Source organism: Fictibacillus nanhaiensis (genome assembly GCF_019801215.1).
In the GTDB taxonomy this organism is placed as follows: domain Bacteria; phylum Bacillota; class Bacilli; order Bacillales; family Fictibacillaceae; genus Fictibacillus; species Fictibacillus nanhaiensis_C.
Genome location: NZ_JAHVJO010000008.1, coordinates 1 through 55,922, shown reverse-complemented (window position 1 = coordinate 55,922; position 55,922 = coordinate 1). Strand labels below are relative to the sequence as shown.

General features: G+C 40.3%; 58 protein-coding genes, 1 tRNA gene and 3 rRNA genes. 61 read left to right on the top strand and 1 reads right to left on the bottom strand.

All coding sequences use genetic code 11. The annotated features are described in order from the left end of the window. The 13 genes from KUV80_RS18115 to rsmI all read left to right on the top strand — a co-directional run. Positions 1-115, top strand: a 23S ribosomal RNA gene (locus KUV80_RS18115); the annotation flags it as partial. 90 nt (positions 116-205) lie between these two features. Beyond that, positions 206-321, top strand: a 5S ribosomal RNA gene (rrf, locus tag KUV80_RS18110). A gap of 446 nt (positions 322-767) precedes the next feature. Next, positions 768-962, top strand: coding sequence for a sigma factor G inhibitor Gin (locus KUV80_RS18105; RefSeq protein WP_222464122.1), 195 nt, complete (start codon positions 768-770; stop codon positions 960-962). A gap of 118 nt (positions 963-1,080) precedes the next feature. After that, positions 1,081-2,505 carry an aminotransferase class I/II-fold pyridoxal phosphate-dependent enzyme gene (locus KUV80_RS18100; protein WP_222464121.1) on the top strand — a complete coding sequence of 475 codons (1,425 nt, stop codon included), beginning with the start codon at positions 1,081-1,083 and terminating at the stop codon, positions 2,503-2,505. Between the two features lie 12 nt (positions 2,506-2,517). Next, entirely contained in the window at positions 2,518-3,153 is a 636-nt protein-coding gene (gene tmk, locus KUV80_RS18095) for a dTMP kinase (RefSeq protein ID WP_222464120.1), read from the top strand. Between the two features lie 24 nt (positions 3,154-3,177). Then, positions 3,178-3,507 carry a cyclic-di-AMP receptor gene (locus tag KUV80_RS18090; protein ID WP_222464119.1) on the top strand — a complete coding sequence of 110 codons (330 nt, stop codon included), beginning with the start codon at positions 3,178-3,180 and terminating at the stop codon, positions 3,505-3,507. Positions 3,508-3,538: 31 nt separating this feature from the next. Next, positions 3,539-3,979, top strand: a complete 441-nt coding sequence (locus tag KUV80_RS18085) for a YaaR family protein (protein ID WP_222464118.1) — start codon at positions 3,539-3,541, stop codon at positions 3,977-3,979. A 12-nt stretch (positions 3,980-3,991) separates the two neighbouring features. After that, on the top strand, positions 3,992-4,981 hold the full coding sequence (gene holB / locus KUV80_RS18080) for a DNA polymerase III subunit delta' (protein WP_222464117.1): 990 nt from the start codon (positions 3,992-3,994) through the stop codon (positions 4,979-4,981). Positions 4,982-4,985: 4 nt separating this feature from the next. Further along, a complete protein-coding gene (locus KUV80_RS18075) occupies positions 4,986-5,816 on the top strand; it encodes a PSP1 domain-containing protein (protein ID WP_222464116.1) in 831 nt (276 codons plus the stop codon). A 14-nt stretch (positions 5,817-5,830) separates the two neighbouring features. Continuing rightward, positions 5,831-6,184: a DNA replication initiation control protein YabA gene (gene yabA / locus KUV80_RS18070; protein WP_222464115.1), complete on the top strand. Its 354-nt coding sequence runs from the start codon at positions 5,831-5,833 to the stop codon at positions 6,182-6,184. A gap of 53 nt (positions 6,185-6,237) precedes the next feature. Next, positions 6,238-6,984, top strand: a complete 747-nt coding sequence (locus tag KUV80_RS18065; RefSeq protein ID WP_425309155.1) for a tRNA1(Val) (adenine(37)-N6)-methyltransferase — start codon at positions 6,238-6,240, stop codon at positions 6,982-6,984. Next, positions 6,971-7,261, top strand: coding sequence for a GIY-YIG nuclease family protein (locus KUV80_RS18060; RefSeq protein WP_222464114.1), 291 nt, complete (start codon positions 6,971-6,973; stop codon positions 7,259-7,261). The genes KUV80_RS18065 and KUV80_RS18060 overlap by 14 nt, the downstream gene beginning before the upstream one ends. Further along, positions 7,236-8,120, top strand: coding sequence for a 16S rRNA (cytidine(1402)-2'-O)-methyltransferase (gene rsmI, locus KUV80_RS18055; protein ID WP_222464113.1), 885 nt, complete (start codon positions 7,236-7,238; stop codon positions 8,118-8,120). The genes KUV80_RS18060 and rsmI overlap by 26 nt, the downstream gene beginning before the upstream one ends. Before the next feature lie 49 nt (positions 8,121-8,169). On the opposite strand, the gene KUV80_RS18050 is transcribed toward rsmI, so the two are convergent. Then, entirely contained in the window at positions 8,170-8,454 is a 285-nt protein-coding gene (locus tag KUV80_RS18050) for an AbrB/MazE/SpoVT family DNA-binding domain-containing protein (RefSeq protein WP_066285380.1), read from the bottom strand. 607 nt (positions 8,455-9,061) lie between these two features. Here KUV80_RS18050 and metG point away from each other — a divergent pair. The 48 genes from metG to KUV80_RS17810 form a co-directional block, all read left to right on the top strand. Continuing rightward, complete coding sequence (metG, locus tag KUV80_RS18045) at positions 9,062-11,029, top strand: methionine--tRNA ligase (protein ID WP_222464112.1); 1,968 nt, start codon at positions 9,062-9,064, stop codon at positions 11,027-11,029. A 175-nt stretch (positions 11,030-11,204) separates the two neighbouring features. Beyond that, positions 11,205-11,975 carry a TatD family hydrolase gene (locus tag KUV80_RS18040; RefSeq protein WP_222464124.1) on the top strand — a complete coding sequence of 257 codons (771 nt, stop codon included), beginning with the start codon at positions 11,205-11,207 and terminating at the stop codon, positions 11,973-11,975. Between the two features lie 216 nt (positions 11,976-12,191). Further along, entirely contained in the window at positions 12,192-13,394 is a 1,203-nt protein-coding gene (locus tag KUV80_RS18035) for a G5 and 3D domain-containing protein (protein WP_222464111.1), read from the top strand. Positions 13,395-13,581: 187 nt separating this feature from the next. Beyond that, a complete protein-coding gene (rnmV, locus tag KUV80_RS18030) occupies positions 13,582-14,145 on the top strand; it encodes a ribonuclease M5 (protein ID WP_222464110.1) in 564 nt (187 codons plus the stop codon). A 6-nt stretch (positions 14,146-14,151) separates the two neighbouring features. Then, positions 14,152-15,027, top strand: coding sequence for a 16S rRNA (adenine(1518)-N(6)/adenine(1519)-N(6))-dimethyltransferase RsmA (rsmA, locus tag KUV80_RS18025; RefSeq protein ID WP_222464109.1), 876 nt, complete (start codon positions 14,152-14,154; stop codon positions 15,025-15,027). Positions 15,028-15,106: 79 nt separating this feature from the next. Further along, the gene (yabG, locus tag KUV80_RS18020; protein WP_222464108.1) at positions 15,107-15,973 is read left to right on the top strand and encodes a sporulation peptidase YabG; all 867 of its coding nucleotides are present in this window, start codon (positions 15,107-15,109) and stop codon (positions 15,971-15,973) included. Between the two features lie 300 nt (positions 15,974-16,273). Further along, complete coding sequence (gene veg, locus KUV80_RS18015) at positions 16,274-16,534, top strand: biofilm formation stimulator Veg (protein ID WP_066238125.1); 261 nt, start codon at positions 16,274-16,276, stop codon at positions 16,532-16,534. 137 nt (positions 16,535-16,671) lie between these two features. After that, positions 16,672-16,854, top strand: a complete 183-nt coding sequence (locus KUV80_RS18010) for a small, acid-soluble spore protein, alpha/beta type (RefSeq protein ID WP_222464107.1) — start codon at positions 16,672-16,674, stop codon at positions 16,852-16,854. 134 nt (positions 16,855-16,988) lie between these two features. Continuing rightward, a complete protein-coding gene (gene ispE, locus KUV80_RS18005) occupies positions 16,989-17,852 on the top strand; it encodes a 4-(cytidine 5'-diphospho)-2-C-methyl-D-erythritol kinase (protein WP_222464106.1) in 864 nt (287 codons plus the stop codon). 60 nt (positions 17,853-17,912) lie between these two features. Then, complete coding sequence (purR, locus tag KUV80_RS18000) at positions 17,913-18,743, top strand: pur operon repressor (protein WP_222464105.1); 831 nt, start codon at positions 17,913-17,915, stop codon at positions 18,741-18,743. Beyond that, positions 18,743-19,117, top strand: a complete 375-nt coding sequence (locus KUV80_RS17995; protein WP_222464104.1) for a RidA family protein — start codon at positions 18,743-18,745, stop codon at positions 19,115-19,117. Before purR ends, KUV80_RS17995 begins: the two co-directional genes overlap by 1 nt. 284 nt (positions 19,118-19,401) lie before the next feature. Further along, a complete protein-coding gene (gene spoVG / locus KUV80_RS17990; protein ID WP_066238133.1) occupies positions 19,402-19,692 on the top strand; it encodes a septation regulator SpoVG in 291 nt (96 codons plus the stop codon). A gap of 210 nt (positions 19,693-19,902) precedes the next feature. Beyond that, positions 19,903-21,282, top strand: a complete 1,380-nt coding sequence (gene glmU / locus KUV80_RS17985; RefSeq protein WP_222464103.1) for a bifunctional UDP-N-acetylglucosamine diphosphorylase/glucosamine-1-phosphate N-acetyltransferase GlmU — start codon at positions 19,903-19,905, stop codon at positions 21,280-21,282. Between the two features lie 31 nt (positions 21,283-21,313). Continuing rightward, a complete protein-coding gene (locus KUV80_RS17980; protein WP_222464102.1) occupies positions 21,314-22,264 on the top strand; it encodes a ribose-phosphate diphosphokinase in 951 nt (316 codons plus the stop codon). Between the two features lie 97 nt (positions 22,265-22,361). After that, a complete protein-coding gene (locus tag KUV80_RS17975; protein WP_222464101.1) occupies positions 22,362-23,015 on the top strand; it encodes a 50S ribosomal protein L25/general stress protein Ctc in 654 nt (217 codons plus the stop codon). A gap of 109 nt (positions 23,016-23,124) precedes the next feature. Next, complete coding sequence (gene pth, locus KUV80_RS17970) at positions 23,125-23,685, top strand: aminoacyl-tRNA hydrolase (protein ID WP_222464100.1); 561 nt, start codon at positions 23,125-23,127, stop codon at positions 23,683-23,685. 64 nt (positions 23,686-23,749) lie between these two features. Further along, on the top strand, positions 23,750-23,980 hold the full coding sequence (locus tag KUV80_RS17965; protein ID WP_222464099.1) for an anti-sigma-F factor Fin family protein: 231 nt from the start codon (positions 23,750-23,752) through the stop codon (positions 23,978-23,980). 105 nt (positions 23,981-24,085) lie between these two features. Beyond that, positions 24,086-27,625, top strand: a complete 3,540-nt coding sequence (gene mfd / locus KUV80_RS17960) for a transcription-repair coupling factor (RefSeq protein ID WP_222464098.1) — start codon at positions 24,086-24,088, stop codon at positions 27,623-27,625. A gap of 143 nt (positions 27,626-27,768) precedes the next feature. Next, a complete protein-coding gene (spoVT, locus tag KUV80_RS17955; protein WP_222464097.1) occupies positions 27,769-28,305 on the top strand; it encodes a stage V sporulation protein T in 537 nt (178 codons plus the stop codon). A 395-nt stretch (positions 28,306-28,700) separates the two neighbouring features. Next, positions 28,701-30,290, top strand: a complete 1,590-nt coding sequence (locus KUV80_RS17950) for a putative polysaccharide biosynthesis protein (RefSeq protein WP_222464096.1) — start codon at positions 28,701-28,703, stop codon at positions 30,288-30,290. Further along, positions 30,287-31,726: a nucleoside triphosphate pyrophosphohydrolase gene (gene mazG, locus KUV80_RS17945; protein ID WP_222464095.1), complete on the top strand. Its 1,440-nt coding sequence runs from the start codon at positions 30,287-30,289 to the stop codon at positions 31,724-31,726. The genes KUV80_RS17950 and mazG overlap by 4 nt, the downstream gene beginning before the upstream one ends. A 127-nt stretch (positions 31,727-31,853) precedes the next feature. Beyond that, positions 31,854-32,126, top strand: a complete 273-nt coding sequence (locus KUV80_RS17940; protein WP_222464094.1) for an HU family DNA-binding protein — start codon at positions 31,854-31,856, stop codon at positions 32,124-32,126. Positions 32,127-32,128: 2 nt separating this feature from the next. Further along, a complete protein-coding gene (locus KUV80_RS17935) occupies positions 32,129-32,395 on the top strand; it encodes an RNA-binding S4 domain-containing protein (protein ID WP_222464093.1) in 267 nt (88 codons plus the stop codon). Between the two features lie 1,165 nt (positions 32,396-33,560). Further along, positions 33,561-33,869 carry a sporulation protein YabP gene (yabP, locus tag KUV80_RS17930; protein WP_222464092.1) on the top strand — a complete coding sequence of 103 codons (309 nt, stop codon included), beginning with the start codon at positions 33,561-33,563 and terminating at the stop codon, positions 33,867-33,869. After that, positions 33,866-34,465, top strand: a complete 600-nt coding sequence (gene yabQ / locus KUV80_RS17925; protein WP_222464091.1) for a spore cortex biosynthesis protein YabQ — start codon at positions 33,866-33,868, stop codon at positions 34,463-34,465. Before yabP ends, yabQ begins: the two co-directional genes overlap by 4 nt. A 20-nt stretch (positions 34,466-34,485) precedes the next feature. After that, positions 34,486-34,845 (top strand): FtsB family cell division protein, encoded by a 360-nt coding sequence (locus tag KUV80_RS17920; RefSeq protein ID WP_222464090.1) that lies wholly within the window; start codon positions 34,486-34,488, stop codon positions 34,843-34,845. Between the two features lie 91 nt (positions 34,846-34,936). Beyond that, complete coding sequence (locus KUV80_RS17915; protein WP_222464089.1) at positions 34,937-35,377, top strand: S1 domain-containing RNA-binding protein; 441 nt, start codon at positions 34,937-34,939, stop codon at positions 35,375-35,377. 163 nt (positions 35,378-35,540) lie between these two features. Beyond that, positions 35,541-35,617: transfer RNA gene (locus KUV80_RS17910), tRNA-Met, on the top strand. Between the two features lie 355 nt (positions 35,618-35,972). Then, positions 35,973-38,468, top strand: a complete 2,496-nt coding sequence (gene spoIIE, locus KUV80_RS17905; RefSeq protein WP_222464088.1) for a stage II sporulation protein E — start codon at positions 35,973-35,975, stop codon at positions 38,466-38,468. Positions 38,469-38,612: 144 nt separating this feature from the next. Beyond that, on the top strand, positions 38,613-39,365 hold the full coding sequence (locus KUV80_RS17900) for a vWA domain-containing protein (protein WP_222464087.1): 753 nt from the start codon (positions 38,613-38,615) through the stop codon (positions 39,363-39,365). Next, the gene (locus KUV80_RS17895) at positions 39,328-40,299 is read left to right on the top strand and encodes a protein kinase domain-containing protein (RefSeq protein WP_338083524.1); all 972 of its coding nucleotides are present in this window, start codon (positions 39,328-39,330) and stop codon (positions 40,297-40,299) included. Before KUV80_RS17900 ends, KUV80_RS17895 begins: the two co-directional genes overlap by 38 nt. Before the next feature lie 64 nt (positions 40,300-40,363). Beyond that, the gene (tilS, locus tag KUV80_RS17890; protein WP_222464086.1) at positions 40,364-41,770 is read left to right on the top strand and encodes a tRNA lysidine(34) synthetase TilS; all 1,407 of its coding nucleotides are present in this window, start codon (positions 40,364-40,366) and stop codon (positions 41,768-41,770) included. Positions 41,771-41,784: 14 nt separating this feature from the next. Beyond that, a complete protein-coding gene (gene hpt, locus KUV80_RS17885; protein ID WP_222464085.1) occupies positions 41,785-42,330 on the top strand; it encodes a hypoxanthine phosphoribosyltransferase in 546 nt (181 codons plus the stop codon). A 43-nt stretch (positions 42,331-42,373) separates the two neighbouring features. Further along, positions 42,374-44,281, top strand: a complete 1,908-nt coding sequence (gene ftsH, locus KUV80_RS17880) for an ATP-dependent zinc metalloprotease FtsH (protein WP_222464084.1) — start codon at positions 42,374-42,376, stop codon at positions 44,279-44,281. A 283-nt stretch (positions 44,282-44,564) separates the two neighbouring features. Further along, positions 44,565-45,335 carry a type III pantothenate kinase gene (locus KUV80_RS17875; protein ID WP_222464083.1) on the top strand — a complete coding sequence of 257 codons (771 nt, stop codon included), beginning with the start codon at positions 44,565-44,567 and terminating at the stop codon, positions 45,333-45,335. A gap of 14 nt (positions 45,336-45,349) precedes the next feature. Further along, complete coding sequence (gene hslO, locus KUV80_RS17870) at positions 45,350-46,234, top strand: Hsp33 family molecular chaperone HslO (protein WP_222464082.1); 885 nt, start codon at positions 45,350-45,352, stop codon at positions 46,232-46,234. 156 nt (positions 46,235-46,390) lie between these two features. Further along, positions 46,391-47,317, top strand: coding sequence for a cysteine synthase A (gene cysK, locus KUV80_RS17865; RefSeq protein ID WP_222464081.1), 927 nt, complete (start codon positions 46,391-46,393; stop codon positions 47,315-47,317). A 135-nt stretch (positions 47,318-47,452) separates the two neighbouring features. Next, on the top strand, positions 47,453-48,886 hold the full coding sequence (locus tag KUV80_RS17860) for an anthranilate synthase component I family protein (RefSeq protein ID WP_222464080.1): 1,434 nt from the start codon (positions 47,453-47,455) through the stop codon (positions 48,884-48,886). 30 nt (positions 48,887-48,916) lie between these two features. Beyond that, complete coding sequence (pabA, locus tag KUV80_RS17855) at positions 48,917-49,510, top strand: aminodeoxychorismate/anthranilate synthase component II (protein WP_222464079.1); 594 nt, start codon at positions 48,917-48,919, stop codon at positions 49,508-49,510. Next, positions 49,495-50,346: an aminodeoxychorismate lyase gene (pabC, locus tag KUV80_RS17850; protein ID WP_222464078.1), complete on the top strand. Its 852-nt coding sequence runs from the start codon at positions 49,495-49,497 to the stop codon at positions 50,344-50,346. The genes pabA and pabC overlap by 16 nt, the downstream gene beginning before the upstream one ends. Before the next feature lie 25 nt (positions 50,347-50,371). Further along, on the top strand, positions 50,372-51,226 hold the full coding sequence (gene folP / locus KUV80_RS17845; protein ID WP_222464077.1) for a dihydropteroate synthase: 855 nt from the start codon (positions 50,372-50,374) through the stop codon (positions 51,224-51,226). Beyond that, on the top strand, positions 51,219-51,581 hold the full coding sequence (gene folB, locus KUV80_RS17840; RefSeq protein ID WP_222464076.1) for a dihydroneopterin aldolase: 363 nt from the start codon (positions 51,219-51,221) through the stop codon (positions 51,579-51,581). Before folP ends, folB begins: the two co-directional genes overlap by 8 nt. After that, positions 51,582-52,115, top strand: a complete 534-nt coding sequence (gene folK, locus KUV80_RS17835) for a 2-amino-4-hydroxy-6-hydroxymethyldihydropteridine diphosphokinase (RefSeq protein ID WP_222464075.1) — start codon at positions 51,582-51,584, stop codon at positions 52,113-52,115. Then, positions 52,067-52,264 carry a helix-turn-helix domain-containing protein gene (locus tag KUV80_RS17830; protein WP_222464074.1) on the top strand — a complete coding sequence of 66 codons (198 nt, stop codon included), beginning with the start codon at positions 52,067-52,069 and terminating at the stop codon, positions 52,262-52,264. Before folK ends, KUV80_RS17830 begins: the two co-directional genes overlap by 49 nt. 50 nt (positions 52,265-52,314) lie before the next feature. Further along, a complete protein-coding gene (gene dusB / locus KUV80_RS17825; protein ID WP_222464073.1) occupies positions 52,315-53,307 on the top strand; it encodes a tRNA dihydrouridine synthase DusB in 993 nt (330 codons plus the stop codon). Positions 53,308-53,429: 122 nt separating this feature from the next. Next, positions 53,430-53,849 carry a GreA/GreB family elongation factor gene (locus KUV80_RS17820; protein WP_222464072.1) on the top strand — a complete coding sequence of 140 codons (420 nt, stop codon included), beginning with the start codon at positions 53,430-53,432 and terminating at the stop codon, positions 53,847-53,849. Positions 53,850-53,859: 10 nt separating this feature from the next. Next, positions 53,860-55,353, top strand: coding sequence for a lysine--tRNA ligase (gene lysS, locus KUV80_RS17815; protein WP_222464071.1), 1,494 nt, complete (start codon positions 53,860-53,862; stop codon positions 55,351-55,353). Between the two features lie 472 nt (positions 55,354-55,825). Continuing rightward, positions 55,826-55,922 (top strand): 16S ribosomal RNA (locus KUV80_RS17810); the annotation flags it as partial.

Here is a 55,922-nt window from a genome sequence, read left to right as displayed (position 1 = left end):
TCCCATCACGTTAAGTGAGTAAGACCCCTTAGAGATGATGAGGTTGATAGGTCTGGTGTGGAAGCGTGGTGACACGTGGAGCTGACAGATACTAATCGGTCGAGGGCTTATCCTTAAAAAAGCATGAAACGTTTGGAAACGTCGTATCTAGTTTTGAGAGAGCAATTTCTCAACTTAATCATTCATGGTGAAAGTCATGAGTAGGTTCAGTGATGATGGCGAAGAGGTCACACCCGTTCCCATACCGAACACGGAAGTTAAGCTCTTCAGCGCCGATGGTAGTTGGGGGTCTCCCCCTGTTAGAGTAGGACGTCGCTGAGCAATGAGGAAGATGGATGAATATCCATCTTCTTTTTTTTGTGTTTAAAAAGGAATCAATGAGATATAAAAGAAAAAATGAAGAAGATGGCTAAAACCATCTTCTTCTTTGCATTTTAAAAGATGTAAGTACGGATTTTAGGTTTTATAAGCTTTTCGACAAATCGGCATCTAAAACTATGACTTAAAACAGGTTTTTCGACAAAACCATCCGCTCAAATTTAATTCTATATAAGCAAACAAGTTCAAGCACATCGAACTGTTTTAAATCCTGATACAGCGGGGATTAAACGTACATGAAGGCGCAACTTGGTTTATTTTATTGAAATGCGAGAAGACAGACACAACGAGAGCCAGAGTTTCATACATTTTAAAGAACCTTTAAATTATCTGAAAAAACGTATATGGATAAACTATTCTGGCAACAATGGCATTATGGAGGTGGAAGAATGAAAACGACACGACAGTACGGGGAAACATGTATGGTTTGTGAGGAGCAAAAGGATCGGGGATTACACATTCTTCATCAATTTATTTGCCAAGAATGTGAGCAGAAAATCCTTACTGCCAAAACAAATGACGAATATTATAAACATTACTTATCCCAACTGAGAAAATTAAAATTAGTAAGTGCGTCTTCGTAAAAACAGGCTGTTAAACGGCCTGTTTTTTTATGTTATAAAATTCTTTGGACCTGGAACATGTGTTAGAATGGAGGTATATCAAGGCAAAAACGTATAAAAAATAAGAGGATCTTATAAGATGAACCGTGCACCGCTATTTGAGGCGTTGATTCAACATACAAAGAAAAGTAAATGGTCGTTTCACGTTCCAGGTCATAAGAGCGGACAGATCTTTGAAAAAAATGCATTCTCTTTTTTTCAATCTGTGCTGCCCTTAGATGTAACAGAGCTAACAGGATTAGACGATTTGCATCATCCCGAAGGAGCTATTCAAGAGGCTCAAGAGTTATTAGGATCACTTTATAAAGTGAAGAATAGCTACTTTCTTGTTGGAGGGAGTACGTCTGGCAACCTTGCAATGATATTGGCTTCATTCGGACATGGTGATGTTGTGCTTGTTCAGCGAAACTGTCATAAATCTGTTCTTAACGGACTCGAACTCTCTGGGGCTTACCCCGTCTTCTTATCCCCAGAAATGGATGTTGAAGGTGGGTTTCCTTTAGGTGTTAATGTGGATACAGTCGAAAAGGCTTTGGAAGTCCATTTAGACATAAAAGGAATTATACTGACAAATCCTACTTATTACGGCATGCAGCAGGATATTCAAGAAATATCAGATATCGTTCACCGTAAAGGGGGAGTTGTTCTCGTTGACGAGGCACATGGGGCACATTTTGGATTAAAAGAAATGCCAAAAAGTGCGATACATAAAGGGGCGGATATTGTTGTTCAATCTGCACACAAAACGCTCCCCGCATTAACGATGGGTGCATTCTTACATGTAAACAGTGATCGGATAGATAAATATCGCTTATCTCATGCTCTTCAGATGATCCAGTCTAGCTCGCCATCATACTTAATCATGGCTTCTCTTGACTTAAGCCGTATGTATATGGAGAAATTAACAGCACATGAATTAGGAACAATTGCTCATCAGTCCGAGAGATTTAGAATGGATATCGATAATCTCGAATGCCTTCAAACTGTTAAGACGCCAAAAGGATACGTATTAGATCCATTAAAGGTTACTGTTCAAACAGACAGGGATATATCAGGGTATGAACTGCAGCATATGTTTGAAGAAGAAGGTTTGTTTTCAGAGTTAGCAGATGAGAGAAACGTGCTGTTTATTCTGCCTCTCGGAATGATGGATGATTTAACACAATTAAAGGAAGTTTTCAGCAAAATATCTTATAAGCTTTCACTATATAAAATAAGAAAAACGTATTCAAAACCTCTCTTGCTATTTCCATCTGTCAGTACGTTATCTGTATCTTACAACGATATGAAAAAAATGAGCGTTAAAGAATTGTCAATACAAAAAGCAGATGGTTTTATTGCGGCGGAAGCTATAATTCCATATCCCCCAGGCATACCTTTAATCGCAAAAGGTGAAAAGATAACATCAGCATGCATTTGCCATTATTTTTTCTTAAAAGAGAAGGGTGCCAGGTTCCAAGGAGTCAATGAGCTTGAGGAGATGTACGTATTTGATATTAGGTAAGGAGCAACAGCTGTGAAGGGTTTATTTATTACATTAGAAGGCCCTGATGGTTCAGGGAAAACGACTCAAGTTAGAAGAATTGCTGAGTATTTAACTCAGAATCAAATAGATTTTATACAAACACGTGAGCCAGGCGGTACAAGAATCAGTGATCAGATCAGATCACTCATTTTAGATCCGGAGCATAAAGAAATGCACGATCTTACTGAAGTGTTGCTTTATGCGGCATCCCGTGCTCAACATGTACATGAAAAGATCATTCCAGCTCTTAATGAGGGTAAAGTGGTTTTGTGCGACCGATTTGTAGATGCCTCTCTTGCTTATCAAGGATACGGACTGGGTGTAGGTGAAGAGCCGGTTTTACAGGTGAACAAGATCGCTACAGGCGGCTTAGTTCCGGATCGGAGCTATTTTATCGATGTATCTCCCAAAATAGGACGAGAACGAATGAGAGCCCGTTATGGTGAAGGAAGCCTGGATCGAATCGAACAAAAGGATTTTTCATATCATGAACGAGTGAGAGAAGGGTTTCATAAGATTTTTGCCGATCAGTCCGAGCGCATTGTTCGGGTCAACGGAGAGCAGGATGCTGAAACTGTGTTTCATGAGATTGCAAAGGATTTAGACAGACTTTTAGCGAATCATTAGGAAAAGTAAAAGGAGGCATTTGCCATGAAAATGATTATAGCCGTTGTTCAAGATAAAGATAGCAGCCGACTGCAGGATTCCCTTGTTGAAAAAAATTACCGTGCAACGAAGCTTGCGACAACAGGTGGATTTTTGAAAGCCGGAAATACAACGTTTATGATTGGTGTGGAAGATGCTCAGATAGAAGACGTTATGGAAATTATTCGTGAAAATTGCAAAAGCCGCAATCAGATGGTTGCACCCGTTTCACCGATGGGTGGAAATGCAGACGCGTATGTGCCATATCCTGTTGAAGTAGAAGTCGGCGGTGCGACAGTATTTGTACTGCCTGTTGAAAGTTTTCAACAATTTTAATAAATTTACGCTTTACTATTGAGGGGTTATTATGAAAATCGGCCAAGACATAAGACCAATTCTTGAAACGAAACAGAATGAAGGAAAAGCGGACAAGAAGCCTTCATTATCGTTTGGGGAAGCTGTATCTAAGCAGAGTGAAAAGCTGCATTCTGAGCAGTTAACAAAACTGTTAGGGGAAATTGAAACACAGGGGAAAAGACTGATGCAGTCCCAAACAGTTAGAGATCTGCAGGCATATAAAAATTTAGTGCAGCGCTTCGTAAAAGAAGCGGTTCAATTCGGTATGCAATTAAAACAAAACAAAAGCTGGAATGAGCAAGGACGATCGAGAACGCTCAAGCTTGTAAAAGAAATTGATGAACAGCTTTTACAAATTACAGAAGCGGTATTAAGCCAAGAAAAGGAATCTATCCATCTTTTAGATAAGATTGGTGAAATAAAAGGGTTATTAGTAAATTTATATACGTAGTAGGTGAAATGTATGGTGAGCTGGGAAAATAGCAGCAAGACACAACCGCGTGTTGTGAGACTTTTAAAAAACAGCATCATAAAACAGCGCCTCGCTCATGCATATATATTTGAAGGTGCGCACGGGACCGGAAAGATGGCGGTGGCAACGGTCTTAGCAAAAACATTTCTGTGCAGAAACGCGATGGATGGAAATCCGTGCGAAAACTGTTCCAATTGCAGAAGGATTTCGTCAGGCAATCATCCGGACGTACATATCCTTACACCCGATGGCCAGTCCATAAAAATTGACCAAATAAGAGAGTTGCAGAAAGAATTTGCCTATAGCGGGATGGAATCTTCTAAAAAAGTATATATCATTGAGCACGCTGATAAAATGACAGTCCAGGCAGCAAATAGTCTTTTGAAATTTTTAGAAGAACCTGGTGCGGATACAATCGCCATTTTATTGACAGAACAAGTGCATAGTTTGCTTGAAACGATCCGTTCACGTGCGCAGACACTTTCTTTTGCAGCCCTTGCGCCAGAAGGGATCTTACAGAAATTACTAGAGCAAGACATTCCGAAGCCAATCGCAGCATTGGCCTCTTCACTTACGTCCGATTATGCAGAAGCGCTCGAAATTTGTAGGGAAGAGTGGTTTGCACAAGCAAGAGCCAAAGTGATACAATTGACGGAGGAACTGCGACTGCGGCCAGATTACTGTCTTGTTGTTCTGCAAGAACAGTATCTTAGCTTTTTTAAAGAGAAAGAACAGTTGCGTTTAGCTTTAAACTTACTTTTGATCTGGTATCGGGATCTTTTATCTATACATTTATCAATGTCGGAAAAAGTCGTGTTTTTCGACCAGCTTCAAGCTTTAGAGCAGCAGGCGCTTCAAACGTCCGAACGGAAAACAGGAGAAGCTCTGCAAGCTATACTGACTGCTCAAGCTAGATTAAGGAGCAACGTCAGCCCCCTTATGGTGATGGAGCAGTTGGTTTTACGATTACGGGAGGGATAAAACCTTGTATGAGGTAGTGGGAATCCGCTTCAAAAAAGCGGGTAAAGTATATTATTTCGACCCCGGCGACCTTGAAGTGAAAAAAGACGCGTTTGTTATTGTGGAAACAGCGCGTGGAATAGAATATGGCAAGGTAGTTATCGACAAGAAACTAGTCGGGGAGAATGATGTGGTTCTTCCTTTAAAAAAAGTCGTTAGGCTCGCGACACAGAAGGATATTTTGTCTGTAGATGAAAATAAAGCGGCCGCTAAGGAAGCGTTTCAAAGTTGTGAAGAAAAAATCATTGAACACCAGTTGGACATGAAGCTGGTCGATGTTGAATATACGTTTGACCGAAACAAGATTATTTTTTATTTTACAGCAGATGGAAGAATTGATTTTCGTGAACTCGTTAAAGACTTAGCTTCTATTTTTAGGACAAGAATAGAACTTAGACAAATCGGTGTAAGAGATGAAGCGAAGATGCTAGGCGGGATTGGCCCATGTGGCCGGATGCTCTGCTGTTCAACATTCTTAGGGGATTTTGAGCCGGTTTCGATCAAAATGGCAAAAGACCAGAATCTTTCCTTAAACCCTGCAAAGATTTCTGGCTTATGCGGACGTTTGATGTGCTGTTTAAAATACGAAAATGACTATTACGAAGAAGCAAAAGAAGAAATGCCTGATGTTGGTGAAGAAATCATGACCCCTCATGGTGTTGGTCGCGTTGTCGGCTTGAACTTGCTTGAAAAGCTCATTCAAGTTAATATTCCTTCAATGGAGAGAACAACTGAGTTTACATGGGACGAGCTTGCAAGTAAGAAAGAGGAATTATACAGTCAGGCCACAGAGTAAAAGAGGTGGAATTCGTGGAAAAGAAGACTATATTTTCCCGCGTAGTACAGATGGAGGAACAAATCGTTGAGTTGTCTCAGCAACTAGAAGATTTTAAAACCCATTTGGCTGCATTAATTGAAGAAAACCACCATCTTGTGATGGAAAATGATCATTTACGAAACAAACTGAACCGTGATGAAAAACGCACATCTTCTAAAAAATCTTCTGTCTCTAAAGGGAAGAAAGAGCCTACTGATATCGGAGAAGGCTATGATAACCTGGCACGTCTCTACCAGGAAGGGTTCCACATTTGTAACCTTCATTATGGCAGTGTACGTTCAGAAGGAGATTGTTTGTTTTGTCTGTCATTTTTAAATAAGAAATAAACGCCTTTCCAAATGGGAAGGCTTCTTTTTATATAGAAGAAAGGGGAGTTATTGTGGAAAACCAGCTCCTGCCAGATGAGCGTATTGACTTTTTAGTACACCCAGAATTAAAAATTATTCAAAGTCCGTCTGTCTTTTCGTTTTCTTTAGATGCCGTACTCTTAAGCCGTTTTGCATGGGTTCCGATTCAAAAGGGAAAAATTATAGATCTTTGCAGCGGCAATGGTGCCGTTGCCTTATTGTTGAGTAAACGCTCCAAAGCGCACATTACGGGTGTTGAAATACAGGAAAGGTTACATAGTATGGCAAAAAGAAGTGTCGTATTAAACGATTTGTCTCAGCAAATCCAGATGGATCTCTCTGACATCAAAGATGCTCCAGCTCATTATGGATATGGCACCTTTGATGCATTAACGTGCAATCCGCCTTATTTCGCCTCCGTACACGATGAAGATCACAATCAAAATGAACATTTAGCAATAGCCCGTCATGAGATACATTGTTCGTTGGAAGATGTCATTCGTGTAAGCAGTCAGCTTGTTAAACAAGGCGGAAAAGTAGCAATGGTACACCGTCCTAATCGTTTGATGGAGATATTAGCATTCATGCGGCAATATAAACTGGAGCCTAAAAAGCTCCAATTGATCTATCCAAAGTCAGGCAGTGAAGCGAATATGCTTTTAATAGAAGGAATGAAACATGGAAAGCCAGATTTGCATATCCTGCCACCGCTGACCGTGTATGATGATAAAGGTGAATACACGGCTGCTTTGAAAAGGATGTTCTATGGTGAGCAATAATGAACATGTTGTGTATATTTTGGAATGCAAAGACGGAACGTACTATACAGGTTATACGAATAAATTAACTCAACGATTGCGGATGCATGAGGAAGGAAAAGGCGCAAAATACACAAGAGGAAGAGGACCCCTCAAGGTTGTTTTTCATCAGCATTTTTCATCCAAACAAGAAGCAATGCGTATAGAGTTTGCGATTAAGAAATTGAACAGAGCAGCAAAAGAAAGAATAATAAAAGAGGGAAGTGTTTCATATGTGGCAGCAAAAGAGCTACCATGAAGGCAGCAGGACGGGAGCGTTATTTCTTGTTCCAACACCAATTGGCAATTTAGAAGATATGACGTTCCGTGCTGTTCGGACGTTAAAAGAAGCCGACCTGATAGCAGCAGAAGATACTCGGCAAACTAAAAAATTGTGTAACCACTTTGAAATCAATGCTCCCTTAACAAGTTATCATGATCATAACAAACAGCAGAGCGGGATAAAGCTGATTGAAGCATTAAAAGTGGGAAAACAGATTGCGCTCGTCACAGATGCAGGGATGCCAGGGATATCAGATCCAGGATATGATCTTGTCGTCCAATGTGTAGAGGAAATGATACCAGTCATTCCTTTACCAGGAGCGAATGCTGCATTGCCTGCACTAGTCGCATCAGGATTAAACACGGATTTGTTTACGTTTTATGGCTTTTTGCCAAGAGGAAAGAAAGACAAAAAGGCAGAATTAGAAAGACTTAAACGTTTCCCGTCGACTCTTTTGTTCTATGAAGCACCTCACCGTTTAAAAGATACGTTGCAAGCGATGAATGAAATATTTGAAAACCGAAAGATTGCTGTTGTTCGCGAACTCACGAAGAGATATGAAGAAATTATTCGCGGCACATTAGACGAGGTATCGGAATTCCTGAACAAGGAAGATGCTGAAATACGAGGAGAATTCTGTTTGGTTGTTGAAGGAAGCGGCAATAAAGAGTTTGAAGAAGAAGCATCAGCTGAATGGTGGGAAACTTTATCAGTTGTCGATCATGTGGATCATTATGTAAATGAAGGTGAAAAGCCGAAAGATGCAATTAAATTAGCAGCGACCGATCGGAATGTTCCAAAGCGTACGATTTATCAGGAATACCATGGCCTATAAGGACAAATAGAGAAAGAGCCTTCTAATAGAAGGCTCTTTGTTGGTTAATTTATTTTGATGTTTGAAGTTGCTTTTGAAGTTCATCCATAACTTCTTTAGCACCTTCACGGCTAAGAATGATTTTACCGCCAGCAACTGTGTAGTTATCATCAGAAACTTCCCCAGTAACTGCACAAGTCATGTTTGGCTTGTATTTTTTAAGAATGATGCGGTCATCATCAACGTAGATTTCTAGAGCATCCTTTTCTGCAATTCCTAAAGTACGGCGTAATTCTATCGGAATAACGACACGTCCTAGTTCGTCCACCTTACGTACAATTCCTGTAGATTTCATAATAAAATCTCTCCTCCCAAAATATATAAAAGATTTCCCTATCTATTTAAATCGTCAGAATTCGACAAAATCCTACGAGAACATCTTACCAAGATTTCCAATTGTCGTCAATAGTTTTGACTTAAACATTTTATTTTCTTTTACCAATTGAATTCTCTAGTCTATACCCATTTTGTAATACTTCTTAAACCATGGATTGGAAAAAATATTCATATATTGTCATAAAAAATTCAAAAAAGTGTAAAAGTTGAAAGAAAATTACTGGAAATCAAGGTTAGAATTATCGTCAAATTTCGACAAAACTAACAATGAAAAAATACTGTCCATGTTTTCTTTTCTTCCATTTGCTTCTTAACCTTGACACACTTTCGATGCATTAGGTATATTTTGAAGGAAGAAAAGAGAATAATGAAAGTATTTACATAGAGATTGTTTCGCTTACTTTTTTACTTTTATGTCCTAGTGCAAACAGTTTTTTATAGTTTTTGTAAAAAAGATACATTTTTTAGAGATGTATTTCTATTTTCCAATCATTAATAAAGACAAACAGTCCCTAAATGGAGGGGCTTTTTTTCCTATTTGAGTATACTTTGAGGAGGCGGCATAAGTGACTAAACCCACATTTTACATTACAACACCGATTTATTATCCAAGCGGAAAGCTTCATATTGGCCACGCGTATACTACGACAGCAGGAGATGCGATGGCGAGATACAAACGTTTAAGAGGTTTTGACGTTATGTATTTGACCGGATCTGATGAACATGGGGAAAAGATTCAAAAGAAAGCGAACGAACAAGGGCTTCACCCACAAAAATATGTTGACGGAATCGTTGATGATATTAAAGCGCTATGGAAGAAAATGGACATCTCATATGATGACTATATACGGACAACAGATGAAAGACATAAAATCGCTGTCGAGCAGATTTTTCAGCAGCTGGTTGACCAAGATGATATCTACTTAAGCGAATATGAGGGATGGTATTGTACAGATTGTGAATCCTTCTTTACCGAACGGCAGCTTGAAGATGGAAAATGTCCAGACTGCGGACGCGAAGTAAAGAAAGTGAAAGAAGAGAGCTATTTTTTCCGGATGAGCAAATATGCTGATCGTTTATTGGCTTACTATGAAAATAATCCTTCTTTTATTTATCCTGAATCGCGCAAGCGTGAGATGATCAACAATTTTATTAAGCCAGGTTTAGAGGATCTTGCAGTTTCTCGAACTTCATTTGATTGGGGAGTAAAGGTGCCGGGAAATCCGAAGCATGTAATCTATGTATGGATTGATGCTCTTTCTAACTATATAACGGCACTCGGGTACGGCAGTGAAAACGACGAAAAATATAAGAGATATTGGCCCGCAGATGTACATCTAATGAGTAAAGAAATCGTTCGTTTCCACACGATTTACTGGCCGATTATGCTGATGGCGCTAGGACTTCCGTTACCAAAGCAAGTTATTGCACATGGATGGCTGTTAATGAAAGACGGAAAAATGTCGAAATCTAAAGGAAACGTAGTTGATCCAAATGTGTTAATTGATCGATACGGTTTAGATCCTCTCCGTTACTATTTGCTTCGTGAAGTACCGTTTGGATCTGATGGGGTGTTTACACCTGAAAGCTTTGTAGATAGAGTGAATGCGGATTTGGCTAATGATTTAGGAAACCTGTTAAATCGTACAATTGCGATGATTGGTAAATATTTTGATGGAAAGATTCCTTCCTATGAAGGCCGCATTACTGAATTCGACGGTACACTTGAGGATTTTGCGATGGAGACCGTAAGAAAAACAGAAGAGGCGATGGAAAATCTAGAGTTTTCAATTGCACTTTCAACGATTTGGCAGCTGGTAAGCCGAACCAATAAGTATATAGACGAAACTCAACCATGGGTACTTGCAAAAGACGAAGCAAAACAGGGTGAATTAGCAAGTGTCATGTATCATCTTGCAGAATCTATTCGTATCGTATCTGTATTGATTCAGCCGTTTATGACGGAAACGCCAGCAAAAATCTGGAACCAGCTCGGTTTATCAGATTTGAATGTAACGAACTGGGAATCATTAAAGGAATTTGGTGTGATCCCTTCTCAAACGGAAGTAACAAAGGGCGATCCAATATTCCCTCGACTCGAGACAGAAGTTGAAGTTCAATTTATAAAAGAATCTATGGGTGCAACTGCTTTACCAAGAGAAGAACCAAAACCAGAACCTAATAAAGAAGTTCAGCCTCCTGATGAAAAGCCAGAGATATCAATCGATGACTTTATGAAGGTTGATCTGCGAGTTGCAACTGTTATTGCCGCGGAACCTGTTAAAAAAGCAGATAAATTATTAAAGCTTCAATTAGACCTAGGATATGAAAAGCGCCAAGTCGTTTCGGGCATTGCACAGCATTATAAGCCTGACGACCTTGTGGGCCAGAAAGTAATTTGTGTAACGAACTTAAAACCAGTGAAATTACGCGGAGAGCTTTCAGAAGGTATGATTTTAGCAGGATCCACTGATGGCCAGTTAACATTAGCAACGGTAGATCCGTCACTTCCAAATGGGTCAAAAGTAAAATAAATAAACGAAAGCGGGGAGTATATCCCTGCTTTTTTAGTGCCTAAGACAGAAAAACAGCTAGATATAACTGATAAAAAGTAGGTCTTAATACCTACAATGTAATTATATTGTAATGCTACTGTTACCCGAATGAATGGAAAATGTGATAAGATTTGTAAAGTTGAAAGGAATGTCCATTATGTTTGATACACATGCACATTTAAATGCAACACAGTTTGAAGAAGATCGCCAAGCGGTCATTCAGCGAGCTTTAGATGAAGGTGTTACACACATTGTTGTCGTTGGTTTTGACCGTGAAACCATAACAGGAGCAATGAAACTTGCTGAAGAGTATGACTTTATCTATGCTTGCGTAGGTTGGCATCCGGTAGATGCAATCGATATGACGGATGAAGATTTGGACTGGATCGAGGAGCTTGCAGCACATCCTAAGGTTGTTGCTTTAGGAGAAATGGGACTTGATTATCATTGGGACAAATCGCCGGCAGATGTTCAAAAAGAAGTATTCAGACGTCAGATACGACTAGCGAAAAAAGTGAAGCTGCCTATCGTTATTCATAACAGGGAAGCAACACAAGATGTTGTAAACATATTGAAGGAAGAAAACGCCCATGAGGTTGGCGGGATTATGCACTGCTATAGTGGCAGTATAGAAGTTGCCCGACAATGTATGGACATGAATTTTTACATAAGCTTTGGTGGACCTGTAACATTTAAGAATGCCAAAAAGGTTAAGGAAGTTGCTAAAGAAATTCCGATGGATCGTCTATTGATAGAAACGGACTGTCCTTATTTAAGCCCTCATCCACTAAGAGGCAAAAGAAATGAACCGTCTTATGTAAAATATGTAGCTGAATCACTTTCAGAAATAAAAGCTCTTCCACTTGAAGACATCATAAAAAAAACTTCCGACAATGCTTTTCAAATTTTTAGCATAGACCGTTAGGATATGCTGTCGGAAAATAGCAAAGCATGAAGAATATCTCGTTAAGCTTTCAAAAAATGACAAAAGGGACAGGAAATTTGTCAAACGTTTTTTCTTCCCTTTTTCCTTCTTATCCGGTCATAATTATGCTTGGGTCAATTAATGACGAAAAGGAGGGGTATTTGACAGAGAGAAAAAAGATATTTATAATGCAGTCCTTGTAGGGGAGGAAAACAGATGTATAAAAATATTACAGCTTTGTTCTCGAGTTTTACTAGAAAGAAACTTTATCTTTCTATAGCCGCTCTTCTCGTTTTGGCGGTAACTACTGGATTCGTAGGTTATGAAACTACGAAAGCGGAAGTAACACTAATGCTTGACGGAAAGAACAGGCAAGTTAAGACACATGCAGATACTGTAAGAGAACTTCTAAGCGAACATAACATAGAACCCAACCAGCATGATCTAGTAAAACCTGGGCTAAATGCAAAGGTAACGGATAATATGAAGGTTGATTATCTTGAAGCGAAGAAAATCGTCCTTTCTGTAGACGGAAAAGACAAAACGGTATGGACTACAGCGAAAACAGTTGAGCAAGTCATTAAAGAACAACGTTTGACGCTAAAGGAACATGATGTTATTAAGCCAAGTCTGACAGCTGAAGTTGAAGATGAGACAAAAATCAACATTGATTCAGCATTTCCGGTTAAGCTTGTTGTCGGCGGGAAAGCCCAACAAGTATGGACCACTTCGACTACCGTCGCTGACCTTTTGAAGCAACAAAAGGTATCATTAGGTGAAATAGACCGAGTATCTCCTGCTAAAACAGAAAAAATCACAAGTAAGACGCAGGTAGAAGTCATCAGAGTAGAAAAGGTCACCGATGTAGTGGAAGAAGAAACACCGTTTGCTACCGTTAATCGTAAAGACAGCGGATTAACGAAAGGCAAAGAGCGTGTCGTGCAAGATGGCAAAAATGGCAAACTTCAAAAGCGCTATGAAGTCGTTATGGAAAATGGAAAAGAAGTTTCTAGAAAATTGCTAGGCGAAAAAACGTTATCAGACAGCACAGATAAAATCGTGGCTATAGGAACAAAAGTACAGCCTCCGCCGGTTGTATCACGTAGCAAAGCATCCAGCAATTCAGGCGGCAGAGAGATATATGTAACAAGTACAGCTTATACGGCAAACTGTAAAGGCTGTTCGGGTATTACTGCTTCAGGGTATAACTTAAAAGCAAATCCGAACGCGAAAGTAATTGCAGTCGATCCAAATGTTATTCCGTTGGGCTCAAAAGTATATGTTGAAGGGTATGGATATGCCATTGCTTCAGATACTGGAGGAGCGATAAAGGGTAATAAGATAGACGTGTTCTTTTCTTCTCAATCACGTGCAGAGTCTTGGGGAAGAAAAACAGTTAAAATCCGTATTATTAATTAAGTAATGAATGAAAGTCTTAAGAGAGCACGGGGAAAATCCCTGTGCTTTTTTTGATGAGTAACGAATCCCTTATTTTTGTTAACCTAGACTTTCTTGACGCCTGGGGTATACTAGTAAAAGATGTTTTTTCGTTCAAATAATTAGACGTTCTAAGACCTAAAAAGGTTTCACCGTTTTGGAGGAAATCATGAAAAAAATTAAAGAATTTATTATTGTTGAAGGAAAATGTGATACGCTCGCAATTAAGCGATCAGTTGATGCAGATACAATAGAAACAAATGGCTCAGAAATTAGTATAGATACCTTAAATCGTATAAAAAGAGCTCACGAGATTCGAGGAATCATTGTTTTTACAGATCCTGATTTTCCTGGAAAAAGAATTAGGCAAATCATCTCAGAGTATGTTCCAGGGTGTAAGCACGCCTACTTAGCAAAACAAGATGCAATTGCTAAGGGTGACAAAGGAGTAGGTGTTGAACACGCTTCTAATGAGGCTATTGTAGAAGCTCTTTCACATGTCAGAGAAGAGATGATGGAGCCTGAATCTGAGTTGATTTCTTGGGAAGATCTCATAGCAGCCGGCTTGACAGGTGGCGCTGGTTCGAAAAGAAGGCGTGAGATGCTTGGGGCAGAGCTGCGTTTAGGCTATATGAATGCTAAGCAATTATACAAACGTCTGAATATGTTTCGCGTAACTCAAGCAGAATTTCAGCAAGCTCTAGAGGTGCTTTATAGAAATGAGGAGGATTAGAAGGGTATGAGAAAAGATATTTCAACTCCCCAATCAACAAAAGCCATACTTGAAAAGCATGGTTTTACATTTAAGAAAAGCTTAGGTCAAAACTTTTTAATTGACCGCAACATATTAAATAATATCGTGAACGCAGCCGATTTAACGGAGACTTCGGGAGTAATTGAGATCGGTCCTGGTATCGGTGCACTAACCGAGTTTATAGCAAGGGCTTCAAAAAAAGCGGTCGCGTTCGAAATTGATCAGCGCCTTTTACCTATTCTAGAGGAAACATTAGCCCCTTATCCGCATGTCGAAGTCATTCATTCCGACATTTTAAAGGCAGACATCCATCAAGTGATAAATGAACACTTTGAAGAAGGACAAGACTTAATGGTAGTGGCAAACCTGCCTTATTACGTGACTACACCCATAATCATGAAGCTCCTTCAAGATAAACTTCCGATACGGGGTATTGTTTGTATGATTCAAAAAGAGGTAGCAGACCGTTTAGCAGCCTCTCCTGGCACAAAGGATTATAATTCTCTTTCTATTGCCATTCAATATTATGCAACAGCTGAAACGATGATCAAAGTCCCTAAAACGGTTTTTGTTCCAGCTCCGAATGTAGATTCATCGGTTATTAAACTGACGATTCGCAAAGAGCCTGCTGTAATTGTTAAGGATGAAGCCTTCTTTTTTGACGTTGTACGATCTTCCTTTGCTCAAAGAAGGAAGACATTATGGAACAATCTGACGAGTCAGCTTGTTTCCAAAGAGAAGAAAGAAGAGCTGCAATCGATTTTGGATGAAATAGGCATCGATCCAAAACGACGAGGAGAAACTTTAACGATAGAAGAATTCGGTAAATTGGCAGATGCACTTTTACCTCTTGTAAAATAAACCTCATTTTTCCCCCTATGTTCTCATACTCTTATAAAAGGAATGGTGGGAGCTAGTTACTCCAAATAGGGGGAGTAAAATGAAACTAGAAATCGGATCAATTGTAACAAGAGACTCTTACAAAAGGGATTTGCTTTTTCGAATTGTGGGTTTTAGTGAAGACAGGACGATTGCGGAACTCGCTGGTGAAGAGCTTAGATTGTGGGCAGATGCTCCAGTGGAGGATTTATTTGTTGTGGACGATAAACAAGTGTCTGAACATCGTCAAGTTGTAAAGGAGAAGGAAGAATCTTCTTTTAAATTATTCAGACAAGATTATTATTTGTTAAGACAAAAACGGGAGTACCTTTCCACGAACGGGTATCAGTATGATCAATCCTATTTTGAGTTACCCGGAAGAGTATTGCATGTAGATGGCGATCCCCTTTATTTAAATAAATGCCTAGAGCTATATAAAAAACTAGGTGTTCCTGTATATGGTATTCATATGAAAGAGACAGACATGCCAGAGAAGGTTCCAGCATTGGTTGATGAAGTTAGACCGGATATTCTCGTCATTACCGGTCATGATGCTTATATGAAGTCTAAAGGTGATCATTCGGATGTAAATGCATACCGGCATACAAAATACTTCATAAGAACTGTTCGTGAAGTTAGAAGAAAATATACACATTTGGATCATTTAATGATTTTTGCTGGAGCATGTCAGTCTCATTTCGAATCATTAATCAAAGTTGGATCGAACTTTGCAAGCTCACCTGCACGAATTAACATACACGCTCTTGATCCGGTGTACATCGTTTCAAAAATTAGTTTGACTTCATTTATGGACCGTGTAAATGTTATGGACGTATTAAGAAACACGCTCACTGGTAAAGAAGGACTAGGTGGAGTAGAGACTAAAGGGTTTCTGCGAACAGGAATGCCAATTAAAACGAAACCATAATCAAGAGCTCCGGATTACCGGAGTTTTTCATTTTATTTGTTTGGATTGTTGTGTAATCCGTATTGCTTTTTTAAAGAGCATTTTCTTTAAATTACAATGGAAATGGACAAAAAGTAAGAGTAGAAAATTAAAAATTATTCATTCTGCACATAATTGTCGAAAAAAAACACATACTAAAAAAGCAAAAAAAGGATATTTGGTCATTGACATGAAAATGCTTTAGTTGCTATAATGAAAATTTTAATTTGACAAAAAAACACGATTTGTGTTATAATTTGTCTAAGTGAGGTGGAGCCTAAAATGGGTAAAACAATTGTGGACATTAGACGCTCTTTAGAGTCCAACGTGGGTAGAAGACTTTCTTTACGTGCGAATGGCGGTCGACGCAAAACGATCGAACGACTAGGAACACTGGAAGAAACATACCCTGCGGTTTTTATTATCAAATTAGATCAGGACACCAACGCTTTTGAACGTGTTTCTTATAGTTACGCGGATGTACTCACAGAAACAGTAGAACTTACATTCTTAGAAGATACACAAGCAGCAATCGGGCAGTAAGAATTCTTTACTGCTATTTTTTTTACCTATTCTCTTCGTGTATCAGCATCTAAACATATACATAATGGAAAGTTAGAAATGAAAGACCCTATTTTGGAGATACTAATATGTATCGCATATGAAAGGGGTCTTTTATTATGGCGCAAAACAAACAAGGAATGATGTCAGAGGCCTTAAAGACCGAGATTGCTAAAGAGCTTGGTTTTTATGATAAAGTTCAACGCGAAGGATGGGGCGGAATCAGTTCCAAGGATGCAGGCAATATGGTGAAACGCGCACTCGAAATAGCCGAGCAAGGTTTAAATAAAACAAAGAAGTGAATATGCGATATTATGAAGCCGGAGACGCTTACGTTTCCGGTTTTCGACTATTCATTTTATCTACATACAATACGTATAACTGTGTTACTATTAAAAATATCAAAATTGTGAAAGATTTTTAGGCAGGGATAATGATGATTAATAATAAAGTATCCATTAAAGCTCCAGCAAAAATAAACCTTTCTCTAGATGCTTTGAAGAAAAGAGAGGATGGGTTTCACGAAGTAGCCATGGTCATGACCACGGTTGATCTTGCTGATCGGATCGAACTGACTTTATTAGAAACTAATGAGATTAAAATCGAGAGTTCTGGTGGCTTCGTCCCTTTAGATGAGCGGAATCTGGCTTATCAGGCAGCATTGCTTCTTAAGAAGATGTTCGGTATTAAGCAAGGGGTATTTATACATATTTCAAAACACATACCCGTAGCTGCAGGATTAGCAGGTGGGAGCAGCGATGCAGCTGCAACTCTAAAAGGTCTTAACCAGCTTTGGAACTTAGGGTTGTCACTTGATGAGTTAGCAGAACTTGGGGCAAAGATTGGCTCTGACGTATCGTTTTGTGTATATGGCGGTACTGCACTTGCTACTGGACGAGGAGAAAAAATTCAGCACATCTCATCACCTCCTCCTTGCTGGGTCTTATTAGCAAAACCGCCGATCGGAGTTTCGACAGGTGAAGTATACCGCAATCTAAAACTTAAAGGTATTGATCACCCTGACGTAAATGGGATGGTTAAAGCGATTGAAGATAAGGATTATGACCAGATATGCAAGCTGTTAGGAAATGTATTGGAATCGGTCACGCTTGAAATGTACCCAGAAGTAAGGCACATTAAGGAGCAAATGATGAAGCTCGGCGCTGATGCTGTTTTGATGAGCGGAAGCGGACCGACAGTGTTTGGGCTATTCCAGCATGAATCAAGACTTCACCGAGTATACAATGGACTAAGAGGCTTTTGTCATGAAGTTTATGCTGTTCGTTTAATAGGGGAATGATTGATAAAATCCGTATAAAAATGGTATATTATCTTCAAACATTCGGTTTTGGAGGAAATTATGAAATTAAAAAGAAGCGGAAGAATGGTGGATTTAACAGCCTACCTACTTCATCATCCCCATCAGCTCATTCCTTTATCTTATTTTGTAGACCGCTATGAATCAGCTAAATCCTCTATTAGTGAGGATCTTGCTATCATTAAAGAACATTTTGAACAGCACGGTTTAGGACAAGTTCAAACCGTTCCAGGTGCTGCAGGCGGTGTTAAATATATCCCTGGTATTGATCATGCAGAAGCGGAAGCGACGGTTAACGAACTTGTTCAATTGCTCGAAGATCCTAGCCGTATATTACCAGGAGGTTATTTGTACGTTACAGATGTAATCGGCAATCCAAGGCTCGTTAATATGATTGGCCGGTTGTTTGCCTCTGTATTTTCGTCACGTAAAATTGATGTGGTGATGACGATCGCAACGAAAGGGATACCGCTGGCTTATGCTGTAGCTACCCACTTAAATGTTCCTGTTGTCGTGGTAAGAAGCAACAGCAGGGTAACAGAAGGCTCCACAGTAAGCATCAATTATGTATCTGGATCTACGAAGCGCATCCAAACGATGGCGCTTGCCAGAAGAAGTATAAAGCAGGGTTCACGTGTCCTCATAATCGATGATTTTATGAAGGCAGGCGGAACGATTAAAGGTATGATCAGCTTAATCGATGAGTTTCAAGCACATATTGAAGGAATAGGTGTACTCGTTGAAGCGCAAGAAGTTTCAGAACGTCTAGTTGACGACTATGTTTCAATTGCACGTCTTTCTCAAGTTAATGAAAAAGAAAACCGGATTGAAGTAGAAAAAGGTAATTATTCTCTAGATGGGAGAAATGCATAATGAAAAAAATCCATACTATAGAAGCACCGGCAGCGATCGGACCGTATTCACAAGGTATTGTATCGAACCAATTATTTTTCAGTTCAGGGCAAATCCCGCTTACAAAAGACGGGGTTATGATTGACGGAGATGTTAAAGATCAGACACATCAAGTTTTTCGCAATCTACAGGCAGTTCTTCAAGAAGCCGGCTCCTCGCTTGATCAAGTGATCAAGGCAACCGTTTTTATAAAAGACATGAATGAATTTGCTGATATTAACGAGGTGTACGCCCAATACTTTGCTGATCACAAGCCAGCAAGATCATGTGTAGAAGTAGCCCGACTGCCTAAAGACGCTAAAGTAGAGATCGAAGTTATTGCACTTACTAGTTAAGCTCCCAATAGGGGGCTTTTTTTGTCCACAATAATAACACCGTGAATGTTTCAAATTGACAATAAAGACGAACATGCGACAAAATATCTAAGCCGAATTACTCACACCATAAAATTTTCAAGACTTTTCTCATTGAATCTCTAAAAAAATATGCGATTTAAACGTTGATGCAGTGCGGGTTAACAAATTTTTTAAAAATTTTTATTTTTCAAAGAAGGATTTTGTAAAATGTTGAAGAATTGTAGTATTACGTTCTTATTATTGGAAAAAGGTGGTGTTTGTGAATGGAAGTGACTGACGTAAGATTACGCCGTGTAAATACAGAAGGCCGTATGAAAGCGATTGCCTCCATTACAATCGATCATGAATTTGTTATTCATGATATTCGAGTAATTGATGGCAATAATGGAATGTTCGTAGCTATGCCAAGCAAACGAACACCAGATGGGGAGTTCCGAGATATCGCACATCCGATTACTTCAAGTACTCGAGAAAAGATTCAAAATGCGGTATTAACAGAATATCACCGTATGGGAGAAATGGAGTCTGCTTTAGAAGAAGCAGGAGCTTCTTAATATCCTAATAAGAATCAAGAGCCTGGTCAAAAATGATTAGGTTCTTTTTTATTGCCTATTTTTATCACAAATTTACCCGATATCATCTGAAATTTACTCAACTTTGTATCAAACCATTGACAATCCCGCGTCACTTCTTGAAATGACCACTCGTTTAAGATATATTCGTAATGGTATATTAAGAATTAGGAAAATGGATGGAGGTTCACTATGACAAATCGCTATGCGGTCATTCTTGCTGCGGGTCAGGGAACAAGGATGAAATCCAGATTATATAAAGTATTACATCCTGTTTGCGGTAAGCCGATGGTTCAACATGTAGTTGACCAGATCAGCTCACTTCAAATGAAGCAGATGGTTGCGGTTGTCGGTCATGGAGCAGAAAAGGTTCAAGACCAGTTAGGTGACCATATCGAATATGTTCTACAAGAAGAGCAGCTTGGAACAGCACATGCTGTTATGCAAGCCGAGAGAGTATTAGCAGATAAAGAAGGAATCACGCTTGTAGTATGTGGTGATACTCCGCTTATTACTTCTGGAACAATGGAAAAACTGATTGCCGAACATGTTTCTCTTGATGCTAAGGCTACTATTCTTACTGCAAAACCGGAAGATCCAACAGGCTATGGACGTATTATTCGCAATAGTGAAGGAACGGTTGAGCGAAACGTTGAGCATAAAGACGCTACAGAAGAGCAACGAAAAGTGAAGGAAATAAATACAGGAACGTATTGTTTTGATAATAAAGCGTTGTTTGAAGCACTTAAGCAAGTAAACAACGATAACGTTCAAGGGGAATACTACTTGCCTGACGTGATCGAGATTTTGAAAAACGCAGGGCAGGTTGTAGCCGCGTATCAAACTCCAGATTTTAATGAGACATTAGGGGTGAACGACCGTGTGGCATTATCTCAAGCTGAGAGCTTCATGAAAAAACGCATCAATGAGCGCCACATGAGAAATGGTGTGACACTAATCGATTCTGAACAAACGTACATTTCCGACGATGCTGAAATTGGCAGTGACACGGTTATTTATCCAGGCACTGTTATTTTAGGGAAGACGAAAATCGGCGAAGAAAATGTAATCGGACCACAAACTGAAATAAAAGATAGTGTGATCGGAAACGGGAATACCATTCGCCAATCCGTGATTCACGATAGTGAAGTAGGTACAGAAACAAATATTGGTCCATTCTCTCACATTCGTCCAAAGTCTGTGCTTGAGGATAAAGTAAAGATTGGGAACTTTGTAGAAGTAAAAAAATCCGTTATGAGTACGGGAAGCAAAGCCTCTCATCTTAGTTATATCGGTGATGCTGAAATCGGCAAAGATGTAAATCTGGGCTGTGGATCCATAACCGTCAATTATGATGGGAAGAATAAATTTCTCACGAAGGTAGAAGATGGGGCATTTATAGGATGCAATTCCAACTTGATCGCTCCTGTTACAGTCGGAAAGAACGCTTATGTCGCTGCTGGTTCTACCATAACGAACGATGTGCCAGCTGAATCGCTGTCTATTGCAAGGTCTCGTCAAACGGTAAAAGAAAACTATGTTCAAAAACTTAATGAAAAACAAAACCAATAAATATTAAGAGTGGGGAAGGATGAAGCCATCAATGAGTACGTATGTAGATCCTACGTTAAAGGTTTTCACGTTAAATTCAAATAAGGAATTGTCGAAAGAAATTGCACAGCACATTGGTATTGAACTTGGGGAAAGCTCTGTAACAGAATTCAGTGACGGAGAAATTCAAATCAATATAGAAGAAAGTATCCGCGGATGTGAGGTTTATGTTATTCAATCTACGAGTGACCCTGTAAACCAACATTTAATGGAGCTATTAATCATGATCGATGCACTGAAGCGTGCGTCTGCAAAAACAATTAATGTCGTTATTCCTTATTACGGTTATGCTCGCCAAGATCGTAAAGCGCGTGCTCGTGAACCGATTACAGCTAAACTCGTTGCAAACTTGCTTGAAACAGCAGGAGCAACGCGTGTTATTGCCATTGATCTACATGCCACTCAAATTCAAGGCTTTTTTGATATCCCAGTAGACCAGCTATTAGGCGTGCCGATCTTAGCCAATTATTTTGACAATAAAAATCTCGATGACATCGTAATCGTTTCACCTGATCATGGCGGAGTTACGAGAGCTCGTAAAATGGCAGATCGTTTAAAGGCGCCAATTGCGATCATCGATAAGCGACGTCCACGTCCGAATGTTTCTGAAGTGATGAACATTGTAGGTAATATTGAAGGGAAGACAGCGATATTAATCGACGATATTATTGACACAGCAGGAACAATAACACTAGCTGCTAATGCACTTGTTGAAAACGGCGCTAAAGAAGTTTATGCATGTTGTACACATCCTGTTCTTTCGGGACCAGCTATGGATCGCATCCAAAACTCTCAAATTAAAGAACTCGTTGTAACAAATACGATCGTTCTACCTGAAGAAAAGAAGATCGATAAAGTAACACAGCTTTCTGTAGCCCCATTGTTAGGCGAAGCGATTATTCGCGTACATGAACAGCTTTCTGTTTCAAAACTGTTTGATTAAAAACTTTGCCAGGAGATTTTTAACTTCGCGTTTTAAAATCTTTCACTTCGGGTAATCCTTTAAAGAGACTCGAAATAGGAAAGGTGGATCTCTATATATGGCAACGAATCTAACAGTCGAAAAACGCAATACGGACAAACGTTCCATGCTGACGGAGTTAAGAAGTAAAGGACATGTTCCTGCAAACCTATACGGATACGGAACCAAGTCTGTTGCTCTATCTGTGGATGAACCTGAATTTATTAAAGCTTACAGAGAAGTAGGCAAAAATGGAGTCCTTAAACTAAAAGTGGATGGAAAAGATTATTCTGTAATGGTACAGGAAATGCAAGTTCATCCATTAAAGAACGCTGTTACACATATTGATTTTATAGCGATTGACTTAAATAAAGAAACAGAAGCCGATGTACCGGTTGTTCTTACTGGTGAATCTGCAGGTGTAAAAGAAGGCGGTATTTTGCAGCGTGTACTCGCTACAGTTTCTGTTAAAGCGTTACCTGCTGATTTCCCAGAACAGCTTGAAGCCTCTGTAGACGCATTGGAAATTGGTGATTCTTTAACAGTGAAGGATCTGCCGACAGGGAAAAATTACGAGATTCTTCATGAAGAAGATGAAGTCATCGCAAGTGTTACACCTCCGAAGATTCAAGATGAAGAGACGGACGAGGAAACAGAAGAAGCGGATGAGGCTGGAGACGCACCTGAGTCTTCAGAATCTGTAACACAAGACAGTCAGGAAGAAGAAAAGTAAGACGAATAGAGTAAATATAAAACGCAGCAGTGTGCTGCGTTTTTATTCTGTTTAGAAGAATTCATGTATAATTGGGTGTATGACTAGTTGAAGGTTAGGTGAACGAAAAGTGAAATTGTTTATTGGACTCGGGAACCCTGGATCTAGATTTGATGGAACCCGGCATAATATAGGGTTTGAAGTCATCGATAAGCTTTCCGAATCCCTGAACATACCGATGCAGAAAACGAAATTTAAAGGGTTATACGGAACAGGAATTGCAGAAGGCGAGAAGATATTCATTTTAAAGCCATTAACTTATATGAACTTATCAGGTGAATGTATAGGTCCTTTTATGGATTATTTTCAGATCCCGGTTGAAGATATTTTAGTGGTATATGATGATCTTGATACTTTACCCGGAAAGTTAAGACTGCGAACAAAAGGCAGTGCTGGCGGACACAACGGGATAAAATCCATGATCGCTCATCTCGGTACTCAGGAGTTTAAACGTATCCGTTTCGGCATAGGGCGTCCAACGAACGGTCAGCCTGTTCCCGATTTTGTACTTAACCGTTTTTCAAAAGAAGAACAGATTGATGTAGAACATGGTATAGAAAGAGCTGTAAAAGCAAGTGAAGCCTTTATGGAGACTTCATTTGATAAAGTAATGAATAAGTTTAACGGGTAAAGAATAGATTACACATGTTCCGCTCATAATGGTTAGTATAATGCTAACCGAAAGGGGACCGTACATGGCTATTCATTACCGGTGCAGGCATTGCAAAACACATGTTGGCACTATAGATCATCATTCTGTAAATGCATCCAGCCTTGGATTTGAAGCGTTAAATGCAGAAGAACGGCAGGAATTACTCTCCTATAAAGAGAATGGAGATATAGATGTAACGACCACTTGTGAAGATTGTCAGGACACATTAGAACGCTATCCTGAATTTCATACACTGAAATCTTTTATTCAATAAGGTGTTGCTTTGGCCTTACTTCATTAGGGCCAAAGCCTTTTTCTGTTTATTATTTCACAACGATATAGAATGCGAGATTAGCGCGCGTGAGAGGGGGAGAACGCTTTGTTAGGATTGAAGAAGTATTTTAGTCAGGGAGAAGATTTTGACTCCATTGTAGATGGCATACGTGCTGGATTAAAAGAACAGCTTGTAGCGGGACTTTCGGGTTCTGCACGGACGATGCTTATCAGCAGTCTTTATGAAAACACAGGAAAGCCACAATTAGTCATCACACATAACTTATTTCAAGCCCAGAAACTATATGAAGATCTAACTTCTCTTCTATCTGAAGATGAGGTTTATTTGTATCCCGTCAATGATCTTATTTCTTCGGAGATGGCGATTTCCAGTCCAGAGCTTAAAAGTCAGCGAATTGAAGCATTAAACTATTTAAGCGCCGCTTCAAAAGGAGTCATCATCACACCTATAGCAGGACTTAGAAGGTACTTGCCTCCCATTGATACTTGGAGAGAAGCAGGCCTGTCTTTCCGCATGGGAGAGGAAATTGAACCTGAGCGAATATTAAACAAATTAGTAGCAATGGGTTATGAAAGAACTTCAATGGTACAAACACCCGGTGAATTCAGTGTTCGGGGTGGAATCATTGATATCTACCCTTTAACGTTAAAAAATCCGGTCCGGATTGAGCTTTTTGATACTGAAGTGGATTCTATCCGCTACTTTGAAGCAGAAACTCAGCGGTCAAAGGATAAAGTACAAGAGATCTCAATTGCTCCGGCTGAGGAACTCATATTATTTCAGGAGCATTATGAAAAGGCTGCCGATAGAATTGACGAAAAACTTGCATCCACGTTAAAGCATATAAAAGATGATTCCCTAAAAGAATTGCTTGTTGAAAATATTAGCTATGAAACAGGACGTTTGCGAGAACACCAGAAATTTCAGAGCATGTATAAATACGCTTCGCTTTTTTATGAGAAACCGGGAAGTATTTTGCAGTATGTTTCTTCAGATTGTTTAATTATCATGGACGAAATCGGACGTATTCAAGAAACGAGTCAGCAGCTTGATAATGAAGAAGCAGAGTGGCAAACGGCATTGCTGGAGCATGGAGAGCTCGTACAAGACCTGGAGTTATCACCAGACACCAATGCGCTCCTTGGCGATAAGAAAAAGTTTCCCATTATTTATTTATCTTTGTTTTTAAGACATATCCCGCATACACAGCCACAGAACATATTGAATGTAGAATGCAAGAGCATGCAGAACTTCCACGGTCAGATGAATGTCTTAAAAGGTGAGATGGATCGGTGGAAAAAGCTTGGTTTTGCGATTGTTTTTGTTGCGTTAAATAAAGAACGTGCAAACCGGCTTGAAAGAGTTCTCGCTGATTACGAGATGGATGCCGGATTAATAGATGAGAAAAAAGAGGTTCGTCCAAAAACGAGCCAGATTATGATTGGAGACCTAGCTAGCGGATTCGAATCGGCCAAACAAAAGCTAGTTGTGATAACAGAAGAGGAAGTATTTACGAAAAAAGCGAAACGCCCGGCAAGAAAGCAGCGGATGACAAATGCAGAACGAATAAAGAGCTACTCAGAGCTAAAGGTAGGCGACTATGTCGTTCATGTTAACCATGGGATCGGAAAATATTTAGGTATTGAAACGCTAGAGATTAAAGGTGTTCATAAAGATTATCTGCACATCAAATATTCCGGCAACGACAAGCTCTATGTACCTGTAGAGCAGATCGATCAAGTTCAAAAGTATGTAGGCTCGGAAGGTAAAGAACCGAAGATTTATTCATTGGGCGGAAGTGACTGGAAAAAGGTTAAAAACAAAGTTAAATCTTCTGTTCAAGATATTGCAGATGACTTGATAAAGCTTTATGCCGAACGTGAGGCAAGCAGAGGATACGCATTTGCTGAAGATGGTGCTGAACAAAGTGAGTTTGAGAGCAGTTTTCCTTATCAGGAAACCGAAGATCAGCTTCGTACGATCGATGAGATTAAAAAAGACATGGAAAGCATACGTCCAATGGACAGACTGCTCTGTGGAGATGTTGGATACGGAAAAACAGAAGTGGCCATACGTGCCGCATTTAAAGCAATCATGGATGGAAAACAAGTGGCTTTTCTTGTCCCGACAACCATACTCGCCCAACAGCATTTTGAGACGTTCCGGGAACGATTCTCGGAGTTTCCGATTACGATCGGGAGCTTAAGCCGTTTTCGTTCAAAAAAGGAACAAAATGAAGTTATTAAAGGTTTAAAAGCTGGAACTGTTGACATTGCAATCGGTACGCATCGCCTGCTTTCTAAAGATGTGCAGTATAAAAATCTGGGACTGCTGATCATCGATGAAGAGCAGCGATTTGGCGTCACGCATAAAGAGAAGATTAAAACGTTAAAATCAAACGTGGATGTGTTGACGTTAACAGCCACTCCTATTCCTCGTACACTGCATATGTCAATGCTTGGCGTTCGTGACTTATCAGTGATCGAGACACCACCGGAAAACCGTTTCCCTGTTCAAACGTACGTGATGGATTATAACGGATCGCTCGTTCGGGAAGCGATTGAGCGGGAGATGGGGCGCGGAGGACAAGTTTATTTCTTATATAACCGCGTGGATTCGATCGAACGAATGGCTGAGCAAATTTCAATGCTCGTCCCAGATTGCCGGGTTGCCTATGCACATGGTCAAATGTCTGAGAACGAGCTAGAAACCGTCATGCTTGAATTTTTAGAAGGAAATTATGATGTATTGGTTTCGACTACGATCATTGAAACCGGGGTAGATATTCCAAACGTAAACACACTCATCGTCTATGATGCAGACAAGATGGGCTTATCACAGCTTTACCAGCTTCGCGGACGTGTTGGGCGTTCCAACCGTGTAGCTTATGCGTATTTTACGTACCAGCGCGACAAAGTCTTAACAGAGGTTGCGGAAAAACGTCTTCAGGCGATAAAAGAATTTACAGAGCTTGGTTCAGGCTTTAAGATTGCGATGCGAGACCTTTCTATACGAGGCGCAGGGAACCTGCTCGGGGCTCAGCAGCATGGATTTATTGATTCTGTAGGTTTTGATCTGTACTCTCAAATGCTTGAAGAAGCAATAGAGGAACGCAAAGGAACAAAACCGAAAGAAGTGGAGGAAGAAGTCGAGCTTAACCTAGAAGTGGATGCTTACATCCCTACGAGCTACATTGCCGATGAGAAACAAAAGATAGAAATGTATAAACATGTTCGTGCGGCCAAAGCACTAAAAGACATATCGGATCTAGAAGAGGAATTTGTAGACCGGTTCGGCGATTACCCTGTTGAAGTGGAATGCTTGCTGCTCGTTGCCGGCATTAAATTGAGAGCAAAAAGAGAAGGCGTTAAATCAATCGAACAAAAACAAGATACGGTTACGATGCTTCTTCAAGAAAAAACAACAGCATCACTTGATGGCGGAAAAATGTTTGAGATCGCCAACAAGATCGGAAGACATGTTAATCTCGGAATGCAAAATAATTTAATGAAAGTCACCATTGGACGTAAACGTCTTAAGGACTTAGAGCTATTAAAACAAATTGATCTTTTCCTAAAAGAGATAAAGCATGCTAGGAAAGAAAAGACAACAAATTCACCATAAATTTCCCTTAACCCCTCTTAATCATGAATAGAACAAGAGATGTAACAAATAATAAATCTAGAGAATGGAACATTCTTCAAAAGAAGGGACCATTTTGTTGTTACATCAGTGAACTATCATCCGAAAGAGAGGGCTTTATTTATATGAAAGCGACTGGTATCGTTCGACGCATTGATGACCTTGGGCGCGTTGTTATTCCTAAAGAAATCCGCAGAACATTGCGTATTCGTGAGGGAGATCCGCTTGAGATTTTTGTAGACAGAGATGGAGAAGTTATCTTAAAAAAATACTCTCCTATTAACGAGCTAGGTGATTTTGCGAAAGAATACGCGGAAAGCCTTGCTGACAGTACAGGACATGTTGTATTAATTGCTGACCGTGATACATACATTGCGGTAGCTGGCGGATCCAAGAAAGACTACCATAATAAAGCTATAGGCAAAGTAGTGGAAGCATCCATGAGTGACCGGAAGACGTTAGTTGAATCCAATGGCGCGGATGCCGAGCTTATAGACGGGATTAAAGAAAATACATCCCATGTTATCGCACCAATTATTGCAGGCGGAGATCCAATCGGTGCTGTGGTCATGATTGGGAAAGAAGGAAAAAAGCTTACTGAACTAGAGCAGAAACTTGCTGAAACTGCAGCTGGTTTTCTAGCCAGACAGATGGAGCATTAAGAAAGGGCGATTTTTGCTCTTTCTTTTTTTAGGTAGTTTTCGCAAATTTTGTTGTTCCTGAAAGTTATTGATTTCCGTTTCAGGATACTCGCTTTCCGGGGGGCGTGCGGTGAGCATCCTTGGTGCAAGCACCATCAGGAGTCTCACCTGCCCCGCTTCTCCCCCAGGAGTCTCGCACCTTGCTCTACAATCAACTTGTCAAAGAAGAAAATAAAAAATGACCCCTTAGCTACAATCTTTTAGAAAAGAGTCTCTCTTTGATGATATAATCCGGCAGCCCCGATTTCATGTATGGTATAATACGTTGAATTAACGAGAAAGAAATAGGTGTGTCGATATGTGTCGTCCTGGGAAATAATTAGATGGATACACCATAAGAAATATTGAGGTATCACATGAACCCAAAGAAAACTTCTGTGTGGGAAGGTGCTTTACTGCTGACCGCAGCAGCCCTTGTCGTAAAATTATTGAGTGCCATATACCGAATTCCCTATCAGAATATGACAGGTGATTTCGGTTTTTATGTATTTCAGCAGGCTTATCCATTTTATGCAATTGCAGCTGCAATTGCTTTTACCGGATATCCCATGGCATTATCGAAAATGATTGCCTCCGAAAAAAATAACAAGGACCATCTTATAAAAACTTCTTTTTGGACATCCTTTTTGTTAGGCATTGTAACATTTTTGATGCTGTTCCTTACAGCCCCCTTTATCGCACGCTTGATGGGAGATGACGAACTAAGCTTGCCAATACGGGTGCTTTCAGTCCTGTTTTTGTTCATTCCGCTTTCTGCTTTCTTCAGGGGCACGTATCAAGGCTATGGAGACATGCAGCTGACAGCTGTTTCACAATTGATTGAACAGACCGTGAGAGTGTCTGGCATATTATTGATTTCTTTCTATTTTGTTGCTCGTGGATATACCAGCTATGAAACGGGAGCAGGTGCCTTAACAGGTTCTGTACTAGGAGCAGTTGCTTCAGGGTTATTTCTTTTGTTCTTTTGGAAAAAAGGCATAGCTCCAGCTTACAACCCTCAGGCTGAAATCAGATTTTTATATGGAGCAGAATTGCTTAAAACAAGTATCTATCTTTCTTTAAGTGCACTCGTATTAGCATTACTTCAGCTCGTTGACGCCTTTCTGTTTGTAAACGTATGGGTGAATAGCGGAATGGAAGCTTATGATGCAAAGCTTTTGAAAGGGATATTTGACCGTGGACAACCTCTTATACAGCTAGGTACGGTGGCCGCAGCAAGTGTTGCACTGGCCGTTGTACCAGAAATGGCTAAATTAGTTCAAAAAAGAAAAAAAGCCGAAATTCAAGCCTTAGCGAGGCTTTCTATAAAAATTTCTTTTGTTTTTGGAGGAGCTGCAGCTGTAGGTCTGATTAGTATCATGAAGCCAGTAAATGTTATGCTTTTTAAAAATGAAGATGGTTCGTTAGCACTTGCCATTTTGTGTGTTTCCATTGTCTTTGTTTCTCTTATTTATACATCTACAGGTCTTTTACAAGGGCTTGGACATGGAAGGTATACCGCGTTTACGGTATTACTAGCTGTACTGATTAAGATTGCAGGAAACCTATACTTGATACCGGTGTACGGTATGGAAGGCGCAGCCCTTTCAACGGTGCTGGCAACATGTACCGCATCTGTATTACAAATGATAAAGCTGCAGCATGCCACTCAGTTTTTGACCGGTGCACGAATATGGAGTATCGTGTCATTCCTAATTTCATTATTTATTATGGCAGCGGTCGTTATGCTATGGGTCACAACCGTCCAAAATGTTTTCTTTGAAGAAAATAACAGGGTTGTCGCGATGTTTACGAGTATCAGCTCAAGTATAATTGGTGCCGTAACCTATCTGATAAGTATGACCAGACTAAAACTTTTTTCCAAAGAGGAATGGGAAACTTTATATCATTCTGTCAGTATAGTTAAAAAGATCTTGAACCACCTGAAAAAAAGGAGACCTACATGAAAAAAATCACAGTTATAGGCTTAGGTGCAGGAGACTTAGATCAAATGACACTCGGTATTTACCGGATGTTAGAGAATGCACAAACGGTGTATGCAAGAACGAAACATCATCCGGCGATCGAAGAACTCTCTAGGCAAGGAAAAGCATTTGTTACATTTGATGATATCTATGAAAAACATGATCAGTTTGAGCCTGTCTATAAAGAAATCGCAGAAACACTTTTCCAAGCAGCACATACATACGGCGATGTACTGTATGCCGTTCCTGGTCATCCTTTAGTCGCTGAACAGGCTGTGCAGATTCTCCTCCATACGGCACATGAACATGGTGTAGAGGTTTCGGTAGCAGGCGGAAAGAGCTTTCTTGATGAAATGTATACCGCTTTAAAGATCGATCCGATTGAAGGATGTCAAATACTAGATGGAACTTCATTAAAGAAAGAAGAAATTCAAATTCGTCATCACCTTGTCATCGTCCAAGTGTATGACGCTTTTATTGCATCGGATGTTAAACTAACGCTTATGGAGAAATACCCGGATAATTATGAAGTCTCAGTCGTTACTGCAGCTGGAAGCAGTGACGAGACGATTTTCAAGGTTCCGCTTTATGAATTGGACCAGACGGTAACGCTTAACAATCTTACTGCTGTATATGTCCCTCCCGTTCATGAAGAAACCCTTATGTATAGAGACTTCTCTTTTTTAAAACAGGTTATTGAGAAATTAAGAGGTCCTGGGGGATGTCCTTGGGATCAGAAACAAACGCATGTCTCATTAAAAAAATATTTGATCGAAGAAGCATATGAAGTGCTAGACGCGATCGATGAAGAAGATGATGAAGCGCTTGCTGAAGAGCTTGGTGATGTGCTTCTGCAAGTTCTGCTTCATGCCGAGATCGGAGAAGAAGAAGGATTTTTTTCAATGGATGATGTGATTAGCACATTAACCGAAAAAATGATTCGCCGCCACCCGCATGTATTTGGTGATACAAGTGCTGCTGATGCAGATGAAGTCGTGGCCAATTGGGATGCTATAAAAGCGCAAGAATCAGGTAAAGAAGATCGAGAGTCTCTCCTGGACGGTGTGCCTAAGGGGATACCTGCTATTCAAAAAGCTTATCTATTTCAGAAAAAAGCGGCAAAGGTCGGATTTGATTGGAAAGAAGCAGAACCCGTTTATGATAAGATCTTAGAAGAACTAAAGGAATTTCAGGATGCAGAAGGCGAAGAACAGCTAAAAGAACTTGGGGATCTTTTGTTTTCGGTTGTAAATCTAGCGCGTTTTTATAAAATAGACCCAGAAGAGGCTCTGAATGCCACGAACAAAAAGTTCTACAAGCGATTTCGCTATATAGAATCAGCTTTAAAGGAGAAAAACCTTTCGTTTGAAGACGTTACATTAGAGGAAATGGACCGTTTTTGGAATGAGGCAAAATAATTTTTTTTTCAACAAAGAAGGATTATAGTGAGAAATAGAGAATATTTTCTCGAGAAATATCATGAAACCCTTAATTATAAAGGGTTTCTAGCGAATTCTTTGATAGAAACTTTAGGAGGTAATTAAAATGAACAAAAATGAATTGGTAACAAATATCTCAGAAAAGTCAGGTCTTACGAAAAAAGATGTAGAAACAGTCGTTAATGGCGTAATCGATGAAATCACTTCCGCTTTAAAAGGTGGAGACAAAGTACAGTTTGTTGGATTTGGAACTTTTGAAACTCGCGAGCGTTCTAGCCGTACAGGCCGCAACCCTCAAACAGGTAAAGAAATTCAAATCCCTGCTGCTACCGTTCCAGCATTTAAAGCAGGCAACAAGCTGAAAGAAGCAGTAAAATAAGCATGCGCTTAGACAAGTTTCTGAAAGTCTCCCGTCTGATTAAGCGGAGAACCGTGGCGAAGGAGATTTCAGATCAAGGGCGTATCTCGATAAACGGACTGCAGGCTAAAGCGTCTTCTGATGTGAAGATAGGAGACGAGCTTACGATTCGTTTTGGACAAAAGCTTGTAAAAGTAAAAATCAACGAGCTGAAAGATACGACCAAAAAAGAGGACGCGGATAACATGTACACCGTTCTCGAAGAAAACCGCATCGAAACGACTGAATAAAGAACCTGAATTCTTCAGGTTCTTTTCCTTTTTGTTAATAAAGGAAAGCTCTCTGCCAAATTATCATTGGATTAGGAGAAGTTTTGGAACAAAACTTTACCTTTTTTATTTTTCGATAAGCCACCATGCAAATCTGACTGGTCTGAAGAGGCAAAAACAAGTAGGCGATTGCCGTTTTGAAGGGCCACCGAGGTTGAATCCTAAAGTTTTGCCTGTGAATCCAAAAATTTTGGGCCTGAATCCACGAGTTTTTATGCTGAATCCAAAAAAAATGAGGATATATCCACGAGTCTGCAAATATCGACAAATATCGCCAACCACTCGCCAAGTTTCCGGGGCTAACCGGTCATTTCAGCTTTTCATTGTCCAGCTTCAGCGGCTAAAAGCTCGAGTCACATTCTCTCCTTCCAAGGATACAAAAAGCGTATCCATTGTCAGGAGATTATGTGTTTGTCGCTTTTAAACGAGCCGCTTCAGCTTTTTTATATTGTCCAGCTTCAGCGGCTAAAAGCTCGAGTCACATTCTCTCCTTCCAAGGATACAAATAGCGTATCCATTGTCAGGAGATTATGTGCTTGTCGCTTTTAAACGAGCCGCTTCAGCTTTTTTATATTGTCCAGCTTCAATGACCAGCCCCTCGAGGTCACTTTCCTCTTTCCTTGTGACACAAAAAGCGTGTCTTCAGTCAAGAGTGAAGTGCTTGTCGGGGCTAACCGGTCATTTCAGCTTTTCATTGTCCAGCTTCAGCGGCTAAAAGCTCGAGTCACATTCTCTCCTTCCAAGGATACAAAAAGCGTATCCATTGTCAGGAGATTATGTGCTTGTCGCTTTTAAACGAGCCGCTTCAGCTTTTTTATATTGTCCAGCTTCAATGACCAGCCCCTCGAGGTCACTTTCCTCTTTCCTTGTGACACAAAAAGCGTGTCTTCAGTCAAGAGTGAAGTGCTTGTCGGGGCTAACCGGTCATTTCAGCTTTTCATTGTCCAGCTTCAGCGGCTAAAAGCTCGAGTCACATTCTCTCCTTCCTAGGATACAAAAAGCGTATCCGTTGTCAGGCGATTATGTGCTTGTCGCTTTTAAACGAGCCGCTTCAGCTTTTCTATACAGCTTGTTCTATTCTCCTTCGTTGTTTCATACATATGTATGGAATAGAGGAGGGGAATGTATGGACCAACGATATGATTTAAACGGATATAATCAAAAAGTTAATGCTCCGGCCCATGATGTTAGAATGATAGGAAGAAAGAATCTGGAGATCACGGGTGTCAAACAAGTGGAAAGTTTTGATAATGAGGAATTCCTGCTGGAGACATCAATGGGCTTTTTAGCGATACGCGGGATGAACTTAAAGATGAAGAACCTTGATGTAGAGTCTGGAGTAGTCAATATCGAGGGAAAGGTATTCGACCTCGTGTACTTGGACCAACAGAGTACGGATAAGAAACAAGGCTTCTTCGGCAAATTGTTCAAATGACCTTAACTGTTCAGTTTCAAACAATGCTGGCTATGGTTTTCATGGGGATTTGGATCGGCATGGCAGTAGACACGTATGGCCGGTTTATCCATGAAAAGCGGAAATGGCACTGGTTTCATTTTTTAAATGATCTCCTTTTTTGGCTTGTACAGGCTTTACTTGTATTTTATGTGCTGCTCCACGTCAATCATGCTGAAATCCGTTTTTATATATTTATCGCCTTAATTTGTGGTTATGCGGCATATCGAGCTTTATTTGAGTCGATTTACAAAAAGCTTCTGGAATGGTTTGTAACAGTCGTAGTTTCTCTGTTCGGTTTTTTGTCTCGCCTTTTTCATGGGTTAATCGTTATGCCGATCAAATGGTTGTTCATGATCGTTACGGGTATTCTTTTATATGTATTAAGAATTGTCCAAAGAATCGCTATCATATTATTAAATATTGTTCTTGCACCATTTAAATGGCTTGGACGACTTGTATGGCGTTTCATTCCGAAACAAAAATGGTATAATTTAAAAGATAAATCTTTAAAAGTTGCAGGGTTTTTGAAGTCTGTGAAGAATAGATTGAGCAATTGGAAGGGAAATAAGAAGTAAAGGAGGGGAAGAACGAACAAATGCGCCAAAAAAAAATTACAGAGATTCACTCACAATACATCCAGAATAAAGAACGCCATGAAAAGGTGGTCGCTAAACGTAAACGCGGATTATATAGGCGTTTAACGGGGGCTTTTATCGTATTTTCCTTTTTTGCTTTTTTGATTATTACGGGTATTGCAGAGCAACTCTCCCTTTTAAACGAAAAACAGTTGGAACAGGAAGAGCTTGGTGAAGAGTACAAAGCTCTTCTGGAAGAAAAGGCACAACTTAAAGATGAAGTGAATAAACTAAAAGACGTAGAATACATTGGAGAAATCGCCAGACGTGACTTTTTTATGTCAAAGCCCGGTGAGACCATATTTAAACTTCCAGAATAAAGCATAAAGCGTTGATTGACACGCAGATTTTTTCAAATGTATAATAAGTATTGATATCTTTTGAGATTTTTTAAGGAGGAGCATTTTTTGCATGTCAATTGAAGTAGGCAGCAAGTTGCAAGGGAAGGTTACTGGGATTACTCATTTTGGAGCGTTTGTTGAGCTGCCAGGGGGTACTACAGGCCTCGTGCATATTAGCGAAGTTGCGGATAATTACGTAAAGGACATCAACGAATTTCTTAAAGTTGGTGACCAAGTCGAAGTTAAGGTTATGAGCATCGAGAAGGATGGAAAGATCGGTTTATCTATTAAGAAAGCAAAGGAAACTGTTGCTTCTACTAGACCGGCACCTTCTAGAGGCGGATTTAACAAATCTAGAAAAGGTCCAAATCGAGGCGGAAACAGCCATCCTACAGCATTAACTTTTGAGGATAAGATGAATAAATTCCTTAAGGATAGTGAAGACCGACTCACAACTTTAAAGCGTAGTACTGAATCAAAAAGAGGTGGCCGCGGCGGCCGAAGAGGATAATTGTTGCATTTTTAATGCTCATTCATCTATATATGGCTAGCATCCTATACATAGGGTGCTTTTTTGTTTGTTGATACACAAAAACTTTTTTGACAAAACTTTAAAGTAATCGTTGACAGGTGTGCCGGATTCTTGTAATATACTACTTGTGTCTTTTACAAATGGCGGTGTAGCTCAGCTGGCTAGAGCGTACGGTTCATACCCGTGAGGTCGTGGGTTCGACTCCCTCCGCCGCTACCATTTATTTTTGACATTTACATCATACATAAATTTTTTCAGAAAGAGCGTCCACTAGGGCGCTCTTTTTTATTATAGAAATGGAATCGATAGCGCTTCGGAATGAATAATTATTTATAATCCCCGAAAGATATATCCTTAAACCAATTATTTTTCTTCAAAATTCTTCTATATATCGTTTAATTCCTAGCTGTTCTATTCTTTTTTGTTCGAATGGTGTCCGCTTTTGCTTTTCTTTCGTGCATTATTGGGGAAGTCCGTCGAGAAGTTTTTAAACCAAACACTGTTCGTTTGACAAAATCTTTGTTCTAAACCTGTTTATAATGGTTACACAAATTGGAAACGGGTGGTGTATGGGATGTGGCAGAAAGTTGAACAGGAAGTACTCGAACCGATCAGAGGAATGGTGTGGGTAGAAAAAGGTCAGCAAGCTGTTTATAAGACGAGTAAGAGGTGGCTTCAGCTTTTGAACCAGAGCATTTTTAATTGGAGAATGCTGTTGTTTGGAATAGGCTTTTTGTTAGGACGAGCTATGATCTTGGCTGAAATGTCTCCATTTGCGTTACCTTTTGTAGCAAGTGTCTTTGTCTTAAGAAAAGAGCGGACAGGCATCGCTGCATTTGCCGTAATGGCAGGGGCTATGACCTATCAGCCGATGAATGCCCTGTTCTTTATAAGTGCTTTACTTGTTTATGCTTGTTTGCAAAAAGGGGCAGATCTCTTTGTCAAAAACAGAATACAAAGCTTGCCTCTATTAGTGTTCGGATCAAGTCTCATTACAAGAACGGTTTTTTCCTTTTTTGGTGAAGGAGGACTTGAACGGGTTGACACGATGCTTGCTCTCGTTGAGGGAGGATTAAGTCTCGTGCTTACGTTAATTTTTCTTCAAAGTATCCCATTATTAACCTATAAAAAAATACCTCAATCATTGAAGAATGAAGAAATCGTTTGTTTGATGATTCTTCTCGCCTCGGTGATGACTGGAACAATAGGCTGGAGCATCAATGATGTTTCCATTGAACATGTCGTATCCCGTTACTTAGTATTATTGTTTGCTTTTGTAGGGGGTGCAGCTATAGGTTCTACAGTAGGTGTAGTGACAGGTCTGATTTTGAGCCTTGCACAAGTGGCGAGTCTGTCTCAAATGAGCTTGCTGGCGTTTTCCGGATTGCTTGGTGGTCTCTTAAAAGAGGGCAAACGGTTTGGAGTTAGTTTAGGTCTGATCATTGGTACGGTTCTAATCGGCTTATACGGCGAGGGCAGAGAGGCGATCACATCGACTTTAATGGAATCAGGCTTTGCTGTTCTGTTATTTCTCTTAACGCCAAAGACAGCAATAAGCAATATTTCGAAATATGTCCCTGGAACGAGAGAGCATTCCTTGCAGCAACAGCAATATTTGAAGAAAATACGGGATGTTACCGCGAGCCGGGTGGAGAGGTTCTCAAGTCTTTTTCAAGCCTTATCCCATTCGTTTCAATCTGTAGGATCTTCATTGAACGAAGAAGAAAGTTCGCGCGAAGTAGATTTATTTTTAAGCAACATTACGGAAAAAACATGTCAGACATGCTTCAAAAAGGAACAATGCTGGGCACAGAATTTTGCAACGACTTATGACTTAATGACAAAAATTATGGTTGAGCAAGAAGATTACAGCGATATTAAAGACCGAAAATTAAAGAGGGATTGGGAAAAGCATTGTATAAAGCCCCAAAAAGTAACTGATTTGATGAAACAGGAATTGTCTCAATATAAAGCCAGTCAAAAGTTAAAGATTCAAGTTCAGGAAAGCCGCAGGTTAGTAGCAGACCAGCTTATGGGTGTTTCCCAAGTGATGGGTGACTTTGCAAAAGAGATTCAGCGTGAGCAGGAGAATCATCAAATGCAGGAAGACCAGATTAAAGATTCTTTGTTTCAGGCAGGGATTGATGTTGGGCATGTTGATATTTACAGCTTGGAAGCTTCGAACGTGGATATTGAGATGACGATCCCGTATTGCAACAGTTCAGGAATTGCTGAGAAGTTAATCGCTCCGATTCTTTCTGATATTTTAGAAGAAACCATTCTTGTCACACACGAAGAATGCGCAAAATTTGCAACAGGCTTTTGTCATCTTTCTTTTCATTCAGCTAGAGAGTATGTGGTTGAAACAGGAATTGCATCCGCGGCAAAAGGAGGAGCGTGGCTCTCAGGAGATAGTCATTCTACCATTGAAATAGGTGCCGGCAAATTTGCAGTCGCTATAGCTGATGGTATGGGCAACGGCGAACGTGCTTTCCTTGAAAGCAATGAAACTCTTCAGCTGCTGCAAAAAATCCTGCAATCTGGAATTGAAGAGGAGGTGGCGATTAAGTCAGTAAACTCTGTACTTTCGCTGCGCACAACAGATGAGATTTTTTCAACATTGGATCTAGCGATGATCGATCTTCAAGATGCGTCTGCCAAGTTCTTAAAAATTGGGTCAACACCGAGTTTTATAAAGCGGGGAGACCAGATTAAAACGGTAGAGGCGAGCAACCTGCCAATGGGTATTATTCAAGATTTCGATGTAGATGTTGTGGACGAGCAATTAAAAGCAGGTGATATTTTAATCATGATGAGTGATGGCATCTATGAAGCGCCTCGTCATATTGAGAACATTGATGCTTGGCTCAAACGTAAGATCAGAGAGATCGACACGGAAGACCCGCAAGAAATAGCAGATCTTATTATGGAGGAGGTTATTCGATCAGGTAACAATGGGATTGAAGACGACATGACAGTGGCTGTTACGAAGATCGAAAAAAACATTCCAAAATGGGCAACAGTGCCGCATTATCCAAAAGTAAATATCCCTCGCAAAAAAGCGCAATAGTTTATGAGAATAAGAGGTGTCTCTTTTTCAAGGAGAAAGAGTGCCTCTTTTCTGTATGTTTAGGAGTCTTTTTCTGTATAAACCCTGTCTTTCTTGACGATGATGGTAATACGTAAAATATCGTGCCTGAGAGGGGTTAGAAGAATGCGGAACAAAGGAACACTGCGACAAATTCTATTAATTACAGACGGATGTTCGAACCAAGGTGAAGATCCAGTTGCTATGGCGGCCCTTGCACATGAACAAGGCATTGCGGTTAACGTTATCGGTGTTTTAAATGAGAATGCTCCTGAATATCATAGGCAAGGATTAAAAGAGGTGGAAGACATTGCGATGGCAGGCGGCGGAATCAGTCAGGTTGTCTATACAAAGCAACTCGCCCAAACTGTAAAGATGGTGACTCAAAAAGCAATGGCGCAAACGATAAAAGGTGTCGTTAACGCTGAACTTCAACAAATACTTGGGAGTAAATCAACGATGGAAGACCTTCCTCCAGATAAACGAGGTGAAGTGATGGAAGTGGTTGATGAGATGGGAGAAACGATGAATCTTGAGGTTCTTGTTTTAATAGATGCATCTGGGAGCATGGAAGACAAGATGCTGACCGTTCAAGAGTCGTTACTCGATCTATCTATCTCTTTAAATTCCAGAATTGGTGACAATGAGTTTTCAATCTTTGCTTTTCCGGGCAAGAAGAAAGAAGTTGAAGAACTGTTAAGCTGGTCGTCTAAAATGGACTCGATCGGCAAAATTTTTTCTAAGATCACATTAGGTGGAATTACACCAACAGGTCCTGCAATTAAAGAAGGGATCGCTGCTTTTAGCCGTAAGCGATCTGCGAAAAGGAGCTTCTTGTCCAGTGATACCCCAGGATATACGAACGAGTCCGGTATGTAAATTGAGTGTTGGAGAGGAAATTCGCGGGAAGTGGAATCATTCAAGGTACCGTGTACGCCGTCGTTTAGGCTATGGGGCCACAGGAGCAGTCTATCTTGCTGATTCTGACCATGGTGTGGTTGCACTGAAAATCGGACATGACCAGATGTCGATTACATCTGAAGTGAATGTGCTGAAGCGTTTTTCTAAGGTCCAGGGGAAAGTCCTTGGACCTTCTTTAATCGAAGTGGATGATTGGCTCAAAGGAAAAGTTACGTATCCGTTTTATGCGATGGAATATTTAAAAGGTGAAACACTGTTTGAATTTCTGAGAAATAAATCTACGGAATGGGCTGGCATTTTACTTGTACAGCTTTTAACCGATCTTCATACTCTGCACCAGGCAGGCTGGGCTTTTGGTGATTTAAAGCCTGACAACCTGCTTGTTACTGGGCCTCCCTATCGGATTAGATGGATTGACGTGGGGGGTACTACCATCATGGATCGATCGATAAAAGAATACACGGAGTTTTTTGATCGAGGCTACTGGGGCAAAGGGTCGAGAAAAGCAGAACCTTCATATGATTTGTTTTCTGCCGGAATGGTCATGATCAATCTTGCGTATCCTTCTCGTTTTACAAAAGGAAACAACCCTGACAGACAGCTTCAGGAAAAAATTGCAGCAAGCCCTATGCTTAAGCCTTATGGTGCTCTTTTAGAAAAGGCGTGGAACGGAAAATACAGATACGCTGAAGAGATGAGAAACGAACTCGTCCTTTTGTTGAACGCAAATGTGAACAATCAAACACCTCAGAAACTAAACAATTCTGTCCATAAACCTCCATCGAGACAAGCGCAAAAGAAGAAAAAGGGAAGTTTTCTCGTAGAAACATCCTTAGTATTTATGTTCGTTTTTATCGTTTATTTGTTCTATATGCTTGGACAAACGATGTAAAGCTGTAAGTTAAAAGAATTCTTTGTTATGATTTTATGGAGAAATTGGAACGAAGGAGCGGGTAATGTTGCAGGACGTGGAGCAATTTATTAAAAAACACCGGCTTCTTTCATCCGCAAAAACAGTTGTTGTTGGTGTTTCGGGCGGACCAGATTCGTTAGCCTTATTGCACTTTTTATGGAAACGTTCATCAGTTTACAACATTTCTGTCATTGCGGCCTCATTCAATCATAAGCTTAGAGGTGAAGAATCTGAAAACGAGCTAGCGTTTGTAGAACGTTTTTGTCTCGAACGGAACATTCCGTTTGAAGGCGGTGGGGAAGATGTTGCGCACTATCAAAAGAAAAACCACTTATCTCTTCAAACAGCGGCGAGGACATGCAGATACCGCTTTTTTGAGCAAATCATGAAGAAACATAAAGCAGATCATCTAGCTCTTGCTCATCATGGTGACGATCAAATTGAAACGATGCTGATGAGGATGACAAGGGGAAGTGAAGGGTATAGCCTTGCGGGAATACCTATTAGGCGGCCTTTTGCTGAAGGAGAAATTATTCGTCCGTTTTTAGGAATAACAAAAGACCAAATCGAGCATTATTGTAAAGTAGAAAAACTGTTTCCTGTTCATGATCCTAGCAACGAGAGCGATACATATGTACGAAATCGGTATCGCAAACACATACTTCCCTTTTTAAAGCAGGAAAATCCAAGCGTGCATGAAAGATTTCAATATTTAAGTGAAACCATTTCAGAAGATGAAGCGTATATATCCGAACAGGCTGAAATAGAGTTAGAAAAGGTTTTAATAGTTAAAACAGAGGGGAAAATAGAGTTATCCGTCTCCTCTTTTAACAAGATGCCTATTCCTTTACAAAAAAGAGGGATTACACTAATATTGAACTATCTGTATAAATTAAATCCTTCATCTCTTTCCTCTGTACATAAGGAAAACTTTCTAAGTTTGCTCGGAAGTGAGCATCCATCCGGATTTTTGCATTTTCCGTCAGGTCTTTTTGTCAGCCGAACTTATGACAGATGCACGTTAAGTTTTGAGCCGGTCAAAAACGAAGAAGAGTCGAGTTATGATTTCTCTTTAGAGCTGCCGGGCCGTGTAGAATTGCCGAATGGCATAATGACTGCTGAAATAACGGATTGTGAACCCCTTTCAACTAGAGGGAAAGATGTTTTTGTGTTTTCATGGAATGATGTAAGTCTCCCGTTACGAGTTCGAACCCGTAGGCCAGGTGACCGGATGGCGATTGCCGGCGTTGGTACGCGGAAATTAAAGGATATCTTTATTGATGCTAAAGTGAGACAGGAAGAACGAAGCGTATGGCCGATCGTAGTTGATGCGAATGGCAGTATTATATGGATTCCTGGACTGAAACACACGAACCGCAGCACGATGAATCATTCTAATTCTGAACAATGGGTAATCTTACACTTTCAAAAAAATCGCCATGACGTCTAGGAGGCTTGTTGAACATGCATGAAGAAATTTTAGAAACACTTATTTCCGAAGAAGCGATTCAAGGAAAGATCAAAGAACTTGGAAAAGAGCTATCAGAGGAATATAAGGAAAGTTTTCCATTAGTGGTCGGTGTTTTAAAAGGAGCACTTCCTTTTATGGCAGACCTTATCAAACGCATGGATATCCATCTTGAAATTGATTTGATGGCAGTATCCAGCTATGGAGCTTCTACCGTTTCTTCCGGGCAAGTAAAAATCATTAAAGATTTAGATACTTCCTTAGAAGGACGAGACGTAATCATTGTAGAAGATATTATTGACAGTGGATTAACGCTTAGCTATTTGGTTCAGCAGTTTAAACACCGCAAAGCTAAATCAGTTAAGATTGTAACATTGTTAGATAAGCCAACAGGACGAAAGGTTGATATTAAGCCTGATTTAGCAGGGTTTATCGTTCCTGATGCTTTTGTTGTCGGCTACGGCTTGGATTATATCGAGAAGTACCGCAACCTGCCTTATATCGGCGTGTTAAAACCAGAGATTTACGAAAAGAAAGACTAACAGAAACGCTTACGAATTGATTGTTCGCCTAAGGAGGTAAGGAATGAATCGCATCTTCCGTAATACTATATTTTATTTACTAATCTTTTTAGTTGTTGTTGGAGTTGTCAGCTTTTTTAACGGCAATAACAATGAGGTCAAGGAAATTCGCTATGACCAGCTGACAAAGTACATCGAGGGTGGCAAAGTTGAAAGTATTGTTTACCAGCCTGAGGGTGGCGTATACGTTGTCCGAGGTAAACTGGCAGGAGCAAAAGAAGGAGAAGTCTTTCAAACAAATGCTCCTCTAACAGGTAACACGCTTGCTGAGATCGAAAAGCTGGCTGATACGGCCAATGTAGAATTTAAACAGCAAGAACAGACGAGCGGCTGGGTTACTTTCTTTACATCGATTATCCCGTTTGTCATTATCTTTATTTTATTCTTCTTCTTGTTAAACCAAGCTCAAGGTGGCGGAAGCCGTGTAATGAACTTTGGGAAAAGTAAAGCGAAACTTTATAACGAAGAAAAGAAGAAAGTAACATTTAAGGATGTAGCCGGAGCGGATGAGGAGAAACAAGAACTTGTTGAAGTTGTTGAATTCTTAAAAGACCCGCGCAAATTCTCTGCACTAGGTGCTCGTATTCCAAAAGGTGTTCTTTTAGTAGGACCTCCGGGTACTGGTAAAACCCTTCTTGCACGTGCAGTAGCAGGAGAAGCTGGCGTTCCGTTCTTCTCGATCTCAGGTTCTGATTTCGTTGAGATGTTCGTTGGTGTCGGTGCATCACGTGTTCGTGATTTGTTTGAAAATGCAAAGAAAAATGCACCTTGTATCATTTTTATTGATGAGATTGACGCAGTAGGTCGTCAACGTGGTGCCGGTCTTGGCGGAGGTCACGATGAGCGTGAACAAACCTTGAACCAGTTGCTTGTTGAAATGGACGGTTTTGGTGCGAATGAAGGAATCATCATCATCGCAGCTACAAACCGTGCTGATATTCTTGACCCTGCCCTACTTCGTCCAGGACGTTTTGACCGTCAAATTCCGGTTAACCGCCCAGACGTAAAAGGCCGTGAAGAAGTTCTTCAAGTACATGCACGCAATAAGCCGTTAGATGAAGATGTTAATTTAAAAACCATCGCGATGCGTACACCGGGATTCTCGGGTGCTGATCTAGAAAACTTGTTAAATGAAGCGGCATTAGTAGCTGCACGTACGAACAAGAAGAAGATCGATATGGACGATGTTGATGAAGCGATTGACCGTGTAATTGCCGGCCCTGCTAAAAAGAGCCGCGTGATTTCGGAAAAAGAAAAGAATATTGTAGCCTACCATGAAGCAGGTCACACTGTAATTGGTCTCGTTCTTGAAGGAGCAGATACGGTTCATAAAGTAACCGTTGTCCCGCGCGGGCAAGCTGGTGGTTACACCGTTATGCTTCCTAAAGAAGACCGTTATTTCATGACAAAGCCTGAATTGCTTGATAAGATTGTTGGACTTCTTGGAGGACGTGTTGCCGAAGAGATTACGTTTAACGAAGTAAGTACAGGAGCTCACAATGACTTCCAGCGTGCAACGGGTATCGCCCGCCGCATGGTAACGGAATTTGGTATGAGTGACAGACTTGGACCGATGCAATTTGGTTCTTCACAAAGCGGTCAAGTTTTCCTTGGCAGAGACTTCAACAATGAGCAAAACTACAGTGATGCGATTGCGCATGAAATCGATTTAGAAGTTCAGCGCATCATTAAAGAATCTTATGAGCGCTGCCGTCAGATTCTTACAGAACATAATGCTAAATTAGAAATCATCGCACAAACGCTATTAACAGTAGAAACGCTTGATGAAGAGCAAATCAAGGAACTTGTTAAGACAGGAAAGCTTCCTGAAAAGAAGATTATCTCAAAATCATCTGATGATGTTAAAGTTACACTTAACAAAAAGGATGAAGAAGAGCCAAAACAAGATTAATGATCAAAGGATACCTCAAATCTTGAGGTGTCCTTTTCTTTTTGCTTAAATTAACGTGTAAACCATTTACTTGAGAAAACATGATTGATTAGTTGATATTGAGTGGAAGGTGCGGGACTCATGCGGGAATAGTATGGCTCACCGACACCCCGCGGAAAACGAGTACCTGGAGTGGAGATTAACTGCTATCCATACATCTGTAAGAAGACGCGTTGCTTTACTCCTAATGGTTTTGTGTTATAACTAGTATAGAAACTTAAGATAAGAAGCGGGGACAAATTCCATGATTTTTGTGTTTGATGTCGGAAATACGAATATTGTTTTAGGGCTATATGAGAATGATGAACTAAAGCACCATTGGAGAATTCATACATCGCGTGAAAAAACGGAAGATGAGTATGGCATGCTGATACTGGATCTGTTTCGCCACGTTCATATTCATAAAGAACAAATTGAGGGCATTATCATATCTTCTGTAGTACCTCCGATCATGTTTGCATTAGAACGGATGTGTCTAAAGTACTTTAATCAGCGTCCGTTGATCGTAGGGCCTGGCATCAAAACAGGCTTGAATATCAAATATGAGAATCCAAGAGAAGTGGGAGCCGATCGTATTGTAAATGCGATTGCTGCCATTCATGAATATGGATCACCTCTTATTATTGTCGATTTTGGAACGGCCACAACCTATTGTTATATCAATGAAAATAAACAATATATGGGTGGGGCTATAGCACCGGGGATCAATATTTCAACAGAAGCACTGTATACAAAGGCAGCGAAACTTCCACGTATCGAGATTGCAAAACCTGAAGGCGTGATCGGCAAAAATACCGTCAACGCTATGCAAGCGGGTATTCTTTATGGATATGTCGGGCAGGTCGAGGGTATTGTAAAAAGGATGAAAGAACAATCAGTAGAAGAGCCGACCGTTATCGCTACTGGAGGACTTGCGAATTTAATCGCAGCCGAAAGCAGTGTTATTGATCATGTGGATCCTTTCTTAACATTAAAAGGTCTTCTGCTTATTTACGATAAAAACAAGAACGGTTAAAAGGATGAGCGTATATGAATGATTATTTAATAAAAGCCCTTGCGTTTGACGGGCAAATTCGAGCTTATGCAATCTCCACAACTGAGATGGTTGGAGAAGCTCAAAAAAGGCATGATACATGGCCAACTGCATCAGCCGCTTTAGGTAGAGCGATGACTGCATCAACGATGATGGGTATGATGCTTAAAGGGGACGATAACAGCATCACGGTTAAGATTGAAGGCGGCGGACCAATCGGCGTGATTCTAGTCGACAGTAATCCAAAAGGTGAAACACGTGGATATGTTACAAACCCTCATACTCATTTTGAACTAAACAGCCAAGGCAAATTGGATGTTGCGCGCGCGGTCGGTAAGAATGGATTTCTATCTGTTTTAAAAGATATCGGTATGCGTGAGAAATTCACTGGCCAAGTACCAATGGTTTCAGGAGAATTAGGCGAGGACTTTACGTATTACTTCGCATCGTCTGAACAAGTGCCGTCTGCTGTAGGTGTTGGGGTTTTAGTTAATCCGGATAATTCAATAAAAGCTTCAGGCGGATTTATCGTTCAAGTTATGCCGAACGCGTCAGACAGTATCGTTGACCTTTTAGAAGAGAGAATTAATGCGATTCCTCCTATTTCGCGCCTTATTGATAAAGGTATGACACCTGAGGAGATTCTTTTTGAGCTGCTAGGAGAGGATCAAGTAAAGATTTTAGAAAAGTCTCCAGTTGGTTTTAAATGTACCTGTTCACACGATCGTTTTGGGCAAGCAATTGTAAGCCTTGGGGAACAAGAAATTAAAGATATTATAGAAGAAGATGGGCATGCCGAGACGAACTGCCAGTTCTGTAATGAAACATATACGTTTTCAAAAGAAGAGCTTCAAACTTTGCTGGATCAAGCAAAATCTTAAACCCGGAATCTTTCCGGGTTTTGTTTTACACATGAAATGGAATTTTTTGCGTACGATTGTAATAGATGGCTTACACATGCAATAAAATTGACAGACGATTTCCATGGTTGTTACAATTAATCCAATAAAAATACTCGGTTTTAGGAGTGATGGCGAATGGCTAGAGTGGCGCAATCGATAACCGATCTTATCGGTCAAACCCCTGTTGTAAAATTGAATCGTTTAACAACGGAAGATATGGCAGATGTTTATTTAAAATTAGAATTTATGAATCCAGGAAGCAGTGTGAAAGACAGGATCGCATTAGCGATGGTGGAAGCAGCTGAAAAGAGCGAAAAGTTGAAGGCTGGCGATACTATCATCGAACCGACGAGCGGAAATACAGGAATTGGTCTTGCTATGGTAGCTGCTGCCAAAGGTTATAAAACAATTCTTGTAATGCCAGAAACCATGAGTATGGAAAGACGCAACCTGTTAAGAGCGTACGGAGCTGACCTTATCTTAACCCCAGGACCTGAAGGAATGGGCGGAGCAATACGGAAAGCAGAAGAACTTTTAAAAGAAAAAGGATACTTCATGCCGCAGCAGTTTAAAAATGAAGCGAATCCTGAAATCCACAGAAACACAACTGGACAAGAAATTGTGGCCCAATTTCCTGACGGTCTTGATGCTTTTGTATCTGGAATTGGTACAGGTGGGACGATTACGGGTGCCGGAGAAGTATTAAAAGAAAAATATCCTGACATTAAGATCTATGCCATTGAACCGGCAGATTCCCCAGTACTCTCTGGCGGAAAACCTGGTCCGCATAAGATTCAGGGTATCGGTGCCGGGTTTGTTCCGGACATATTAAAAACAGAAATCTATGATGAAGTAATAACGGTAGCAAATGAAGAAGCGTTTGAAATGGCAAGAAAAGCAGCCCGTGAGGAAGGACTTTTAGGCGGTATTTCTTCCGGAGCAGCTATTTCTGCAGCGTTAAAGGTAGCCCAAAAACTAGGTAAAGGGAAAAAAGTACTCGCGGTTATTCCGAGTAACGGTGAAAGATACTTAAGTACACCTCTATACCAATTCGAAGATTAATCAAAAAAGCTCCCTTTTGGGGGCTTTTTTATTAACGAAAATGAATTTGAAAATGCAGGAAATTAGGAGAAAGATGTGCCAAAGTGAAACACCTCATGTACAATGTAAGCAGAAGATTTTTGGGAGAGTGACCAAATGGAGAGAAACAAGAAATGGCATGTACTGAACACGAGTATTCCACTTTCTAAAGAGGAGTGGTTTTATAAATATAAATCTTTGTCAGTCACCGAACCTCGTCACGTATTATTAGAGAGCGGAAGAACTGGCAAGTACAGCATCATTGGATTATCTCCGTTTGCTGAAGTGTCAGGAAAAGATAATGTGTTAACGATAAAAACCGATGATGGAATATCAAAAAGAAAAGGACCCGTGTACAAAGAATTTCAAGACTGGTTCAAGCATTTTCAATTAGAATCCATAGAAGGTCTGCCAGACTTCACTGGTGGCGCTATCGGATACCTCAGTTATGACCTGGCGCGTGAATTCGAAAAGCTTCCATGTACATCAAAAGATGATCTTGCGTTGCCAGACCTATATTTTTTATTATTTAAAGATGTTTTTGTTTACAATCATGAAACGAACAAGCTGTGGATTCTTGTGTTAACTGAAGATCAAAATGATTCGTATAGCTTGGACAAGCTCCGTGCATTTGAAGAAATGTGGAAAGCTCCTAGCTCTTCTAATGAATCGGAAAAAATGAATGGCCAAACGTACCCGAACGATGAGAGCTATAAGCATGTATCGATGACAGAAGACATCTTTGTCAAAGCTGTAAAAAAAATACAATCCTATATTTCTGATGGTGATGTTTTTCAAGTGAACCTATCTGTTCGGCAGTCTAAAACGCTTCAGACTACACCGTTTAACGTATACGAAGAACTGAGAAGAATTAACCCTTCACCTTATATGGGGTACCTTGAAACACCTGACTTTAAGCTGGTAAGTGCTTCTCCTGAATTGTTGGTCAAGAAAAAAGGAAAAGTGATCAGTACACGTCCTATTGCGGGCACGAGACCGCGAGGCAGAACAGAAGAAGAGGATCTTGAGCTTGCCAACACATTGATTGAAAATGAGAAGGAACGCGCCGAACATGTGATGCTTGTTGATCTTGAAAGGAACGATTTAGGTAAGGTTTCAACTTATGGTTCCGTTCATGTCGATGAATTTATGGTGATTGAGAGATACTCACATGTCATGCACATTGTTTCTAATGTAGTCGGAACATTAAGACCTGAATGCGATGCCTTTGATTGTATAAAAGCAACATTTCCTGGAGGTACGATAACAGGTGCTCCAAAAGTAAGAACGATGGAGATTATTGAAGAGCTGGAGCCTGTAAGAAGAGGTGTATACACGGGAAGCATCGGTTGGATTGGATTTAATGGAGATACAGAAATGAATATCGCAATTCGTACGATGGTATGTCAAAATGAAACTGCACACGTTCAAGCAGGTGCAGGTATTGTGATTGATTCAGTACCAGAGAGTGAATATAAAGAGTCGTTAAAAAAAGCAGAGGCGCTGTGGCGAGCAAAAGAACAAAGTGAGCTCGGTCCTATTTTGGTGTAACACACAGCACATGAGAGGAGATGAGACGAGATGATTTTAATGATTGATAATTATGATTCCTTTACGTATAATCTCGTACAATATTTAGGTGAGATGGGCGAGGAATTAATCGTAAAACGAAATGATGAAATTACAATTAAGGAAATAGAGCAATTGAACCCCGATTTTTTGATGATTTCACCAGGTCCATGTTCTCCTAATGAAGCGGGCATCAGCCTTGAAGTTATCGAGCACTTTGCAGGCACAATTCCGTTGTTCGGTGTATGTCTCGGTCATCAGGCGATCGCCCAAGTTTTTGGCGGTGATGTTGTACGAGCTGACAGATTGATGCACGGAAAAACTTCGCCCGTTTTGCATGACGGAAAAACAGTGTACGAAGGACTTGAACAAGGGTTTCTCGCAACACGCTATCATTCGTTAATCGTGAAGAGAGAAACACTGCCTGATTGCTTTGAGATCTCTTCCTGGACAGAAGAAGGCGAAATTATGGGAATCCGCCATAAAGAGCTCCCAATTGAAGGGGTTCAATATCATCCTGAATCCATCTTAACGGAGGATGGGAAGAAGCTGCTAAAGAATTTTATTGATTTTTATAAAGGCAAAAACCTATGTACATCTATTTAAACGACCGTGTTCTATCGAAAGAAGAGGCTGTTATATCTCCTTATGATCACGGCTTTATGTATGGTCTAGGTGCTTTTGAAACGTTTAGGACTTACGGCGGTTTTCCGTTTTTAATCGATGAACATATGGACCGGCTTAATGAAGCGTTGAATGAGCTAAATATTTCATTGAAGTTAGATGGATCTGATGTGATTGAGATGGTTAACACTCTTTTAGATAAAAACGGTTTAGAAGATGCGTATTTCCGGTTAAATGTTTCAGCTGGCGCAGGAGATATCGGGCTTCAAACAGATCCATACGAGGCGCCGAATGTGATTCTTTTTACGAAGCCGTTAATACAAGCAAAACGCATGCCTGAAAAAGAACTGATTCGACTTAAAACAGTTCGTAACACGCCTGAAGGAGAGAAACGGTTAAAATCTCATCATTATTTAAACAGCATTCTCGGTAAAAGAGAACTGACGGACCCGATTAAACATGAAGGTGTCTTCTTAACAAAAGAAGGATACATCAGTGAGGGAACTGTCTCCAATCTGTTTTGGATGAGGGATGGAAAAATGTATACGCCGGGACTTTCAACGGGAATCCTTAACGGCATTACAAGAAAATGGGTTATAAAAGCTTCACATGAATTGAACATTCCTCTGCAAACAGGGAATTATAAAATAGACGAATTAAGCAAAGTGGATGAAATCTTCTTAACAAACTCCATCCAGGAGATCGTACCGGTTAAACAATTTGAACATAAGAAGTATGCAGGTTGTGAGGGTGAATTTTTTCTGAAATACACAGCGCTTTATAACAAGCATACAAAGGAAAGACTCCGAAAGATTTGATGTTTTATGAAAGGGTAGATTGTCAATGCGCGAATTGATCTTAAACGAGCCTAAGCTGATTTGTGGAGAATACGTACTCGATTTTTCTAAAAAGACCTATGTGATGGGAATTCTAAACGTCACTCCAGACTCTTTTTCGGATGGCGGTCATCATAACCGCGTTGAACATGCTGTCAGACATGCGAAAGAAATGATCGAACAAGGCGCTGATATCATTGATATTGGCGGAGAGTCGACAAGACCGGGTGCAACAAAAGTAATGCTTGAAGAAGAACTCGAAAGGGTTATCCCCGTTATCGAAGCGTTAAAAAACGAAGTGGATGTGCCGTTATCGATTGATACGTACAAAGCACAAACTGCCTATGAAGCGGTGAAGGCTGGGGCTCATATGATCAATGATGTTTGGGGTGCGAAGTTCGACCCGGATATGCCGCGCGTGATGGCGGAAACAAATGTACCGGTTATCTTAATGCATAACCGATTTGATAGAGATTATCAGGAGTTTATGGCTGATCTTATTGCCGACTTAGACCATAGCATAGCCATAGCCGTAAAGGCTGGTGTTAATCCTGAGAATATAATCCTTGATCCTGGTATTGGATTTGTTAAAACCTTTGAACAAAATCTTGAAACGATGAGAAGATTGAATGAAATAACGAATAAAGGCTACCCTGTTTTATTAGGAACTTCACGGAAGTCGATGATTGGAAAAGCTCTTGATCTACCGGTTGAAGAGCGCATGGAAGGAACGGGCGCCACGATTTGTTTAGGAATTGAAAGAGGCTGCTCGATCGTACGCGTTCATGACGTGAAAGAAATGAGCAGAATGGCCAAAATGATGGATATTATGCTTGGAAAAGGTGCAGTTGCCCATGGATAAAATGTATGTGAACGGTATGAAGTTTTATGGATATCATGGTGTTTTTCCAGAAGAACAAAAGCTTGGTCAGCGTTTTAACGTCGACGTTACTTTACAGATGGATCTTTCCAAAGCTGGACTTACAGATGATCTTGAACAAACCGTCAATTATAAAGAAATTTATGATGCGGTAAAAGGGATTGTTGAGGGAGATCCGGTAAAACTTTTGGAGTCACTGGCCGAAACAATAGCAGCTCTTTTACTCGTTAAGTTTTCATTAATTGATGAAGTAACTGTAAAAGTCATTAAACCAGACCCTCCCATTCCCGGTCATTATGATTCAGTAGCTGTTGAGATTCACAGAGGACGCAAGTAGATGGAACAAAATCATACAGCTTACCTGTCTCTTGGTTCAAACATGGGGGACAGAGAACAATTTTTGAAAAAAGCGGTCGTTGAATTAAATAGAGATCCTGAAATTACGATCGAAGAGATTTCTTCTATATATGAAACAGATCCAGTAGGTTATACGGATCAGCCATTGTTTTTAAATTTAGCTATAAAACTCAAAACCTCTCTTCCTCCACAGTCACTTTTGAGTAAAATGCAAGAAGTGGAGACGAAACTGAACAGAAAAAGGGTTCGAAAATGGGGACCGCGAACAATAGACCTTGACATTTTATTGTATAATAGTGTAAGTATACAGACGGAAGTGTTAAACATTCCGCATCCACGTATGCTTGAAAGGGCATTTGTTCTCATACCTCTTAGTGAAATTGCGCCTGATGATGTATATCCAGGCGGATCAGTTTCTTTACATCAAGTCCTTTGCGAACAAAGAGATAAAGAAGGTGTACGCATATGGAAGAAGATCGACTGGGAAGACGCATACGTGCGTTCCGAAAATTAAAAGGTTATACACAAGAACAGCTTGCTAAAGATATCGGCATTTCGGTATCGGTTCTTGGCGAGGTGGAAAGGGGCAGTCGAAAGCCCAAAGGAGATCTGCTTCAAAGAATCGCAGAGCAGTTCAGCATTAACGTTGAAGAGTTACAGTAAGCAGATAAATAAAGAGAAAGTATGTTACATGTGAAATGAGGTGATTATGTATGTTGAAAATAGGCGATATTACATTGAAAAACCCTGTAGTCTTAGCACCAATGGCTGGTGTGTGTAATCCTGCATTTCGTCTGATCGCTAAAGAATTTGGTGCAGGTTTAGTATGCGCGGAGATGGTAAGTGACAAAGGGATTCTTTACGAGAATGAAAAATCCCTAAAGATGCTTTATGTGGATGAACGGGAAAAACCACTTAGCCTTCAGATCTTTGGTGGAGAGCGTGAATCTTTAGTAGCTGCAGCTAAATATGTAGATAAGAATACGAACGCAGATATTATTGATATTAATATGGGCTGTCCGGTTCCGAAAATCACAAAGTGTGATGCAGGAGCAAAATGGTTGCTTGACCCAGATAAAATTTATGAAATGGTTGCGGCAACTGTTGATGCGGTGCAAAAGCCGGTAACAGTAAAAATGCGTATCGGATGGGATGATGATCACATCTATGCAGTGAAAAATGCACAAGCTGTTGAACGCGCAGGCGGCGCAGCAGTTGCAGTTCACGGCCGAACACGCGTACAAATGTATGAAGGAACAGCGGACTGGGACATCATCGGTGAAGTGAAGAAGAATGTTTCTATTCCAGTAATCGGTAATGGGGATATTTCTACACCTCAAGAAGCAAAAGAGCGACTTGAGAAATATGGTGTTGATGGTGTAATGATCGGCAGAGCGGCTCTAGGAAATCCATGGATGCTTTATCGTACCGTTCAATACTTGCAAAACGGAGAAATCGCTCCAGAACCAACTGCTAGAGAAAAAATGAACATCTGCATGCTTCATATGGACCGTTTAATCGAGCTTAAAGGCGAAGATGTTGCGGTTAGAGAAATGAGAAAACATGCAGCATGGTATTTAAAAGGACTGCAGAAAACCGGATCTGTTCGTAACGAAATCAACCAGACCACAACACGTGATAATATGAGTAAGCTATTGTTTGGTTACGTGGACCAATTGGAAGAAAAACAACAAAGAATTAGCTAACTATAGTGACATACAGCCAGATCATCAGATGACTGGCTGTTGTTTGCTTAATTGCTCAAAGGTGATATAGATATAATGACAGCAGGTGTTTTCTTTTATTAAATGTACAGGGGGAATAGCATATGAATATGCTAAAACTCACACATGAAGGCACCAGGAAGCTAGAAGAAGAACTTCAATTACTATTAAAAAGCAAAAGAGAATTTCGGCATTCTCCTGAAAAAGAATTTCTAAAGAGCCGAACGGACGAAATCGAAAATTTGTTATCACGTGCTGTTACATGGCCGAGTGTAAGAGAAGCAGGGGATTTTGTAGAACCTGGCTCTAGCATTACTATAGAGGAAACGTTTCATAAAGAACGATACATCTATACCATCGTTCATCCTTTTGAAGCGGATCCCCGTGAAAATATGATTTCTGTTCATTCCCCTCTTGCTAGGGCTGCCCTTGGAAAATCTGTAAATACCTTGATTTCCATTAAGGTGCCAGCGGGCGGAAGGCTAACATACACCATAATAGATATCCAAAACTGCAAAAGCTAGGAGTGTTCTCATGAGTCAAGAAGTAGAATTAAATGATTTGCTGCGTGTGCGCCGTGAAAAGTTAGCGGCTCTAACTGAAAAAGGTTTAGATCCGTTCGGAACAAAGTTTAACCGTACGCATACAGCTGCCGACCTTGTGTCTGAATATGGAGAGGTAGAAAAAGAAGATCTTGATAGCCAGGAGATTGAAGTAACCCTTGCTGGCCGAATTATGACTAAGCGCGGAAAAGGGAAAGCTGGCTTTGCCCACATTCAAGACTTAACGGGTAAAATTCAGATTTACGTAAGAACTGACGCAGTCGGTGACGACCAATATGACTTGTTCAACACGATCGACATTGGTGACTGGGTAGGTGTAACAGGACTTGTCTTCAAAACAAAAGTTGGAGAGCTTTCTATTAAAGCAAAAGATTTTCAATTGCTTACTAAATCCTTACGACCGCTTCCAGATAAGTTCCACGGTTTAAAAGATGTTGAACAGCGTTACCGCCAGCGTTATGTTGATCTAATCATGAACCCTGAAGTAAAAGATACATTTATTTCACGTTCAAAAATTATTCGTTCAATGCGTCGCTATTTAGATGACCATGGCTATTTAGAAGTTGAAACACCAACGATGCATTCGATCCCAGGCGGAGCATCGGCTCGTCCCTTCATAACCCATCACAACGCTTTAGACATGGAACTGTACATGCGTATTGCAATCGAGCTTCACTTAAAGCGTTTAATAGTAGGTGGACTTGAAAAAGTGTATGAAATCGGCCGTGTATTCCGTAATGAAGGAGTATCTACGCGACATAATCCAGAATTCACGATGATTGAATTGTACGAAGCATACGCAGACTACCTTGATATTATGGAACTAACAGAGAACCTAATCGCACACATTGCTGAAGATGTGCTGGGCTCTACTACTGTTACTTATGGTGACTATGAAGTCGATCTTAAGCCTCGCTGGAAGAGAGTTCATATGGTTGATGCAATTAAAGAAGCAGCGGGAGTTGACTTCTGGCCAGTAATGTCTGACGAAGAAGCACGCGAAATGGCTAAAAAACATAATGTGCCTGTTAAGAACAATATGTCTTATGGTCATGTTGTAAATGAATTCTTTGAGCACTTTGTTGAAGAAAAGCTTATTCAGCCTACTTTTGTTTACGGGCATCCAGTAGAAATCTCACCACTTGCTAAAAAGAACCCAGAGGATGCACGTTTTACAGATCGTTTCGAACTATTTATCGTTGGCCGTGAACATGCAAATGCGTTCTCAGAGCTTAATGATCCAATTGATCAGCGTGAGCGTTTTGAAGAGCAGTTAAAAGAACGTGCTGAAGGTAATGATGAAGCCCACATGATGGATGAAGATTTTGTAGAAGCATTAGAATATGGAATGCCGCCTACAGGGGGACTTGGTATTGGTATTGACCGCCTCGTTATGTTATTAACGAACTCTCCATCCATCCGCGATGTGTTGTTATTCCCTCAAATGCGTCATTCAGAGAAGTAAACATTCAAAAAACCAGCCATAAGTGCTGGTTTTTTTAGTTTGTTTTGAGAGTTGTATGAAGTCTTTCTGAATTGAGAATGATAAATGAGGTGTGATTTAAAGTAAACATCATTTCACAATATCTTGTGTAGACTTCTTTTTGTTTTAGCTTATCTTGAGAAAGCTGGTTAATCACTGCTGGACAAAAAAGAAAAGTATCATTTTTTTATTTAAAACTATTGTACAAGAGCGAAAATGATGGTATATTATTCTTCGTCGCAAGAATTACTGACATGTTGAAGCTTTAACAAAAACAATTAAAAGTTTTTGAAGAAAGCTGTTGACAATAAGGGTTCTGACATGTTAACCTAATAAAGTCGCCAAAACGAGCGGCAAGCTTTAAACACACTAAGTTCTTTGAAAACTGAACAAAAGAAATAGGTAAGGAATTAAATTAATTCCGTCAGTATTAAACAAGAGCAAGTCAAACACTTTTATGGAGAGTTTGATCCTGGCTCAGGATGAACGCTGGCGGCGTGCCTAATACATGCAAGTCGAGCGAATGATGAGGAGCTTGCTCCTCTGATTTA

Coding starts and splice junctions, on each gene's coding strand:
- veg (WP_066238125.1), top strand. CDS start 16,274: ATGGGTAAAACAATTGTGGACATTAGACGCTCTTTAGAGTCCAACGTG.
- glmU (WP_222464103.1), top strand. CDS start 19,903: ATGACAAATCGCTATGCGGTCATTCTTGCTGCGGGTCAGGGAACAAGG.
- KUV80_RS17875 (WP_222464083.1), top strand. CDS start 44,565: ATGATTTTTGTGTTTGATGTCGGAAATACGAATATTGTTTTAGGGCTA.
- rnmV (WP_222464110.1), top strand. CDS start 13,582: ATGAAAAAAATTAAAGAATTTATTATTGTTGAAGGAAAATGTGATACG.
- KUV80_RS18060 (WP_222464114.1), top strand. CDS start 6,971: ATGGTGAGCAATAATGAACATGTTGTGTATATTTTGGAATGCAAAGAC.
- KUV80_RS17935 (WP_222464093.1), top strand. CDS start 32,129: ATGCGCTTAGACAAGTTTCTGAAAGTCTCCCGTCTGATTAAGCGGAGA.
- hslO (WP_222464082.1), top strand. CDS start 45,350: ATGAATGATTATTTAATAAAAGCCCTTGCGTTTGACGGGCAAATTCGA.
- pabA (WP_222464079.1), top strand. CDS start 48,917: ATGATTTTAATGATTGATAATTATGATTCCTTTACGTATAATCTCGTA.
- KUV80_RS17940 (WP_222464094.1), top strand. CDS start 31,854: ATGAACAAAAATGAATTGGTAACAAATATCTCAGAAAAGTCAGGTCTT.
- ispE (WP_222464106.1), top strand. CDS start 16,989: ATGATTAATAATAAAGTATCCATTAAAGCTCCAGCAAAAATAAACCTT.
- KUV80_RS17920 (WP_222464090.1), top strand. CDS start 34,486: ATGCGCCAAAAAAAAATTACAGAGATTCACTCACAATACATCCAGAAT.
- mazG (WP_222464095.1), top strand. CDS start 30,287: ATGAAAAAAATCACAGTTATAGGCTTAGGTGCAGGAGACTTAGATCAA.
- KUV80_RS17830 (WP_222464074.1), top strand. CDS start 52,067: ATGGAAGAAGATCGACTGGGAAGACGCATACGTGCGTTCCGAAAATTA.
- KUV80_RS17950 (WP_222464096.1), top strand. CDS start 28,701: ATGAACCCAAAGAAAACTTCTGTGTGGGAAGGTGCTTTACTGCTGACC.
- lysS (WP_222464071.1), top strand. CDS start 53,860: ATGAGTCAAGAAGTAGAATTAAATGATTTGCTGCGTGTGCGCCGTGAA.
- KUV80_RS17995 (WP_222464104.1), top strand. CDS start 18,743: ATGAAAAAAATCCATACTATAGAAGCACCGGCAGCGATCGGACCGTAT.
- cysK (WP_222464081.1), top strand. CDS start 46,391: ATGGCTAGAGTGGCGCAATCGATAACCGATCTTATCGGTCAAACCCCT.
- KUV80_RS17820 (WP_222464072.1), top strand. CDS start 53,430: ATGAATATGCTAAAACTCACACATGAAGGCACCAGGAAGCTAGAAGAA.
- folP (WP_222464077.1), top strand. CDS start 50,372: ATGCGCGAATTGATCTTAAACGAGCCTAAGCTGATTTGTGGAGAATAC.
- hpt (WP_222464085.1), top strand. CDS start 41,785: ATGCATGAAGAAATTTTAGAAACACTTATTTCCGAAGAAGCGATTCAA.
- spoVG (WP_066238133.1), top strand. CDS start 19,402: ATGGAAGTGACTGACGTAAGATTACGCCGTGTAAATACAGAAGGCCGT.
- KUV80_RS18090 (WP_222464119.1), top strand. CDS start 3,178: ATGAAAATGATTATAGCCGTTGTTCAAGATAAAGATAGCAGCCGACTG.
- KUV80_RS18050 (WP_066285380.1), bottom strand. CDS start 8,454: ATGAAATCTACAGGAATTGTACGTAAGGTGGACGAACTAGGACGTGTC.
- purR (WP_222464105.1), top strand. CDS start 17,913: ATGAAATTAAAAAGAAGCGGAAGAATGGTGGATTTAACAGCCTACCTA.
- KUV80_RS18035 (WP_222464111.1), top strand. CDS start 12,192: ATGTATAAAAATATTACAGCTTTGTTCTCGAGTTTTACTAGAAAGAAA.
- KUV80_RS18010 (WP_222464107.1), top strand. CDS start 16,672: ATGGCGCAAAACAAACAAGGAATGATGTCAGAGGCCTTAAAGACCGAG.
- KUV80_RS18085 (WP_222464118.1), top strand. CDS start 3,539: ATGAAAATCGGCCAAGACATAAGACCAATTCTTGAAACGAAACAGAAT.
- spoVT (WP_222464097.1), top strand. CDS start 27,769: ATGAAAGCGACTGGTATCGTTCGACGCATTGATGACCTTGGGCGCGTT.
- folB (WP_222464076.1), top strand. CDS start 51,219: ATGGATAAAATGTATGTGAACGGTATGAAGTTTTATGGATATCATGGT.
- KUV80_RS17860 (WP_222464080.1), top strand. CDS start 47,453: ATGGAGAGAAACAAGAAATGGCATGTACTGAACACGAGTATTCCACTT.
- KUV80_RS17900 (WP_222464087.1), top strand. CDS start 38,613: ATGCGGAACAAAGGAACACTGCGACAAATTCTATTAATTACAGACGGA.
- KUV80_RS17965 (WP_222464099.1), top strand. CDS start 23,750: ATGGCTATTCATTACCGGTGCAGGCATTGCAAAACACATGTTGGCACT.
- rsmA (WP_222464109.1), top strand. CDS start 14,152: ATGAGAAAAGATATTTCAACTCCCCAATCAACAAAAGCCATACTTGAA.
- rsmI (WP_222464113.1), top strand. CDS start 7,236: ATGTGGCAGCAAAAGAGCTACCATGAAGGCAGCAGGACGGGAGCGTTA.
- dusB (WP_222464073.1), top strand. CDS start 52,315: ATGTTGAAAATAGGCGATATTACATTGAAAAACCCTGTAGTCTTAGCA.
- tilS (WP_222464086.1), top strand. CDS start 40,364: ATGTTGCAGGACGTGGAGCAATTTATTAAAAAACACCGGCTTCTTTCA.
- KUV80_RS17915 (WP_222464089.1), top strand. CDS start 34,937: ATGTCAATTGAAGTAGGCAGCAAGTTGCAAGGGAAGGTTACTGGGATT.
- pabC (WP_222464078.1), top strand. CDS start 49,495: ATGTACATCTATTTAAACGACCGTGTTCTATCGAAAGAAGAGGCTGTT.
- yabP (WP_222464092.1), top strand. CDS start 33,561: ATGGACCAACGATATGATTTAAACGGATATAATCAAAAAGTTAATGCT.
- holB (WP_222464117.1), top strand. CDS start 3,992: ATGGTGAGCTGGGAAAATAGCAGCAAGACACAACCGCGTGTTGTGAGA.
- yabG (WP_222464108.1), top strand. CDS start 15,107: ATGAAACTAGAAATCGGATCAATTGTAACAAGAGACTCTTACAAAAGG.
- KUV80_RS18105 (WP_222464122.1), top strand. CDS start 768: ATGAAAACGACACGACAGTACGGGGAAACATGTATGGTTTGTGAGGAG.
- ftsH (WP_222464084.1), top strand. CDS start 42,374: ATGAATCGCATCTTCCGTAATACTATATTTTATTTACTAATCTTTTTA.
- yabQ (WP_222464091.1), top strand. CDS start 33,866: ATGACCTTAACTGTTCAGTTTCAAACAATGCTGGCTATGGTTTTCATG.
- KUV80_RS18100 (WP_222464121.1), top strand. CDS start 1,081: ATGAACCGTGCACCGCTATTTGAGGCGTTGATTCAACATACAAAGAAA.
- KUV80_RS17980 (WP_222464102.1), top strand. CDS start 21,314: ATGAGTACGTATGTAGATCCTACGTTAAAGGTTTTCACGTTAAATTCA.
- folK (WP_222464075.1), top strand. CDS start 51,582: ATGGAACAAAATCATACAGCTTACCTGTCTCTTGGTTCAAACATGGGG.
- KUV80_RS17975 (WP_222464101.1), top strand. CDS start 22,362: ATGGCAACGAATCTAACAGTCGAAAAACGCAATACGGACAAACGTTCC.
- spoIIE (WP_222464088.1), top strand. CDS start 35,973: ATGTGGCAGAAAGTTGAACAGGAAGTACTCGAACCGATCAGAGGAATG.